The 57,671-nt window shown below is 56.1% G+C and carries 48 protein-coding genes, 1 tRNA gene and 1 pseudogene (2 of these 50 only partly in view); 17 read left to right on the top strand and 33 right to left on the bottom strand.

From position 1 onward, the window contains the following. The 5 genes from J8E65_RS07905 to J8E65_RS07885 form a co-directional block, all read right to left on the bottom strand. On the bottom strand, nt 1-2,157 hold the 5' portion of the coding sequence (locus tag J8E65_RS07905; protein WP_210375216.1) for a TonB-dependent receptor. The gene continues 528 nt to the left of window position 1, outside the view; only the first 2,157 of its 2,685 coding nucleotides appear in the window; it begins with the start codon at nt 2,155-2,157; its stop codon lies off the left edge, out of view. A gap of 61 nt (nt 2,158-2,218) precedes the next feature. Next, entirely contained in the window at nt 2,219-4,126 is a 1,908-nt protein-coding gene (locus tag J8E65_RS07900; RefSeq protein ID WP_210375215.1) for a T9SS type A sorting domain-containing protein, read from the bottom strand. Nucleotides 4,127-4,157: 31 nt separating this feature from the next. Next, nucleotides 4,158-5,174: a LacI family DNA-binding transcriptional regulator gene (locus tag J8E65_RS07895; protein WP_210375214.1), complete on the bottom strand. Its 1,017-nt coding sequence runs from the start codon at nt 5,172-5,174 to the stop codon at nt 4,158-4,160. A 243-nt stretch (nt 5,175-5,417) separates the two neighbouring features. Next, nucleotides 5,418-7,454 carry an alpha/beta hydrolase family protein gene (locus J8E65_RS07890; RefSeq protein WP_210375213.1) on the bottom strand — a complete coding sequence of 679 codons (2,037 nt, stop codon included), beginning with the start codon at nt 7,452-7,454 and terminating at the stop codon, nt 5,418-5,420. Between the two features lie 18 nt (nt 7,455-7,472). After that, on the bottom strand, nt 7,473-8,993 hold the full coding sequence (locus tag J8E65_RS07885) for an AbgT family transporter (protein ID WP_210375212.1): 1,521 nt from the start codon (nt 8,991-8,993) through the stop codon (nt 7,473-7,475). Nucleotides 8,994-9,735: 742 nt separating this feature from the next. On the opposite strand from J8E65_RS07885, the gene J8E65_RS07880 reads away from it, so the two are divergent. Both J8E65_RS07880 and J8E65_RS07875 read left to right on the top strand, forming a co-directional pair. After that, nucleotides 9,736-10,188 carry a nuclear transport factor 2 family protein gene (locus J8E65_RS07880; protein WP_210375211.1) on the top strand — a complete coding sequence of 151 codons (453 nt, stop codon included), beginning with the start codon at nt 9,736-9,738 and terminating at the stop codon, nt 10,186-10,188. Between the two features lie 29 nt (nt 10,189-10,217). Further along, nucleotides 10,218-11,279, top strand: a complete 1,062-nt coding sequence (locus J8E65_RS07875) for an alpha/beta hydrolase (RefSeq protein WP_237181824.1) — start codon at nt 10,218-10,220, stop codon at nt 11,277-11,279. 69 nt (nt 11,280-11,348) lie between these two features. Here J8E65_RS07875 and J8E65_RS12665 read toward each other — a convergent pair whose 3' ends face one another. Together J8E65_RS12665 and J8E65_RS12725 are read right to left on the bottom strand one after the other, a co-directional pair. Continuing rightward, a complete protein-coding gene (locus tag J8E65_RS12665; RefSeq protein WP_341481752.1) occupies nt 11,349-11,444 on the bottom strand; it encodes an LUD domain-containing protein in 96 nt (31 codons plus the stop codon). Nucleotides 11,445-11,485: 41 nt separating this feature from the next. Further along, nucleotides 11,486-11,629, bottom strand: a pseudogene (locus J8E65_RS12725) (4Fe-4S ferredoxin); the annotation flags it as partial. Between J8E65_RS12725 and J8E65_RS07865 the strand changes: the two are divergent. From J8E65_RS07865 to glpK, 3 genes are all read left to right on the top strand, one after another. Continuing rightward, nucleotides 11,623-12,258 (top strand): sugar-binding transcriptional regulator, encoded by a 636-nt coding sequence (locus J8E65_RS07865; protein ID WP_237181822.1) that lies wholly within the window; start codon nt 11,623-11,625, stop codon nt 12,256-12,258. The pseudogene J8E65_RS12725 and the gene J8E65_RS07865 sit on opposite strands and share 7 nt — an antisense overlap. A 76-nt stretch (nt 12,259-12,334) precedes the next feature. Next, on the top strand, nt 12,335-13,648 hold the full coding sequence (locus tag J8E65_RS07860) for a GntP family permease (RefSeq protein WP_210375209.1): 1,314 nt from the start codon (nt 12,335-12,337) through the stop codon (nt 13,646-13,648). Nucleotide 13,649: 1 nt separating this feature from the next. Next, a complete protein-coding gene (gene glpK / locus J8E65_RS07855; RefSeq protein WP_210375208.1) occupies nt 13,650-15,161 on the top strand; it encodes a glycerol kinase GlpK in 1,512 nt (503 codons plus the stop codon). On the opposite strand, the gene J8E65_RS07850 is transcribed toward glpK, so the two are convergent. From J8E65_RS07850 to thiO, 7 genes are all read right to left on the bottom strand, one after another. Next, nucleotides 15,158-16,285, bottom strand: a complete 1,128-nt coding sequence (locus J8E65_RS07850; protein ID WP_210375207.1) for a tetratricopeptide repeat protein — start codon at nt 16,283-16,285, stop codon at nt 15,158-15,160. The genes glpK and J8E65_RS07850 overlap by 4 nt on opposite strands. Nucleotides 16,286-16,339: 54 nt before the next feature. Further along, nucleotides 16,340-16,416, bottom strand: a tRNA-Arg gene (locus J8E65_RS07845). Between the two features lie 73 nt (nt 16,417-16,489). Further along, nucleotides 16,490-17,356: a bifunctional hydroxymethylpyrimidine kinase/phosphomethylpyrimidine kinase gene (gene thiD, locus J8E65_RS07840; protein WP_210375206.1), complete on the bottom strand. Its 867-nt coding sequence runs from the start codon at nt 17,354-17,356 to the stop codon at nt 16,490-16,492. Next, on the bottom strand, nt 17,323-17,988 hold the full coding sequence (locus J8E65_RS07835) for a thiamine phosphate synthase (protein WP_210375205.1): 666 nt from the start codon (nt 17,986-17,988) through the stop codon (nt 17,323-17,325). The genes thiD and J8E65_RS07835 overlap by 34 nt, the downstream gene beginning before the upstream one ends. A 5-nt stretch (nt 17,989-17,993) precedes the next feature. Further along, nucleotides 17,994-18,812, bottom strand: coding sequence for a thiazole synthase (gene thiG / locus J8E65_RS07830; RefSeq protein WP_210375204.1), 819 nt, complete (start codon nt 18,810-18,812; stop codon nt 17,994-17,996). 13 nt (nt 18,813-18,825) lie between these two features. Next, nucleotides 18,826-19,056: a sulfur carrier protein ThiS gene (gene thiS, locus J8E65_RS07825; protein WP_210375203.1), complete on the bottom strand. Its 231-nt coding sequence runs from the start codon at nt 19,054-19,056 to the stop codon at nt 18,826-18,828. Continuing rightward, nucleotides 19,053-20,180: a glycine oxidase ThiO gene (gene thiO / locus J8E65_RS07820; protein ID WP_210375202.1), complete on the bottom strand. Its 1,128-nt coding sequence runs from the start codon at nt 20,178-20,180 to the stop codon at nt 19,053-19,055. The genes thiS and thiO overlap by 4 nt, the downstream gene beginning before the upstream one ends. A gap of 86 nt (nt 20,181-20,266) precedes the next feature. Between thiO and J8E65_RS07815 the strand changes: the two genes are divergently transcribed. The 3 genes from J8E65_RS07815 to J8E65_RS07805 all read left to right on the top strand — a co-directional run bounded on the left by J8E65_RS07815 (nt 20,267) and on the right by J8E65_RS07805 (nt 24,512). After that, on the top strand, nt 20,267-21,313 hold the full coding sequence (locus tag J8E65_RS07815) for an NAD(P)/FAD-dependent oxidoreductase (RefSeq protein WP_210375201.1): 1,047 nt from the start codon (nt 20,267-20,269) through the stop codon (nt 21,311-21,313). Nucleotides 21,314-21,440: 127 nt separating this feature from the next. Then, nucleotides 21,441-22,523, top strand: a complete 1,083-nt coding sequence (locus tag J8E65_RS07810; protein ID WP_210375200.1) for a class I fructose-bisphosphate aldolase — start codon at nt 21,441-21,443, stop codon at nt 22,521-22,523. Between the two features lie 231 nt (nt 22,524-22,754). Next, a complete protein-coding gene (locus tag J8E65_RS07805) occupies nt 22,755-24,512 on the top strand; it encodes an ATP-binding protein (RefSeq protein WP_210375199.1) in 1,758 nt (585 codons plus the stop codon). An 11-nt stretch (nt 24,513-24,523) separates the two neighbouring features. On the opposite strand, the gene J8E65_RS07800 is transcribed toward J8E65_RS07805, so the two are convergent. Beyond that, complete coding sequence (locus J8E65_RS07800; RefSeq protein WP_210375198.1) at nt 24,524-24,772, bottom strand: type II toxin-antitoxin system Phd/YefM family antitoxin; 249 nt, start codon at nt 24,770-24,772, stop codon at nt 24,524-24,526. 265 nt (nt 24,773-25,037) lie between these two features. On the opposite strand from J8E65_RS07800, the gene J8E65_RS07795 reads away from it, so the two are divergent. The 4 genes from J8E65_RS07795 to ggt all read left to right on the top strand — a co-directional run bounded on the left by J8E65_RS07795 (nt 25,038) and on the right by ggt (nt 31,513). Next, nucleotides 25,038-26,762 (top strand): amidohydrolase family protein, encoded by a 1,725-nt coding sequence (locus tag J8E65_RS07795; protein ID WP_210375197.1) that lies wholly within the window; start codon nt 25,038-25,040, stop codon nt 26,760-26,762. A 16-nt stretch (nt 26,763-26,778) separates the two neighbouring features. Further along, a complete protein-coding gene (locus J8E65_RS07790; RefSeq protein ID WP_237181779.1) occupies nt 26,779-28,155 on the top strand; it encodes an amidohydrolase in 1,377 nt (458 codons plus the stop codon). Continuing rightward, nucleotides 28,152-29,486, top strand: coding sequence for an amidohydrolase family protein (locus J8E65_RS07785; RefSeq protein ID WP_210375196.1), 1,335 nt, complete (start codon nt 28,152-28,154; stop codon nt 29,484-29,486). Before J8E65_RS07790 ends, J8E65_RS07785 begins: the two co-directional genes overlap by 4 nt. 296 nt (nt 29,487-29,782) lie before the next feature. After that, complete coding sequence (gene ggt, locus J8E65_RS07780; protein WP_237181778.1) at nt 29,783-31,513, top strand: gamma-glutamyltransferase; 1,731 nt, start codon at nt 29,783-29,785, stop codon at nt 31,511-31,513. A 4-nt stretch (nt 31,514-31,517) separates the two neighbouring features. Here the strand turns inward: ggt and purF are convergent, their stop codons facing one another. The 9 genes from purF to J8E65_RS07735 all read right to left on the bottom strand — a co-directional run bounded on the left by purF (nt 31,518) and on the right by J8E65_RS07735 (nt 42,674). After that, nucleotides 31,518-33,011 (bottom strand): amidophosphoribosyltransferase, encoded by a 1,494-nt coding sequence (purF, locus tag J8E65_RS07775; protein WP_210375194.1) that lies wholly within the window; start codon nt 33,009-33,011, stop codon nt 31,518-31,520. Nucleotides 33,012-33,043: 32 nt separating this feature from the next. Then, nucleotides 33,044-33,433 (bottom strand): YfiM family lipoprotein, encoded by a 390-nt coding sequence (locus tag J8E65_RS07770; RefSeq protein WP_237181777.1) that lies wholly within the window; start codon nt 33,431-33,433, stop codon nt 33,044-33,046. 1 nt (nt 33,434) lies between these two features. Continuing rightward, on the bottom strand, nt 33,435-34,811 hold the full coding sequence (locus tag J8E65_RS07765; protein ID WP_237181776.1) for a CNNM domain-containing protein: 1,377 nt from the start codon (nt 34,809-34,811) through the stop codon (nt 33,435-33,437). A gap of 132 nt (nt 34,812-34,943) precedes the next feature. Further along, entirely contained in the window at nt 34,944-36,311 is a 1,368-nt protein-coding gene (locus tag J8E65_RS07760) for a sodium-dependent transporter (RefSeq protein WP_210375193.1), read from the bottom strand. A gap of 80 nt (nt 36,312-36,391) precedes the next feature. Next, nucleotides 36,392-38,299, bottom strand: coding sequence for a putative nucleotidyltransferase substrate binding domain-containing protein (locus J8E65_RS07755; RefSeq protein ID WP_210375192.1), 1,908 nt, complete (start codon nt 38,297-38,299; stop codon nt 36,392-36,394). 6 nt (nt 38,300-38,305) lie between these two features. Next, nucleotides 38,306-40,093 (bottom strand): aminodeoxychorismate synthase component I, encoded by a 1,788-nt coding sequence (pabB, locus tag J8E65_RS07750; RefSeq protein ID WP_210375191.1) that lies wholly within the window; start codon nt 40,091-40,093, stop codon nt 38,306-38,308. A gap of 14 nt (nt 40,094-40,107) precedes the next feature. Then, nucleotides 40,108-40,677 (bottom strand): inorganic diphosphatase, encoded by a 570-nt coding sequence (locus J8E65_RS07745; protein WP_210375190.1) that lies wholly within the window; start codon nt 40,675-40,677, stop codon nt 40,108-40,110. 33 nt (nt 40,678-40,710) lie between these two features. After that, entirely contained in the window at nt 40,711-42,207 is a 1,497-nt protein-coding gene (locus tag J8E65_RS07740) for a PH domain-containing protein (RefSeq protein ID WP_210375189.1), read from the bottom strand. Beyond that, on the bottom strand, nt 42,207-42,674 hold the full coding sequence (locus J8E65_RS07735; RefSeq protein WP_210375188.1) for a PH domain-containing protein: 468 nt from the start codon (nt 42,672-42,674) through the stop codon (nt 42,207-42,209). Before J8E65_RS07735 ends, J8E65_RS07740 begins: the two co-directional genes overlap by 1 nt. Before the next feature lie 411 nt (nt 42,675-43,085). Here J8E65_RS07735 and J8E65_RS07730 point away from each other — a divergent pair, with 411 nt between their 5' ends. Together J8E65_RS07730 and J8E65_RS07725 are read left to right on the top strand one after the other, a co-directional pair. Further along, nucleotides 43,086-43,265 carry a hypothetical protein gene (locus J8E65_RS07730; protein WP_237181775.1) on the top strand — a complete coding sequence of 60 codons (180 nt, stop codon included), beginning with the start codon at nt 43,086-43,088 and terminating at the stop codon, nt 43,263-43,265. 91 nt (nt 43,266-43,356) lie between these two features. After that, nucleotides 43,357-43,668 carry a DUF4342 domain-containing protein gene (locus J8E65_RS07725; RefSeq protein WP_210375186.1) on the top strand — a complete coding sequence of 104 codons (312 nt, stop codon included), beginning with the start codon at nt 43,357-43,359 and terminating at the stop codon, nt 43,666-43,668. 50 nt (nt 43,669-43,718) lie between these two features. Here J8E65_RS07725 and J8E65_RS07720 read toward each other — a convergent pair whose 3' ends face one another. Beyond that, nucleotides 43,719-44,408, bottom strand: coding sequence for a hypothetical protein (locus tag J8E65_RS07720; protein WP_210375185.1), 690 nt, complete (start codon nt 44,406-44,408; stop codon nt 43,719-43,721). Between the two features lie 110 nt (nt 44,409-44,518). On the opposite strand from J8E65_RS07720, the gene J8E65_RS07715 reads away from it, so the two are divergent. Together J8E65_RS07715 and J8E65_RS07710 are read left to right on the top strand one after the other, a co-directional pair. After that, complete coding sequence (locus J8E65_RS07715) at nt 44,519-45,496, top strand: threo-3-hydroxy-L-aspartate ammonia-lyase (RefSeq protein WP_210375184.1); 978 nt, start codon at nt 44,519-44,521, stop codon at nt 45,494-45,496. Between the two features lie 5 nt (nt 45,497-45,501). Then, entirely contained in the window at nt 45,502-46,266 is a 765-nt protein-coding gene (locus J8E65_RS07710) for a TIGR02757 family protein (RefSeq protein ID WP_210375183.1), read from the top strand. On the opposite strand, the gene J8E65_RS07705 is transcribed toward J8E65_RS07710, so the two are convergent. From J8E65_RS07705 to J8E65_RS07685, 5 genes are all read right to left on the bottom strand, one after another. After that, nucleotides 46,245-46,781, bottom strand: a complete 537-nt coding sequence (locus J8E65_RS07705; RefSeq protein ID WP_210375182.1) for a flavin reductase family protein — start codon at nt 46,779-46,781, stop codon at nt 46,245-46,247. The two genes, J8E65_RS07710 and J8E65_RS07705, sit on opposite strands and share 22 nt — an antisense overlap. A gap of 32 nt (nt 46,782-46,813) precedes the next feature. Then, complete coding sequence (gene dnaJ, locus J8E65_RS07700) at nt 46,814-47,971, bottom strand: molecular chaperone DnaJ (RefSeq protein ID WP_210375181.1); 1,158 nt, start codon at nt 47,969-47,971, stop codon at nt 46,814-46,816. Nucleotides 47,972-47,980: 9 nt separating this feature from the next. Continuing rightward, the gene (locus J8E65_RS07695) at nt 47,981-48,592 is read right to left on the bottom strand and encodes a nucleotide exchange factor GrpE (protein WP_210375180.1); all 612 of its coding nucleotides are present in this window, start codon (nt 48,590-48,592) and stop codon (nt 47,981-47,983) included. A gap of 22 nt (nt 48,593-48,614) precedes the next feature. Further along, on the bottom strand, nt 48,615-49,730 hold the full coding sequence (hrcA, locus tag J8E65_RS07690; RefSeq protein ID WP_210375179.1) for a heat-inducible transcriptional repressor HrcA: 1,116 nt from the start codon (nt 49,728-49,730) through the stop codon (nt 48,615-48,617). Nucleotides 49,731-49,803: 73 nt separating this feature from the next. After that, a complete protein-coding gene (locus J8E65_RS07685) occupies nt 49,804-50,688 on the bottom strand; it encodes a hypothetical protein (protein WP_210375178.1) in 885 nt (294 codons plus the stop codon). A 200-nt stretch (nt 50,689-50,888) separates the two neighbouring features. Here J8E65_RS07685 and sppA point away from each other — a divergent pair, with 200 nt between their 5' ends. Next, the gene (gene sppA, locus J8E65_RS07680; protein ID WP_210375177.1) at nt 50,889-52,691 is read left to right on the top strand and encodes a signal peptide peptidase SppA; all 1,803 of its coding nucleotides are present in this window, start codon (nt 50,889-50,891) and stop codon (nt 52,689-52,691) included. A gap of 51 nt (nt 52,692-52,742) precedes the next feature. Here sppA and J8E65_RS07675 read toward each other — a convergent pair whose 3' ends face one another. From J8E65_RS07675 to J8E65_RS07665, 3 genes are all read right to left on the bottom strand, one after another. Next, nucleotides 52,743-54,176, bottom strand: coding sequence for a Glu/Leu/Phe/Val family dehydrogenase (locus J8E65_RS07675; protein ID WP_210375176.1), 1,434 nt, complete (start codon nt 54,174-54,176; stop codon nt 52,743-52,745). Nucleotides 54,177-54,289: 113 nt separating this feature from the next. After that, on the bottom strand, nt 54,290-57,220 hold the full coding sequence (locus tag J8E65_RS07670) for an FAD-binding and (Fe-S)-binding domain-containing protein (protein WP_210375175.1): 2,931 nt from the start codon (nt 57,218-57,220) through the stop codon (nt 54,290-54,292). A 30-nt stretch (nt 57,221-57,250) separates the two neighbouring features. Continuing rightward, a protein-coding gene (locus tag J8E65_RS07665; RefSeq protein WP_210375174.1) for an MBL fold metallo-hydrolase crosses the window boundary here: on the bottom strand, nt 57,251-57,671 show its 3' end. It continues 974 nt past the right edge of the window; the window shows 421 of its 1,395 coding nt (coding positions 975-1,395); its start codon lies off the right edge, out of view; its stop codon occupies nt 57,251-57,253.

Genomic DNA, 57,671 nt, shown 5'->3' with positions numbered 1-57,671 from the left:
GCTCAGCGGCCCCAGTCGGCGCTGGTCCAGTGAAAGCGTAAAGCCTCGCACATGACCAAAATCCACGTTCGTAAATCGGGCATACTCTGCAGCCGTGTAGGTCGACTGAAAAGCCACCCCCAGCAGGTCCCGAATGTCTTTGTAAAACAAATTGACATCCACACCCAAGTCTGCCGTTAAGGCTGCTTTGAAGCCAAACTCATAGAGTGCTGTAAATTCAGGTTTTAGGTCTGGGTTGCCCATGACCGTATAGCTGACATTTCCGGCTTGCAAATCCCGCAGGATCGTGTAGTCTGCATTGTCAAACAGCAGCCCCAGCCCTGGCATCTGGTAAAAATGGCCATAGGAGAAAAAGACCGAGGCATTGGCCAAGATTGGGAACGACACGCCCAGCCGGGGGGCAATCGCCCATTTGACCGATGTAGGCACTAAGCGCGAAGGTGGGGCACCAGGAATGGCATTGGCAGGATTTTCCCAGTCGCTGGGCACGCGCCCATTGGCATCAAAGAATTCCAGCCGCAGGCCAAGCCGAATGCGCAGGTTACCCCATTCCACCCGATCTTGCACAAACGCGGCGCCTTGAACCGGTTTGTACGTCAGCACCCGTGCTCCAATAGAATCCTCACGCACCACTAGGCCCTGCCTTCCGCCAATATCTCCTTGCGTAATTAGGCCTGGAACGCCAAACTTTAAGATGAACGGCTGCACTTCAAGGCCGGCCTTCACCAAATGTACTTTGGTCACCTGGCTGGTCAGAGCTAGCTTGACCACAAGGGCATTGGTGTGCTGCACAAAACGCCCTAGATCCACGCCTTGCACAACGGCCCCGTCTTCATAGACTGGACTGCCCTGTGGCGCCCCGTATTCGAAGTAAAGCGGGTGGTGCACGTCTTCAAACCGCACGTTTTTATGGTCAAAAACGTTGTGTCGCCAGCTAAGCTCGGCAAACGTCGTAGGCGTAGGCGTGTAGGTTACGTCCAGACCATGGGAAATGGAGAACTCGCGAATGGTACGCGTGCCATCTGGATTAAAGCGAAAGGCGTGGTTGTACTGCTTGCGACGCACCCATCCGCCAACGGCCTGATAGTTGAGCACGACATTGCTTAAGCTGCGGTTGCTCAGTTTGCCTAAGAAAGACCAGCGTCGCTCAAACTGCATCGGCACAATAGCCCAATCTCCGTTTTCCACAAAAATGCCACGCTCGAAGTTCGTACTGTCGTCGGCCAGCGGCCGAAAGCGCCGCTGGCCCATCAGATGTCCCTGGTTTTCATAACGCTGGCCGTTGAGCAGAAAGGTGGTATGCGGCACTAGGGGCAAAGGACCACTAAAACTGGCCTGCAGGTTGCGGATGCTTTGGGGATCAAAACGATCAATAAAAGGGAAACGGGCTACCCGCATCCGGCCTTGCGCCGTGCGAACCCACATAGAATCACTACCTGGACTTAGGTAGTCGCCACCAAAAGCTTCTACCATAAATTCATAGCGATCGGGTGCACCACTTCGCAGCACAGCATTTACCACACCGCTAAGGGCTTGGCCATACTCGGCATCGAACGTGCCCTGAATCACCTGCACTTCCTGCAGCACCGATCGGTCCAGGGTCAGCATCGACTGATTATTGAAGGGGTTGTTGACGGTCACCCCATCGACCTGATATTGCACTTCGCCTAAACGGCCGCCCCGAAAGTGTCCATCAACCACACCGGCCTGCAGGTTAACAAGATCTTCCAGACGCTGAACGGGAAGTTGCTCGATCTCCTGTCGCGACACCGTGGCCATGGTACTGGTCAGTGTCACATCGACCACTGGCCGATCGGCTACCACCACTACCTCTTGTCCGGTCAGCAAGGCCTCCTCAAGCGAGATGTTGAGCGTTGTGGTTTGGTTTGAGGCAATGACAACGCCCTCTACAAGCTTGGTCTGATAGCCGACCATGCTAAAACGCACCCGATAAGTACCAGGCGGAATCCGGAGTACCACATAATCGCCTTCGATGTCGGCTGCTGCACCCAGCGTAGTGCCTTCCACAAATACGGTGGCTCCAGGTAGAGGCGTACCCTGAGCATCGGTGACGCGACCGGCCAGCTTACCGCTTTGCGCCCAAGCGGCCTGCGTTACCAACCCCAGCCATAAACTTGCCAGAAGCCTGACACGCATCGCTGTGATAAGGTAGGCGCTCCGGGGCACGCCTTTAGGCATAGCCCCGGAGCGCTTTACGTTAATGCCCAAGAATCAAGCGGCCTGTTGCCTGCGCACGGCGCGCACCCGCTTGCCAATGAATGCGATACACGTAAAGCCCTGCAGCCATACCGGTAGCATCCAGGACGAATTCATGGCGTCCAGGATGCTGATAGCCTGCTGCAATAGTTTTTACCTGACGCCCAAGCAAATCAAACACCTCGAGCTCGACCTGACCTGCTTCGGGAACGAGGTAGGCGATCCGGGTCTGGCTCCGGAATGGATTGGGCGCATTGCCGAGCAGTTGCAGCGTGGGCGGCAACTCGGCCGACCACGACTCGTTAGCCACGACCCAAAGTGGATCCACATATGCCAGCGCTGTAGGCCCTCCCCAGATGTCCGCATTCCCCTCATTCATGTACCAGACAAACGTACTATAGCTCTGATCCGCCGGATCCAGGGCATCGCCATCAAAGAAGGTAAAGCCTATCCCCAACGTCCCATCGCCGAGGCCTTCTTCATAGCCCGGAATCTGGGTGAGGTCTATAGCAATTTCGAGCTGGTAGCCCTCGTCAACATCTGAAGGATCCGCTACAGTGGAGGTGCCTTTCAGATGCACCGCTGCCTGAACCGGCGTGTTGCCGGCAGTATCTGGCTGGGCCTCATCCATAAGGACAGCTGCGCCAGTAGAATCAATGCCGATGCGGAAACGCTTGACCACATAAGGCGCCCCTGGACGGCTGTTTTGCTTGGCGCGAAGGTTAATCCGCAAGCCATCGCTTAGGTCTCCGTTGATCGCCTGATCGTCCGTATCCAGTCCGACGTACAACGTAGTCCCTGAGGCTACCAAGTAAATGCGTCCTGCTGTAGCATCCACGACAGGTGGCGCCTCCGGGGCGTCACCCCCTGGACGAAACCAGTGCGTTTGATAGGGGCCAAAGAGTCCGGGCAACGCATCCAGCGCTTCCGGCGGCATCTGGTACTGCAACGACAAGGTCGGCTCGAGTAGCATCCAAACCGACTCATCGAGTTTGCCGTCTATCGTGAGCGTTGCGCCTAGCGGCATCACAGGGATGCGCAGGTCTGGCGTATTCACTACAGGCACTGCTCCAGAGCCCACGGTCACGTCCGGGCGACCCAGTACATAGCCGACGCCATGGGGCATATCGTTCCCCCAAGGATTCTGCCACCAGGCCCGCGACAGATACTGACGTGCAGGATCAGCCGGCCAGGCGTAGTCATAATCGTAAAGGGCAAACGAAATCGGAACGTGATCTCCCTCCGGCTGCGTCATGTCGAAGCCTAGCTTCGATAAGTCAATCCACAACTCCAAGGTATAGCCGATGTCTTCGGTGGCATCGTCGTTCGAACTGCCGTCCACCGTGGCCGCCCCATCCCACACCGTCCGGTCATCGGTCAAATCTCCACCTCGTCCCCCCAAGTTTAGCGTAGGAAGATCCCCTGGATTGCTGCTGCCCCGCCAAGTGAAGAAGAATTCGTCAACGTTCACATCTTTGGTGTAATGAGGACCACTGTAGGCCGTCTGGCGCCGGTTTTTGTTTAAAATGGCAATAATCAACCCGTCATTTCGGAAGAAATCATTGGCCGGATCTCCCCCAATCGACTTGTCTTGCGCCACCACACCTATCCAGAGCTTGTTCCCATCCCGAAGTACGTAGAGCGTGCCGTGGACAGGATCGGTAGGTTCAATCGTGAAAGAATCAAAAAAGTTATCCCAACCACCGCCAGGTGCAAAAAATGTCGGATTATTCCAGAGCAGATCAATTTTTTCAGCTTGTTGCCAGACCGGCTCATCGAGCCGCCCGTCGAGTGTCAGCGCAGCACCTGCTACGTCGCGGGCCCACAAGATGTCGTGGGTGCGCGCAGGCTGTGCCATAGCTTGCAGTGCCCAAAGGCTAAGCAAGCTGAGCATTGTAGCGGTTTTCATCGAAGGACCTCCTTAAGCGTTGGTGAGCGGATTAAGGTATAGGATGAAACCGATCTTGTCCGGCGCCGCAAGACTCACGCACTACAAGGTGCACAGGTAACACCACTTCTTGAGGGACGTGCTGCGCGCCGTCACTAAGCGCTTGAAGCAACTGATCTATTGCCCGAGCACCGAGCTCATAAATTGGACTGTGTACTGTGGTTAAGGCCGGACGCGTGTAACGGGCCATAGGAATATCATCGAAAGCCACCAGCGCCAACTGCTCAGGTACACGCACCCCTGCCTCGTGCAACCAACGCAATAGCCCTATGGCCATGGCGTCGTTCGATACGAAAACGGCTGTAGGCCTACGAGAAAGCAATTTTTGCCCTAGTCCATAACCCGACGCTTCAGTAAAGTCGCCTTCCAACTCTAACATGGGAAGCAGCGCCAGACCAGCCTCTTGAAGCGCCTGGCGATACCCTTCGCGTCGCTCCCGAGCCTCTTGGTTGGTTAGCGGTCCACTCAGTAAGGCAATGCGCTGATGACCCAGCTGAATGAGGTGCGCAACAGCCATACGGGCACCCGCCACATTATCCACCCGCACAGTATCACAAGGAAAATCTGCCCGATTACCTATCAATACAACCGGCACACCTGAAGGCAAGTATTCCGCCAACAGGGCCGATTCCAGATGAGGACCCATCAGAATCAGACCATCCACCCGCCCCCGCATAGCCCGTACCAAGGCGCGCATTTCGCGCGCATCGGCATGCATCCCCGAAACCAACAAATGATAACCCCACTGCCGTGCCTGCTGATCTAAACCGCGAATCAGCTCCGAGTAAAACTCTCCGTATAAGTCGGGCAGCAAAACACCTAGCGTTTGGGTACGCCGGGTAATCAGGCTGCGCGCAGCGCCATGCGGCACATAGCCCAAGCGACGCGCAGCCTCTTCAACCCGCTTTCGGGTTGAGGCCTTAACCGGGCCACTATTGTTAAATACGCGCGATACAGTCCCAATAGCTACCCCAGCCTCGCGCGCCACGTCTCGGATCGTTACAGCCATATGGTGCAAAATGGAAACGTTTCCATTTCCAACCAAAAAAATAAAGCGCTCGGATGGAAACGTTTCCATTATAATACACGCCTCGTTACCTGTCAAGCCCTTCTCCGTGCCCTATCGCATTCTAAGCCGATAGCCCTTCTAGGAGTGCAAGCATCAGTAGCGGCCGTGCACGCTCATCAGGACAGCGGGTCCAAAGAAACGACCAAGCTAGGTTCAAACGTAATCCTATGGCAGGGCATAGGGTTACGGCGAACTGGCTTCCATGAGTTCAGAAGGAAGCTCTAGCGACGGCAGCGTTCGTTCTCCGCGCAAAAGGAAGTGATCAAACCAGCCCATCATGCGCAGGCTATAGTCCAAACGAGCCGCCGAGCGCAAGAGTCCATGTCCCTCACCAGGATACAAGATAAGCCGCACGGGCAGCTCAGGCCGCCGCACTTTAAGATGCCGATAAAGCTCTAGCGACTGGCTTGGATGCACGCGCGTATCCTCAGCGCCGTGTATGATGAGCAGCGGCGTGCGTGCTTGGTCTACGTGATAGACTGGGCTACGTCGCAGGTAATCGAGCCATTTCGCATCGCTTTCCCAAAAGCGCGTGCGCGAGTGCACCAAATAGAGTTCATTGGGAATGTCGCTTGTGCCCCATTTTGAAAGGTTGTTGCTAATGCCCACGAACATTACCCCGGCCGCAAACCGGTGTGCATAGCGGGTGCACATCCAAGCCGTGGCATAGCCCCCATAGGAGCCGCCAGTGACGCCTACGCGCGCAGCATCCGCAATGCCCTGGGCAATCAGGTAGTCGACACCGTCGACGATGTCGTCAAACTCCTTCCCGGCCAAGTCTGCCTGGCTACTCATAGCGAAGGCCAAGCCCCGACCGGTAGAGCCGCGATAGTTCGGGTAAAAAACCGCATAGCCGCGTCCGGTGGCCATCTGTCCAGGTGCAGCATACGTCGTCAGCCATCCGTTTGAATAGTGGGCCTCTGGACCTCCGTGTACCACCACGATCAGCGGCACGCGCTGGCCAACTTGGTAGCCTACGGGCAGCATAAGGATGCCTTCGATTTCGTAAGCACCGTCGCGTGTCCGGTAGCGGACCACACGCTGCTCGCCCAGCTGCACCTCAGCCAGCCATGGATTATGATCTGTAAGCCGCTCCGGAGCCGCCATGCCTGGACGCCAGACGTAAAGCTCGCTTGGGTGCTGCGCTGTGTTGCCCACAAGTACCACGAAGCCATTTGACGCGCGATCGAAGCTTACCCAGTTGGCTATCCCAGGTGCCACAAGATAGCGAAACCCGCTCCCGTCAGGGCGTATCACGGCCAACCCTTTTTCGACACCTACGCTGACCAGCACGTAGAGCTGATCGGGCGCGCTCCAGAGAATTTGTTCAAACTGCCCCTCAAAATCCCGCCAGACGTTCTGAGGCCGAGCGCCCTCTGTAACCGAAGCGATCATCAGCCGGCCGTCAATAGGATCATGCAGGTGATCGGCTGCCTTGAGCGCCAGCCAGCGGCCATCTGGACTCCAGTGGATGGCGCCGATTTTGCCCTCATTGGCCAAGCGCAACCGCACTGCTCCGGTAGCTGGATCGAAGACGTGCACTTGCTGGGCCATGTACATGTCGTCCACCAACGGCGTAGGCGCGACCGAAGCAGCCAGCTGCCGACCATCTGGGCTCCAAGCCAGCAAATAAAACGACCCTTCTACAGCCAACGGCACCGAACGCCCCGATTGCAAGTCATGCACAAAACCCAGCCGCTGCGGCTGCACTTCCTCATAAAAAATAGGCCGCACAGGCAAGGGCGTGCGTGGGGTATCTGACCGCGCAGGCGCCACAAAAGCCACACGCTGCCCATCAGGTGCCCACTGATACGTCAAAACGGCTGTTTCATGCCGCAGCAAGCGCCTCGGCGTAGCTTCCGGCGTAAGCGCAAGTTCATACAAGCTGCGCGGCTCGTTTTCTTCTATAGAAGCCAGAAACGTGACCGTACCTGCGCCAGGGCGGAAAGCTATTTCGGAAACGCTCGCCTGGGTAAAACTTTTGACGACCTGCCCTGCTTCAAGGTCCCATACATACACATGCGTTGCAGCAGGACGGTTTTCCTGTAAGGGGTCTGCAGGCACAGAAACCGCATAGGCCACATACCGGCCATCGGGCGAAAACACTGCGGCCGTTACCATCTGCAGTCGAGCTACTTCCAGAGGCGTTAGACCTGCCCGGTCCTGAGCCCAAAGGCTTAAAGGAAAGCTAACAATCAGTATCCAACGCAGTGCACGCATGGTGACATCCTCCAGGTTTTAGCGAATGACCTCATAGCGCAAAGGAATATCTGGCCCCAACGGCAAGCCCAAAAGAATCCAAAGGATGAGCATAAGCGTCATAGCCAAAAGAAAGGACAGCGCATACGGCAGCATCAGCGCGATGAGCGTGCCGATACCAGCCGAGCGGTCATAGCGCAGTGCAAACGTGAGAATCAGTGGGAAGTAGGGCAAAAGCGGGGTGATGATGTTCGTAGCCGAATCGCCTACCCGATACGCCATCTGCACCAGTTCCGGCGAAAAACCCAAGAGCATAAACATGGGCACAAAGATTGGCGCCAGCAGTGCCCACTTAGCGCTTGCGCTACCGATAAAGAGGTTGATTGTGGCCGAAACCAAAATAATGCCCACCAAGAGGGGCACATCGCTTAAGCCCAAACTTTTGAGCAGCTCAGCACCTTTGATCGCCAGAATGGCCCCTAGGTTGGACCAGTTAAAGGCGGCGATAAAGTGCGCTGCAGCAAAGGCGAGCACGATGTACAGCGCCATATCCGACATTGCCTCCGAAGACATGCGTACCGCATCACGATCGCTCTTGATACGTCCAGTGGCAATACCATAGGCTAAGCCCGGAATCAGAAAAAACAGGAACATAATGGCTACAATGCTACCATAAAACGGCGCCAGCGACCCATCCTCGCCCCGAAGCGGCGCCCCCGGAGGCAGCACCAAAAAGCCAATGAGTCCAAGCACACCCAAAAGCGCAAGCCCAGCCCAGCGCAAACCCCGTCGCTCTTCGGGACTAAACTCCGCGGGCAGGTCAGCCACATCGGCTTGGCCTTGGTAAGGTCCCAAGCGCGGTTCCACAATCCATTCGGTTACAGCCATGCCCACGAGCGTAAGCAAGGGAGTAAGGGCCACAATGACGTAGTAGTTGGCCGTTTCACGTACAATGTAGTTTGGATCGATAAGCTGGGCAGCCGATTGCGTAAAGCCGGCCAGCAGCGGATCTAAAGACGTTAAAAGCAAATTGGCCGAAAAAGCACCCGAAACCCCAGCAAAAGCAGCAGCCAGCCCGGCCAGCGGATGGCGCCCCGCAGCCCAGAAAACAAAAGCACCCAAAGGAATAACGACCACATAGCCAGCATCGACAGCCAGCGAAGACATAATGCCCACGAACACCACAGCTGCCGAAAGCAGCTTGGGCGGCACGCGCCGGAGCATCCCGCGCAACGCGGCTGCAATCAGTCCGGTTTTATCCGCTACGCCAATGCCCAGCATCACAACCAGTACAAGTCCAAGGGGCGGAAAGCCTGCAAACGTGCGGGGCATTTCCATAAGAAGCCGGCGGATAAGTTCTGCAGAGAAAAGGTTTTGCACCCGAATCGTCTCGCCTGTGCCTGGGTGTGTGGCTTCTACACCCATAGTGGCCAGCAAGGCCGAGATGACCATCACCAAGCCAATGAGGATAAAGAAAAGGCTCACAGGGTCAGGCAGGGCATTGCCGCTACGTTCGATCCAGGCCAACCACCCCCCAGAACGCGTCGATTTACGATTCATTGTGGCGTACAGCAAATACGTTTAGGTTTACAGAGAACTACAAAGTGCCAGCAACGCAGTGCACTTGAAAGTCTTGTGCAAAAGCGCTTCCGATTGCTGGTCTTAATAATAGGACCATCATCCTTTTCGGTGCAAGCCCTCCAGGTGGCGAGCCGTATGGTCTGCAGTCTACAAGCCAACAGACCCTACCCAAAGTGGTACAGCCTCCCTATGAACCATTTTAGCCTGTTTGAAACGCTCATCCCCAAACGAAGCGCAATCAGCCGCTAGCTTGGGCCAATCCTGCCAAGTGCCTTGGTCTGCTACCGGAAGGCCTGCTGTGTCTTTTACCAACCCCCAATAGCAATGCCCCAATGAGCGGCCATCCCAAAGCAAACCATTTCTCTCTCGTTTGGAGAAGCCCTTTATACGCGGCGTCATTTCTCCGACGCCGCCTGCTCGGGCACGTTATCCAGAACCCTGTCGGCACGCTAGCCATCTTCAAGATGCGCGCTTCAGCCCCAAAATGCTAACAGCGAAAAGCTAGCCCTAAGTAACTACCCCCCTGCCAAACCGCTTTGGTGATCCATGCGATCTGCACTATCCTGCGCTAAGGATCACGGTTGCGCCTAAGCCTAGCTTTAGGCCTAGACACGCCAAGGTTTGGAAAATTCTATAGGCATTTAAGAAAATCTTTCTACCCTTGTTGACCTCCTTAGGCCTTAACTTTTGGCAATGCTTGGCAAAAGGTTAATGACTGGCTATGAAAACCTTACGCGCAGCTCTTTTCGCTTTTTGTGTTGTTTGCCTAAGCTCACCCTATAGCTATGCCCAACCGTTAGGCACTCTGGAGCAAGAACTCATCAACCTCTCGAAAAAGAAGTGGGAATGGATGGCCGAGCGTCAAGTGGACTCGCTCGCTGCGCTCTTTCATGCACAGGCTGTTTTTGTGCACATGGGGGGAACGTTAACCAGAGATCAAGAGCTTGAGGTTATTCGGGGTGGCGGTATTCACTACAAACATGCCGAGATCTTTGAGGTATCTGTGCGCTTTTTGTCTCCCACAACAGCACTGCTACTCAACCGCATTCGTTTAGATGCTGTAGTTGGAGGCAATGAAGTTACCAATCCCTTCATGGTGGCCGAAGTGTATGTGCAGGAACAAGGTAACTGGAAGTTAGGCGCTTTGACCTTTACGCGACTTTTGGGCCAATAGCCATGCGGGTGAAGCTTGTCCTTATCGCTATGCTTTTTTGTGCCTGCAGCACACAAGATTTGAACCGGAAAGCTGAGCCCTTAGTTGTGCAGGAGCAGGGAAGCTTTTTTGTAGGAGGTACTGTTGTCGCTGCCCCTGGCACCTTTGATCCTATTCGGCAAGGGGCTTACAACCCGGCTGGCCCCGATCCTCAGGGACAAACGCTACACGGGGATCATGCCTATGTGTTTTATCAGATCCCGGTTCGTGCCCGAAAGTTACCGCTTGTCTTCTGGCATGGGCACGGACAATCGGCAAAGACCTGGGAAACCACACCAGATGGGCGCGAAGGCTTTCAAAATTTGTTTTTACGTCGGCGTTTTGCAGTCTACTTGATCGATCAACCTCGCCGGGGACGCGCTGGACGCAGCACGCAACCTACAATGCTGGAGGCTACCCCTGACGAGCAACTTTGGTTTGGCATTTTCCGCCTCGGCATCTGGCCAGACTTTTTCCCCAACGTGCAGTTTTCACGCGACCCTGAAGCGCTCAACCAGTTCTTCCGCCAGATGACGCCGAATACAGGGCCCTATGAACCTCAGGTCCTTATCGAGGCCGTCTCGGCCCTGTTTGACCGCATCGGGCCAGGCATCCTAGTTACGCATTCCCAAAGCGGTGGTTTGGGATGGCGCCTAGCCATGAAAAACCCCAACGTTCGCGCTATCGTGTCTTTTGAACCTGCCAGCGGCTTCGTCTTTCCAGAAGGAGAAACCCCAGATCCGATACCTTTTTCTGGTGGACTAGCCGCACCCACCACAGCACCTCTGGAAGAGTTTCGGCAGTTAACCCCAATCCCCATTTTGGTTTATTACGGCGATAATATTCCTGAAACACCCAGTGCGTACCCGGGCCAAGATCAATGGCGGGCTTTCCTTGCGCTGGCGCGGCTTTGGAGAGACGCGGTAAATCGCCATGGGGGTGATGTCACCTTGGTTGAACTCCCCGCTATTGGCATTCGAGGCAATACGCATTTTCCTATGTCTGATCTAAATAATGTGGAAATAGCGGACCATCTCTACGCCTGGCTCCAAAGCAAGAAACTGGCTGACTGACGTCCTACGCAGCCTGAGAACAAGGCCATCCGTGACCAGCTTCAGGCGCGTCTTGAGCATTCCCAACTGCTATGCGTTGGCGAGCACTACCGTAAACCTTCGTGGGCCATGGACGCCATGTACCAGGGTCTGCTCAATATCGGCAGTTTTTGAGGGGCCGGCCACCCAAAGACCAAACCCCTGCCATCGCGAAGCCAGCACTGCAGCGGCAGGCCTAACCGACGGCTTCGACCGTTATCAACCAGTACGACGTGCAGCTCTTGCCCTAGGCGCGGGCGACCGATGTGCGTTGTGTACACTGTGATGGGTTGTCCTGTAGCACTTCGGGCCAGCAGCCGAATACCTGCACCGTACCCTCCAGCCAGGTGACATCATTGGGATTACCTGGGGAACGACGCTACAGGCAATGATACAGCAGCTGCAGGCGCTTCCCATCCCCAGGGTGCACGTCGTGCAAACCTTAGGCGGCATCGGCCCCCCAGAAGCGGAAGCCTACGCAGCGGATCTGTCTCGACGCCTAGCTCAGCTGCTCCAGGCATCGGTCACCCTCCTCCCTGCTCCAGGCATTGTGCAACGCCCAGAAGCCAAGGAAATTCTTCTCTCCGACCGGTACGTACAGGCAGCACTGGCGCTGTTTCCCAAACTGACCATCGCCTACACAGGCATTGGAGCCCTAACTACCAACCCGATCTTTTATCAAAAAGATGAACAGCTTGCGCAATTCTACCAGGAACTCGTCCAAGCCGGTGCCGTGGGGGACATTGCCATGCGCTTTTATGATGCCCAAGGGCGACCCGTACACACTTCCCTGGACCGTCATCTTATCGGAATCACGCTGGAAGAGCTTAAACGCATCCCGCGCGTAGTGGGCATTGCAGGTGGAACCGCTAAAGTCGAGGCTATCCGAGGCGCCCTACGGGGCGGCTATGTTAAGGTGCTCATTACGGACCACGAAACAGCACAGCAGCTGCTCCCCTAAGCTGCTGCAGCCTATGCTGTGTGGCAATGCTTCGGGGGATTGCCTACTTTAAGGGCAAAACAAAGGCTTATCGGACATGCTGTGGCTGGCCTTGGGGCTACTTTTTGCTGCTCTTGTGGTAAGCATTGCGCGCTTCCGCGTGCACCCATTTCTAGCGCTCTTGCTTGGCAGCCTCGCTGTAGGATTTGCTGGCGGCCTGAAAGCATCAGAACTCGTAACGCATTTGATTACAGGCTTTGGCCGCACCATGGAAAGTATCGGATTGGTCATTGCCTTAGGAGCTGTGCTGGGCGTTGCCCTCGAGCGCAGCGGCAGCGCACGCGCTTTAGCCCACTACCTGCTGCGCAAGCTCGGTCCAACGCGTACCCCTTTGGCTTTATCGCTTGGCGGCTGGGCAATCGCTATTCCTGTCTTTTGCGACGCTGGCTTTGTACTTATGGCCCCACTACTTCGAGCACTACGCTCACAAACATATAGCATTCCGTTACTAGCTGTGGCCCTGGCCAGCGGCCTCTACGCAACCCACGTTTTTGTCCCACCTACCCCAGGACCCCTAGCAGCTGCTGCCACCTTGGAGGCTGACGTAGGCTTGGTGCTCCTCTTAGGGTTACTTACCTCGCTCCCTGCAGCTGCCGTGGGTTTGCTGTGGGCCCATTGCTATGCGACGCGTTTTTCAGCGGAAATGCCTGAGGGACCCTCAGCGCCTGAGCCAGATACGCCCTTATCGCCCTTAAAAGCCTTAACTCCGATCGCACTCCCCGTGGTACTCATCGCACTGCGATCGATTGTGCTCGCTTTTGGAGCGCCTTCAAACAAAAGCTGGGTGCACGCTACGCTCGTTTTTGCTGGTCACCCTGTGATTGCCTTGCTTATAGGCGTACTCCTAGCCTTGATGTTTAAAGCGCCCGCTGGCGAAATGCGGCAGCAGCGCTGGATTGCCGACGGACTCACCCAAGCAGGGAGCATTCTCCTGATTACTGGAGCTGGAGGAGCTCTAGGTTATGTGCTGCAGGCTACAGGCTTAGGGGACAAGCTCGGCGCTGCCTTGGCAGCACATCCCCTAGGACTTTGGATGCCGTTTCTTATTGCTGCCCTCTTCAAAAGTGCACAGGGATCGTCAACCGTCGCGCTCATTACCACTTCGGCTTTGATGGCCCCGTTGCTGCCGGCAATGGGACTAACGTCTGAGCTGGCCCGCGTTTTGGTCGTACTGGCCATGGGTGCCGGGGCTATGGTGGTTTCGCACCTCAACGACAGTTATTTTTGGGTGGTTGCCCAGTTTTCGGGTATGAACATGACCACAGCCTTGCGCACCTTTTCGCTGGCTACCCTTTTTCAGGGGCTTGCTGGCATCCTAACAGTCACGCTCTTGTATTACGTGCTCCTATAATATGGCTTCCTATATCCTTGCGATTGACCAAGGGACCACCAGCACACGTTGTTTGATTTTCGATCGTGCAGCGCAGCTGGTCAGCCTGGCCCAGCAAGAGCATAAGCAACACTACCCAAAACCAGGCTGGGTAGAGCATGACCCGCTGGAGATCTGGCAAAACACCCAATCGGTCATCCGTACGGCCCTTTCGCAGGCTGCCTTAAACGGCCGCGAAATCGCTGCCATTGGCATAGCTAACCAGCGCGAAACCCTCGTCGTTTGGGATCAAAGCACCGGCCAGCCTTACGCTCCCGCGATTGTTTGGCAAGACACGCGTACCGATGCCCTCTGCCAGAAGCTAGCCCGCGACGGCGGCACAGACCGCTTTCGCACACAGACAGGCCTGCCCCTTTCCACCTACTTCTCTGGCCCTAAGCTACGCTGGCTGCTCGACCGTCTTCCTGAACTTGAACGCGCTGCCCGAAACGGCCAGGCGCTGTGCGGCACCATCGAAAGCTGGCTCATTTGGAATCTTACCGGTGGTCCCCAAGGCGGCGTGCATGTAACCGACGTGACCAACGCCAGCCGAACCCTCCTGATGAACCTGCATACGCTGGCGTGGGACGAAGACATTCTGCGCGCTTTGGATATCCCCCAAGCAATGCTGCCGCGCATTGTCCCATCCAGTGCACCAGAGCCCTGGGGATTCACGCGAAAAGACGGCCCCCTAGGCGCAGAAGTCCCGCTCACCGCTGCCCTGGGAGATCAACAAGCTGCACTGATAGGGCAGGGCTGCTTTGAACTCGGAGAACTCAAAAATACCTATGGCACCGGCTGCTTTTTACTGCTCCACACAGGAATGCAACCCGTGCCCTCTCGGCATGGCCTGCTGACTACAGTAGCCTACCAGTTGGGCAACCAACCCGCCACGTATGCCCTGGAGGGGTCCGTCGCTATCGCCGGGGCCTTAGTACAATGGCTGCGGGACAATCTGGGCTTTTTCACGGAAGCAGCCGAAATTGAAGCCTTAGCCCAGCGCGTGCCCGACAGCGGAGGCGTTTACATGGTACCCGCATTTTCCGGCCTCTTTGCCCCCTATTGGCGCAGCGATGCCCGTGGATTGGTGATTGGGCTTACCCGCTACGTCCGCAAAGAACACCTTTGCCGAGCTGCCCTTGAGGCTACCGCCTATCAAACACGCGACGTAGTAGAGGCAATGACCCAAGATGCTGGCTTTGCTCCCCGGTTGCTCAAAGTAGACGGCGGCATGGTACGCAACGCACTGCTCATGCAATTCCAGGCCGATGTGTTGAACCTGCCTGTCTTGCGCTCTGCCTTCGCCGAAGCCACCGCCTTAGGAGCGGCCTTTGCGGCTGGACTAGCCATTGGCTTTTGGCCCGACCTGAACACCCTGCGCACCTTATGCACTTATGATCAGCGTTGGGAGCCTCGTATGGACGCTGCCACACGCGAGCACCTCTACCAAAATTGGAAACGGGCCGTAGAACGTGCACTTGGCTGGCTTGTTTAGGGGATGTTCAAGGGCAGTGTGCCAGCAGTGGTTTCAAGCCAATGCGAACCGCAGCGACGATAGGCATTGCGCAAGGCCTCAAGCCCATCTGCTCGGGGTTCCAAACCCGAAAGGTGCAATAGCAGCTCAGCATGAAGCCGCTCAAACCTGTACCCATGCTGCTCTGTCCGATCGCGTGCAGCCACTAAGTACTGTCGTGCCCGTTGGGGCGCACGACCTTCCAAAAGAAACAGCTCAGCTAATCCCAAATAAGCATAGGCAATACCCCGATCGTCGCCTGTAGCCCGAAAAAGCTGTAGCGCTTGCCGGAAACGCTCGCGGGCTTGCGCCAAAGCATCTGTCATCTTCAACAGCGTTCCCTCACCCCAAAGCGTGTAGGCATAGCTCACCCGGTCCCCGATCTGCTGGTAGCGCTGTTGGGCTTGCGCAAAGTAGTGATGGGCAGCTTCGGTCTTGCCCAACATGCGGTAGGCATTCGCAATTCCACAAGCCGCATAGGCACGACCAAACAAATCGTCGCATGCTTCGAGGATGCGTTCGGCCGCCTGGTAATAGGCCAAAGAGGCGTCGTATTCCCCTCGCATGCGGCTTAAACCGCCCAGTGCGCAGCGGACGTACCCCTCGGCCGTCGAGGGCTGCTCGTCTTGGAAGATTTCTAGGGCTGCAAGCAAGCAATCCTGCGCTTCCTCAAAATCACCGCTTAGGCGCAATGCCCCACCTAAACTCCAGAGCGTATAGCCATAGCCTTCAGTGTCCCCTTGCGCTTGGTAATAGGCCAGTGCTTCGCGAAAGCAACCGATGGCCTCTTGCAAGTCGCCCAAGGCTCTTCGGGCCATCCCTTCGCCCACACGGGCATCCATGCCTAGCGAGGCATCGCCCAGCCTACGTGCTAGCGCCTGCACACGTGCGTAGAGGCGAAGTGCTTGCCGAAAGCGCCCAACCAGGCGAAGCGCATGCGCTGCCTCAAGGTAGGCTGCAGCTTGCTTATCGGGATGTTTTGGTAGCAGCCGAGCAGCGGCCAGGTAATGCTGTGCCGCTTCAGCAAATCGGCTTTGGGCATGCGCCTTACGAGCCTGCCGCCATAACGCAGCGGCTTGGCTACGTGAAAATGCTGGCGATACCATGGAGCTTAAGCAAGGTTGAACAAAAAAGCCCAGTCCACCACTGGACTGGGCTACTGGCGTGCCCGGGAGGATTCGAACCCCCGACCTTCTGATCCGTAGTCAGACGCTCTGTCCAGCTGAGCTACGGGCACACCGGTTGTGGGCGGTTAAAATACACGCAGCATGCCTGCGCGGGCAAGCTGCCGCCTGTGAAAATGCATCGCGTTATACGCGACCCTGCGGAGCAGGTTCTGCCGGACCTATAGGAAAGCGGTTAAAGTCTTCCAGAAAATAAAAATGATGGGTCGGGCCATGGCCGCTGCCCAAAGGTAGGGCATGGCGGATGGCTTCAGTCACATACTGTTTGGCCCGACGCACAGCTTCTAGGAGTGAAAATCCTCGGGCCAAGTTGGCCGCAATGGCCGAGGCATAGGTGCAACCGGTCCCATGCGTGTGGGGCGTATCGATGCGGGGTGCCCGAAAAACCTCAAAGCGCTGCCCATCGTAGAGTACATCGACCGCCTCAGCCATCTGCGCCAGGTGGCCCCCCTTGACCAGCACGGCCTCAGGCCCCATAGCCTTTAGGCGCTGAGCGGCCTCATAAAGGTCTTCTATGGTCTGAATCTTTACTCCAGTCAAATGCGCAGCTTCGTGAGCATTGGGCGTGACCAATGTGGCTAGCGGCAGGAGACGCTCGCGCAGCGTGGCAACTGCATCAGGTCGCAAAAGGGGATAACCACTTTTGGAAATCATCACTGGGTCGACCACGAGCGGGCGTAGTTGCCAGGCCTCCACTTTGCTGGCCACCAGCTCGATAATTGCAGCCGAAGAGAGCATGCCCGTCTTGGTAGCTGCAATGGGCAAATCCTCGCACACCGCATCGATCTGCGCTTCGATCAAGTCCAATGGCAGTTCAAAAGCCGCCGTAACGGCTTTGGTGTTTTGCGCCGTGATGGCGGTGATGACCGAAGCGGCAAACACGCCGTTCGCCTGCATGGCCTTAATGTCGGCCTGAATGCCGGCTCCGCCACCCGAATCGCTCCCTGCAATTGTAAGGGCTACAGGGGGAAGGGGTCGTGTTTGGGGTTGCATAGCGTGTGGTCTAGGCTTTTGCATGCATCTAAAAACGCCCGAACGGCTTGCTTAGGATCCGGGGCCTCCAAAATAGCGGAGACGACGGCCACGCCGTAGGCGCCCTGTTGCAAACAGTCTGACACGCGCTCTGGGGTAATCCCTCCCAAGGCCACTACAGGGATGCATACATTCTGGCAGACCGCTTTTAGCGCCTCTAGTCCGGCAGGGGGACGTTCAGGTTTGCTGCGGGTAGCAAAAACCGGGCTAAAAACCACATAATCGGCGCCCTCGGAAGCCGCCTGTTGGGCCGAAGCCACATCGTGCGCCGAGTAGCCCAAAAGCAGCTGGGAACCCACTTGGCGCCGCGCTTCGGCTACCGAGGGCCCCCGCAGGCCAACGTGCACGCCCAAACCCAGCTGCTGAGCAAGAGCCACGTGCGTGTTCACCGTAACAAGTACCTCAGGCCGCAGCGCGCGCAGCCTGCCTACCAATTCTTTGGCAACACGCGCAAAGGTAAAGACATCGACGCTGTGGTCACGAAGTTGCACCCAAGCCACACCAGCAGCAACAGCTTGCGCCACCCGATCAGCCCGCTTTGGATCTGTGAACCGATCGGCAATCAACAGCAAGCGAGGTAACGAAACGTTCATGAGCCTTAATGCCCTACGCGCCCTTCCAGCGGTGAAGAGGGTCGGGCATAAAAGCGTCGGGGCATACGTCCGGCTTTAAAGGCCAACCGGCCAGCTTCGACCGCATAGCGAACAGCACGGGCCATGAGCACGGGATGCTCGGCCTGAGATATCGCCGAGTTGACCAGTACGCCATCGTAGCCCAACTCCATAGCCATGGCAGCATCACTGGCTGTGCCGATGCCCGCATCAACAATTAGAGGGACATCGTCAATGAGCTCGCGAATCAGGTGCAGGTTGTACGGATTGACCACCCCCATGCCACTCCCGATTGGGGAAGCCAAAGGCATAACGGCTGCGCAACCCAGATCGGCTAGTTTGCGGCAGGTAATCGGATCGTCGTTCGTGTAGGCCAGTACCACAAAATCACGTTCAATAAGCTCCCGTGCTGCTTTTAGGAGCTGTTCGACATCAGGCAGCAGCGTTTCGTCGTCGCCAATAACTTCGAGCTTGATCAGATTGGTCGCTAAGGCTTCGCGGGCGAGTTCAGCTACCAAAACCGCCTCTCGGGCTGTGTAGCAACCCGCCGTATTGGGCAGCACCGTGTAGCCGTGACGCTCTAGTAGGGCAAGCAGACTTTCTTCGGAGCGGTCTTTAAGATTGATGCGGCGAATCGCTACGGTCACCAGCTCGGCACCAGCAGCTTTGAGCGCCTCAAGCATTGTCTGCACATTGGGATAGCCGCTGGAGCCCATCAGCAGCCGCGAATGTAACGTTAGGGGCCCAATGCGGAGCGGCTCATCGGCCAGCTGCAGTACGTCCCCCTCAATCGGCAAAGGTTTCATGGCTAACGTAGGATTATCCGCCTTGGCGGGCAGTTACCAGTTCAACCCGATCGCCAGGCTGAAGGCGCACCTCGGCCCATTGCGCGCGGCGCACCACTTCGTCGTTGACCGCTACGGCAATGCCGCGCACCGTCTCAGGATCCATTTCTAGATGCCACAGCAGGTCCGCAATCGACATACCTGCCGGCACTTCATACGGTTCACCGTTGAGTACAATGGGCATCGACTCGGTCAGCGCACTCATGGCAAGGTCTCAGAAGCCGTTAGGAATCGCTCAGGGGAAAACGGGGCTATCCAGTCGGAGGTTTCTCCAGTAAGCACCAGGTGGGCAATTTCCTGGGCAGTGATTGGCGTCAGGAGAATGCCGTGGCGGTAGTGTCCGGTAGCCAGCACCGTGCCTGGTGCTCCGTAGCCCAGCAGCGGTCGGTTGTCGCGCGTTCCAGGTCGGAGTCCAGCTAAAACTTCCTGTACAGGTAGATCATAAATGCCAGGCACGAGCTCCCAAGCGCCCTCCAGCAGTCGGTATAGCCCTCCGGCCGTAACGCGCGTGTCGAATCCCATTTCTTCCATGGTTGCCCCCACAATCAATCGCCCATCCCGCTTAGGTACCAGGTAGGCATCTGGTCCACGGACCACATAACGCAGCCCAAAAGGAGGTTCAATGCTTAGCACAATGACCTGTCCCTTAATCGGCCGCAGCGGCGGCTTCCAGCCTAACCCTTCGATTTCACCTGACCAAGCGCCGGCAGCTAAGATCACCACTTCGGCTTCAATGCGCTCTCCTTGAGCGGTGCGTACCACCGGCCGTTTCACATCGGGCTCAATGGCGACCACAGGTGTTTGCTCACGGATTTGTCCGCCTGCTTTTTCAAAAGCAATGCGCAAGGCTTCGACCAGCCGTCGGTTATCGACTTGATAGGTCTCCGGTGCATGAATCGCCCCGGCCAACCGTGGTGCTAGAAACGGCTCCAACGCCAGCGCCTCTTCCCCACTCAACCACGCGACGTTGAGCCCTTGCTCTTTCGCAAAGCGATAGATGCGGCGGTAGGCCTCAGCACTGTCGCGGTCGGGTGCCACCATGAGCGCACCTTCCGTACGCAGGTCGATCGAAAGACCGCTAGCAGCTTCGAGTGCCTGTGCATAGTCGGGCCAGCGCCGTAAACTTTCTTTACTAAACTGATAGAGCTCAGGCTCTTCAAACTGAATCTCGGCGTCAGGCGCCAGCATACCGGCCGAAGCCCACGAAGCTGCACGGCCTACCTGGCTTCGCTCGAGCAGCAATACCGTCTTTCCCTGGCGGGCCAGTTCCCAACCAATGGCCAAGCCAATCACGCCGCCGCCTACGATGCAAACCGGTTGCTGTGACATGGCGTATGTAGCAAGTTTTTCGGACAGAGGACACTTTTAAAGTATAACGTCGCCCTTGCTACGGGTTCAATCGTAGTGGGAAAATCATGCAAGCTTCACCTCGGATTGCTGTTGTGGGCGCTGGCCTTGCGGGCGCGTGTGCAGCCTTCGCTCTTGCACCTTATGCAACTGTAACCGTTTTTGAGGCAAGTTCGTCCCAAGCCGAAGCGTTTCGTGCCCAAGGCGGACTGGTTCATCCGCTCATGACGCGGCGTGCACGCCCCAACTGGCGCCATGAAGAAGCGCTTCAGGCGCTAGAGCGCTTGCTCGAGGCCACTGGCGTACGTGTGCAACGAGGACTGCTGCGGGTGGCCTTTGAAGCGCGTCAATATACCGATTTTCAGGAAGCAGCGCGCCGCTACCCACAGTGGGCCTCTTGGCTTGCGCCCGAAGCCGTCCGCGACCACTTTCCGCAAGTACATGCCCCCTATGGAGCTCTGTGGATCCCCAGCGGCCTTCTGGTTCCCGTCGCCACGTTGATCCAAAGCTTATTGGCGCATGCTGGCGTACCAGTACATCGCGGCGTAGAAATCCTTGATTGGCAAGAAACGGCCACGGAAGTCGTGCTCCAGGCAGCCAACGGCGCAGCGTATACGTTTGACTACGTCGTGCTTGCTCCAGGCTATGGCTACGTGCGCCACCCAGAACTGGCACGGCTGCCCCTTCAGGGGGTTAAGGGACAAGCGATCGCGCTCAGCAGCCTTCCAGAACTCGGCCATTTACCGCCGGTTGTAGCCAACGTCCATGTGGTTTTTGGGCCAGATCACTTGCATGTAGGGAGCTCCTATGAGCTCACATTCTCCAGCTTAGCGCCCTCACCAGCCCAAAGCCTTCAATTGCAGGAACAAGCCGCCTACTGGGTACCTGCTATAGCACGTGCAACATTTAAAGAAGCCTGGGTAGGCGTACGCGTTATTCGTCCCTTGCAACCCTTACCCGTACTTAGCCCTCTACCAAGCCGGCGGCGGGTCTGGCTTTTTTCAGCGCTGGGTTCACGTGGCTTGCTCTTTGCACCGCTTTTAGCCTCTTGGCTGCCCAAAGTGCTCTTTGAACCTGAGCGGCTACCCCCTGAGGTGCGACTGACCAGAGCCTAAGGCACCGAAAGCGCATTCCTTCACGGGTGCTTTGCGAAGAAGCGTGCTTAAGGAATCGTTTTTATCCCCTTTCGGGTATTATGTTTATAGTCCATCAACGCCGAACACAAACCATCCGAAAGCCATCATGGTTGAGGTCACAACGTCCCGTATTGCCGAGCTGTTGGGCGACGAAGCCGAATACCTTCTCGAGCATCGGTGTACCACAATCCCTAAAGAAATGCTGCATTTGCCCGGACCGGACTTTGTCGATCGGGTCTGGAAGGACTCCGATCGCAATCCGCGGGTGCTCCGCGCCATGCAGGAGCTGTTCAATACAGGCCGGCTGGCCGGCACGGGCTACCTGTCGATCTTACCTGTCGACCAAGGCATTGAGCACAGCGCAGGCGCCAGCTTTGCCAAAAATCCGGAATATTTTGATCCCGAAAACATCGTTCGCTTGGCTATTGAAGGCGGCTGCAATGCGGTAGCCACAACATTTGGCGTGTTGGGGGCCGTGGCCCGCAAGTACGCCCACAAGATTCCCTTCATTTTAAAGCTCAACCACAACGAATTGCTCACCTACCCCAATACTTACGACCAGATTTTGTTTGCCCGTGTTAAGGACGCCTGGAACATGGGCTGCCTGGGGGTAGGGGCCACGGTCTACTTTGGTTCACCGGAATCGCGTCGCCAGCTTCAAGAAGTCAGCGAAGCGTTCGCTTATGCCCACGAACTGGGGATGGTGACGATTCTTTGGTGCTACCTGCGCAATAACGCCTTCAAAGTCAACGGTGTCAACCACGAAACGGCTGCAGACCTTACAGGCCAAGCCAACCATCTGGGCGTAACCATCGAAGCTGACATCATTAAGCAAAAGCAGCCCACGCACAATGGCGGCTACAAGGCCCTGAATACCGGCGACTCAAGCTACGGTAAGCTGGACGAGCGCATCTACACCGAGCTGACCAGTGAACACCCCATCGACCTAACACGCTACCAGGTAGCCAACTGCTACATGGGCCGCTGCGGCCTCATCAACTCCGGGGGAGGGTCTAAGGGAAAAGACGACCTGCGAGAGGCGGTGCGCACAGCCGTAATCAACAAACGGGCTGGGGGTATGGGGCTCATCTCAGGACGTAAAGCCTTTCAGCGCCCCATGTCAGAAGGCGTTGCCCTGCTGCACGCGATCCAGGATGTGTATTTGAATACTGAAATCACCATCGCCTAAACAACACTTTTTCCCTCCTTCTTCGCCCCTCCCTTATAAGGGAGGGGCACATTTATTTTTGTACTGCCCCCAATACTGATTCCCTAAAGGTAAAAGAGCCTTTAGCATAGGCTAAAGTTTAACCTTAGAGACTACCTGCACAAGTTTGACCACGCCATGGGCGTATCCTCGTGAATCAGCTTTTATGCTTTGCTCGTAAGCAGCGTACATGCTCTAATCTTGCGACCTACCATGAACACGCTAACCCCAGCCAGTGTAGACGCGCTGCTTCCGCTCTATCCGGAATGGGTACAAGAACTGGCGCGCCGCTACTTTACGAAAACAACGAACCAGTTCATCTTGCACGGCAACGTGCGCGATTTAATTCCGCTACCCGAACCCGATGGCTTTCGTTACGTCCCGTTGCGGGACTTTCTGCGCGACGATTTGTTTGCGCCCCGCGATCTGGTGCTTTTTTATGACCGCTCGACAGGCTTGCAGTTTGCCAACCCAGCTACGCGCGAAGACTTTTTCCGTGCACTGGAAGGCTTTGATCAACTGTATGGTAGCAGCTACGCCCGACAGCTTCCACGCGACCCTGTGCGGGTCTTTACGCTGCTGGAACGTTACTTCCGGCTGCGCCTAGCCGAAGGTCGCCGCATCGCCTGCATCATTGACTATGCCGAAACCATTGTGCCTGCCACAGAGGGCGCCTTTGCTAGCAGCGAAGATCGCGATGCGTTGGTTTTTCTGCTTAAGTGGTCGCATGACCCCCTGCTGCTGCAAAGCGATTTTACACTATGCCTGATCACAGAGAACCTAACCGATCTGCACCGCCAGTTGGTGCAAAATCCCTACACCGCTGCGCTGCGCCTGCCTTTACCCGACGAAAAGGTGCGGCAAAGCTTTATCGAAAGCTATCTAGGTAGCCAAACCAAAGCGTTTCTTGAACGCTCCGAGCTGTCCCCCGCTGTGCTGGCCCACCATACAGCAGGACTCAACCTTATTCAGCTCCGAACCATTTTGGCTGATGTGCTGGAAAACCACACGCCGCTGAGTTTTGAGCGTCTGGTAGCGCTGAAAAAAGCCTTCATCGAAGCCGAGGCCTATGGGCTTCTAGAGTTTATTGAAACGAAGTACACGCTCGACATGGTAGCCGGCCATCATCGGGCCAAAGCCCACCTGCGTGCAGCAGCCCAAGCGCTTCGCCAGGGTCGCTACGAGGTGCTTCCCATGGGATACTTGGTAACGGGCCCGGTTGGCACCGGCAAAACATTTCTGATCACCTGTTTTGCCGGTGAAATTGGCATTCCTATGGTCCGACTCAAAAACTTTCGCTCGCAGTGGCAAGGCGTCACTGAGGGGAACCTCGAAAAGATCCTCACCCTGCTTGAAGCCATGACGCCTGTAGCGGTCATGATCGACGAGGCTGATGCCGCCTTAGGCCATCGCGAGGCAGAAGGCGACTCAGGTGTGTCAAAGCGCGTGTTTGCACAAATTGCTTCGTTCATGAGCAACCCGGCCCACCGCGGGCGCATCTTGTTCTTTTTACTCACTGCACGACCCGATCTCATGCCTGTTGACCTCAAGCGTCAAGGACGGGCCGAAGAACACTTGGCACTTTTTTATCCTTCTTCGCAACAAGAGCGTGATGAGCTGCTTGAAGTTATGCTACGCCGCACGGGAATCCCTCTCTCGCTCGAAGAAGTACCCTCGGCCCTGCGAAAGGGTGAGCGGGCCTTCAGTGGCGCTGAACTAGAAGCCTTGTTAACCCGTGCTAAATTTCGGGCTGCGGCACAAGGCCTCGAGGAAGTGACCCCGCAAATCCTCCAGGAGGTAGTAGACGACTTCCTACCGCCTACCTACCCCCTGGAGATCGAGTTGCAAACCCTGGTAGCTGCGCTAGAATGCACGAGCCGCGAATTGCTCCCCGAGCCACTGCAAAACATGGATCGAGAAGCAATGCTGGCCCGTGTAGAAGCTTTAAAACAACTCCTAGCGATACGCTAAAACGACCGCGCTTAAGAGACTTCTCCCTCTGCAGAGGTCTTTCGGGACCGACGACGACGCGTCGAGACCGGTGGAGCTTCTACCTGTTCTCCCAAAAGTTTGAGATATAAATCGTAACTAATAAGCACAGCGTACGGCTCATTGTTCTTCTGAATGAGAATGCCTCGTTCGATACCTTTTGCATGCTCCACGAGCTCTGAAGTCTTTGAGCGCAGTTCCGTAATCGTGGCTACAGCGTCAATCCCCTTAGTGCTATACATGGCGTACCTCTAGATTAGATAAAATTTGTAATACTATGACGAAGATATAAATGAACCTTAAAAGAGAAAGTTTCGCAGTAAAATCTATCCTATTCCACTCTAAAACATAAGCAGAAATTTTTTCACCTTTCAGTTTGAATAATACGCTACGTATTCTTTCGTAGTCTAGCCTGCTTTCTCCCTTGATGTATAGACAAGCTGCAGCTGTGACTGTATATTTTACCGATTGCTTACCGTTTAGTCCTTGTGCCAAAAAATCACGATCATGCTGCTCCAAAGGATTGGGTTTATTTTGTTGGTAGCGCTTCCGAGCGCATCCCAGGCACAAAATCGCGCTGCCGAATCAGCTCCTTCCCCCCCGGTGGTAACCCGTACCTATGCAATCACGCAAGCCCGCATTGTTGTCGCACCGGGCCGCATTATTCCTCAGGGAACCGTGGTCTTGCGCAACGGCCTTATCGAGGCTGTGGGTCCTAACGTTAGTGTACCTCCCGATGCGTTTGTCATTCAAGGCGATTCGCTGGTTGTATATGCAGGGTTTATTGATGGGCTTTCCCATGTAGGCATTCCGGCTCCGAAACAGGAGGAAACACCCCCACAGCGGTCTGCGAATCCAGGCAATCCACCTCCTGAACGCGCAGGACTAACCCCGGAGCGTGACGTACGCGTGCTGCTTAAGCCCGATGATCCCTCGGTGGAGCAGTTGCGACGCGCGGGCTTTACCTTAGCCCATGTCGTACCCCGCGAAGGCATGCTTCCCGGGCGCGGCGCCTTGGTTCTTCTACGCGGCAGCTCGGCAGACGCCATGATCTACCGCAGTGATGCTTCGCTGTTTGTGCAGCTTGAGCCCGCCCGTGGCGTTTATCCGGCCACCGATATGGCCGTGCTGGCCCGCTTTCGTCAGCTTTATCGCGAAGCAGCGCGCCGCCACCATCTCAACGCGCTCTACGCAGCCAATCCCTCGGGCTTAGAGCCGCCTCCTTACGACGCCGTGCATGCCGCCTTCTTCCCTGTGCTTGAAGGGAAAAAACCAGTGTTTTTCTACACGGAAGACGCACTGGATCTTCACCGCGTTTTGGCCTTGCATCGAGAACTGAATTTCCCTGTTGTACTGGCTGGTCTGGCTGGCAGCTTCGATATCCTTGAAAAGCTCCGTGCGTCAAACATACCCCTATTTCTCACGCTCAACCTCCCTGAAGCGCCGCGGGATACAGCAGCTAAGGCAATCGCGCCCTCTGATGATTCCTTAGCTGCACAGTATCGTCCAAATTTGCGCGTTGTAGACTATCGGAATACCGAAGCCGAAAGGCAAAACCTGAAAGCACGACAAGCGCTTGAGCGCATCAAATACTATGAGACAGCCAGCCGCCTGCATGCAGCCGGTTTGCGCTTTGGATTTTCAACACGCGACGTTGAACCGAAAAAAATTGCTGCACATTTGCGCACGATGGGAAAACATGGGCTTTCGGAAGAGGCTGCCTTGGCGGCTTTGACCATCGATGCTGCACGCTTGCTCGGTATAGATCAAGCCGTAGGAACGGTTGAACCCGGGAAACTGGCCAATCTGGTGATCACCGATGGTCCGCTGTTTAACGAAAAAACGCGCATTCGCTACGTCTTTGTAGCCGGTGAACTTTTCGAGATCAAAGCACCTGAGGAAGCCCGACGTCCCCCAACCGAAACCCCACTACCAACGGCCGACGGCACCTGGAGCTGCACCGTCAGCTCGCCAGATGGACCCGTCGACGGCACGTTGCGCATTCGCCAGGGGAGCGGTACCATCTCCAGCAGCGCCTTGCCGCAACCAGCCACCCTGGAAAACTTCCGGCTACAAGGCCAGCAACTGACGTTTGGCTTTTTTACCAGCGCATTTGGCCAGGTAACAGCACGCCTAACGCTGACAGGGCAGACTGCAGAAGGAAGCCTCGACGTTCCTGGTTACGGTACTCTACCGCTCCGCTGCCACCGAACCGAATCGCCACAAAGGTAAAAAAACGCTTTAGCCTATGCGTAGACACTGGGTTTTTGCCCTGGGATTTTCTGCAGTGCTTGCTGCGCTTCCTGCATACGCGCAGCGCAAAGGTGACCTGCTCATTCGCAACGGTACCGTACTTACCGTTACCCAGGGTACACTTGCCAACACCGACATTTTGATCCGTAATGGCAAGATTGCTGCCATTGGTCAGAACCTTACAGCTCCCCCTGGGATTGAGGTCATCGATGCCAGCGGTCTTTACGTAATGCCAGGCATCATTGATGCGCATTCCCACATTGCCATCTCTAACGTCAACGAAGCCACCAACCCGGTCACGGCCGAGGTGCGCGTGGGAGACGTGCTCAACCCCTATGACATTCGCCTATATCGCGCGCTCGCTGGCGGCGTCACAGTTTCCCATGTCATGCACGGCTCAGCCAACGTTATCGGCGGACAGAACGTGACCATCAAACATCGCTACGGCGAGACGGACCCCGAAGCACTCCGTATGGAAGGCGCTCCGCGAACGATTAAGTTCGCTTTAGGCGAAAACCCGACGCGCGTGCACGGCCGCAACAGCAACGTCCCCCCGCTCTCCCGTATGGGTGTTGAATTCGTCATCCGCGACGCCTTTCACAAAGCCCAACGTTACCGCGAGGCCTGGGATCGGTATGAACAAGAACGTCGTCGCAATCCCAGGGCTGTGCCTCCCCCCTATGACGCGCGCCTTGAAGTACTGGCCGAAATTCTCCGAGGCAACATTCTCATTCACTGCCACGCTTACCGTGCCGATGAAATCCTGATGCTCCTGCGTGTGCTGAAAGACTTTGGCATCCGTCGCGTTGTCTTTCAACACGTAAACGAAGGCTTCAAAGTAGCGCCTGAGCTGGCTGCCTTTGGGGCTATGGCCTCGGTGTTTTCCGACTGGTGGGCCTATAAATTTGAAGTGTACTACTCCACCGCTTACAATGCCGCAATCCTTACACGTAACGGCGTCATCACCTCGATCAACTCCGACTCTCCAGAGCTTAACCGCCATCTTTACCATGAAGCCGCCAAAACGCTGAAATATGGCGGCCTTAGTGAAGACGAGGCGCTGGCACTGATCACGATCAATCCTGCCCGCCAGCTTGGCATTGAAGACCGCGTCGGCTCCATTGAGGTTGGGAAAGATGCCGACTTAGCCCTCTTTAGCGCGCACCCACTTTCCATCTACGCTGTGTGCAAGAAAACCATTGTTGATGGGATCGTGCGCTTTGACGCCGACCGTGACCCCGACGACATGCGGCTGCGTGTCGATCCCGAGCAGCCTGTCGAGTTGGCGATCACGCCTCAGACACACCACGAACGCTGCCTACAAGACACAGATTTCTTCGCATTGCTCACCGAAATCACGCAGGCACCATGAAACGGCTGTGCTTCTACGGACTTCTCTTCGGGCTGATGACAGGACCAGCCGCTGCCCAAAGTTCTAGCACACCGCAGGCGCGGCAAGGCGTGTTTGCCTTAACCAATGCCCGACTGGTCACCATCACCCAAGGCATCATTGAAAATGGAACGCTCATTATTCGCGGGGATCGCATTGAAGCCTTGGGGCAGAACATTCCCATTCCCCCTGAGGCAGAGGTGCTCGATGCCACTGGTCTGGAAGTGTATCCGGGCTTTATTGATAGCGGTACGCGTTTGGGCCTGACCGAGATCGAATCACTCCCCGAAACGCGCGACTACCGTGAGCTGGGCGAGCTGAACCCTCAGCTCGAAGCGCTCACGGCTGTGAACCCCAACTCCGTGCTTATCCCTGTAACGCGGGTCAATGGCGTCACTACCGTACTCACCGAACCCGAAGGCGGCCTGCTGCCAGGCACCGCCGCACTGATCAACCTGTTTGGCTACACACCCGAGCACATGCACCTAGGCGGTGTTCGGCTCATGGTGCTGCAGTTTCCCTCCAAAGGCCGCCGCAGCCCTTTTGATCGGCGCAAGCCGGAAGAAATTGAAAAAGCTTTTCGAGAAGCGATGCAGAAGCTCGACGAAATCTGGGATCGAGCAATGCTCTACGCCCGCATCGACTCGGCTTACCGTGCCAATCCCGAACGTAACCCGCAACCCCTGTATGTGCCAGAAATGCAGGCACTGCTACCCGTGTTACGCGGGGAAATGCCCCTGCTTCTCAAGGTCGACCTGGCGCCCGATATTCTTGCAGCCTTAGAGTGGATCCAAAAACGCGGCTTGAAGCGTGTTATCCTTAGCGGCGTAGCCGAGGGTTGGCGCGTGGCCGACAAAATCGCCGCAGCCGGCATCCCCTGCCTGGTAGGCCCTGTGCTTGCCCTACCTACCCGTGAATCAGACCGCTACGACAAACCCTACGCCAATGCCGCGCTGCTGCACGCGGCTGGTGTCAAAATCGCACTCCGCACCGGAGAAGCCGAAAACGTCCGCAACTTGCCCTATCACGCCGGATTTGCCGCTGCCTATGGCCTGGGACGCGAAGCAGCCCTTCGGGCCGTCACCATCAATCCAGCAGAAATTTTTGGTGTAGCCGATCAGATCGGTTCCTTAGAAGCAGGCAAAAAAGCCACGCTGTTTGTGACCGATGGCGATCCCTTTGAACCACGTACGCAGGTACGGTACGTATTTATTGAGGGCTACGCGATCCCTCTGCACAACCGCCAACTGGAGCTGTATCACGAATTTCTCCATCGCCAGCCCGGTCTACATCTCCAGTCGGCAACCGATTAAAGCAGACGGAATATGGCATACACCAGCAGACTGACCACGCCAGCGCCTACCGTCAATGCCCGGATTGCTTGATCAATACGGTAGCGCATAACTACTTATTTTTTAATTACACACGGCAGGGCAGTTAGGGGCAAGGAATATACCGGGCTTGCGCTTTAAAGATCAAATGCTCCAAAAGGGGTAAAATGCGCTTTTTTCATGCGCCTTTGGCGCAAGCTTTACGTTTTGACTACGCCAGGCATCACAAAAGCTCCCTTTTCGCTTCGAAAATTCCCATAACCTATTGTAAATCTGGTATGAAGCAGTGCTTTCCCCTGGTCTTTTGGGGGATGCTTTTGGCGCTGGGTGCTAGTGCCCAGGTTGGGGAAGTCCCCTATCCGTACCGGGCCTATCGGGGTTTAGTGGTTGCCGAGCATGCTGCAGCCGCAGCAGCGGGGTTGGAAGTGCTGCAACGCGGGGGCAATGCTGTTGATGCTGCCGTGGCCACAGGTTTTGCGCTGGCTGTCGTATTGCCCTCAGCTGGCAACCTGGGGGGCGGCGGCTTTATGGTTATCCGATTTGCTGATGGCCGTGCGACCACGATCGACTTTCGTGAAACGGCCCCTCGTGCTGCCACACGCGACATGTTTTTGGATGCCCACGGGCGCTTTGTGCCCGAGCGCAGTCAGGAAGGCTACCTGGCCGTTGGGGTGCCTGGCACGGTAGCTGGACTGCTACTAGCGCACGCCCGCTATGGTCGTCTTTCTCGAAGCGAGGTGCTTGCACCGGCCATCCGTTTGGCCGAAACGGGCTTCCAGCTTACGCGCACGCAAGCTGCCCAGCTCAACGCCTTACGCACGGCTTTTCTACGTTATCCTTCAACGCGCAAGTACTTTACCAAGGACCAGCCTTTTCGAGAAGGTGAACGGTTCATCCAAAAAGACTTAGCCCAAACGTTACGGCGCATTCGCGACAAAGGCGTAGACGATTTTTACCGCGGCCAGACAGCAGACCTGATCGTGGCCGAAATGCAACGTGGCGGTGGTCTGATCACGCATGAAGACCTAGCGACTTACCGTGCGGTTGAGCGCCCTCCCGTAGTCGGCACCTATCGCGGCTATCGCATACTATCGATGGGGCCTCCTTCAGCTGGGGGTATTGGACTCATTCAGCTGCTCAATGCCGTTGAGCCGTTTGACATTAGCCGCATGGGCTTTGGCAGTAGCGCTACGCTGCATTTAATGGCCGAAGCGATGCGTTGCGTGTATGCCGATCGGGCCTACTGGCTCGGGGATCCCGACTTCGTAACCATTCCGGTGCAAGGCTTGCTGAGCAAGGCCTATATGCGGCAGCGCATGGCCCATTTTCGCCTGGAGCAGACCGACACCACGCACTGCCGTTTGCACGGCGACCCACTGGCCTTCGAGTCACAAGAAACCACGCACTACTCCGTAGTAGATGAAGAAGGGAATGCGGTTAGCGTCACCACCACGCTGAACGGCTCCTATGGCGCCCTGGTTGTGGTTGACGGGGCTGGATTTTTTCTCAACAACGAAATGGACGATTTCAGCGCGGCGCCTGGCGTGCCCAATCTCTACGGGCTGATCGGATCCGAAGCCAACGCGATCGCGCCAGGCAAACGCATGCTCTCTTCAATGACCCCAACGATCATTGAAGATCCCCAGGGACGCCTGTTTTTGGTGCTGGGCACACCCGGCGGCGCAACCATTGTGACGACCGTTTTTCAGCTGGTACTCAACGTCATTGATCACGGGATGAACATCCAGCAGGCTGTGCTGGCGCCGCGCATCCACCACCAAGGATGGCCACCCGTGCTCTATTATGAACGACGCGGCTTCCCGATGGATGTGATCGAAAATCTGAAGCGGCGAGGTTGGAACGTCCTTGAGCGTGAAGGGACGAGCGGTCGGGCGCATGCCATCCAGGTACTTTACGATCCAGATCCGCTAGCCCCAAGGCCTTACACCGAACGGGTGTATTTGGCTGGCGTGGATCCTCGAGGAGAAGGCGCAGCAGCCGGCTATTAAGGGATCACCACTCGTTTTCCTCTTTGGTCACGCCCATTTCTACAGGCACCGGATAGTTGGCCGTAAAGCAAGCGTTGCAATACCCCAGCCCATTGGGATGAGCCGAGTGCACAGCTTCCATTAACCCTTCCACCGAAAGATAGGCTAATGAATCGACGCCAAGCCAACGCCGCATCTCTTCAATGCTGCCAAACTTGTTTGCCAAGAGCTCTTCGGCACTCGGGAAATCCATGCCATAAAAGCAAGGGCTAATTACGGGTGGCGAGGCAATGCGCAGATGTACCTCACGCGCACCGGCCTGCCGGATCATGTGCACCAAAAAGCGCGAGGTTGTACCGCGCACGATGGAATCGTCCACCACCACCACAATGCGGTCGCGCAAAACGCCTTCTACCGTATTGAACTTGCAGCGGACCTTCATTTCGCGTCGGTCCTGGCCAGGGGCGATAAACGTACGTCCTACGTAGTGATTGCGGATGAGACCAATTTCATAGCGGCATGGATAGCCCAGCTTTTGGCATTCGGTGGTATAGCCTAAAGCAACCGTATTCGAAGAATCGGGGACCGAGATGACGATCGGGGGCTTTTCCTCGGGCGCTACACGCGGCACTGGAGCCTCATGCGCCAGTTGTTTACCCAGCTTGCGGCGCACCTTATCGACCATTTCCCCAAAAACCTTGGAGTCAGGCCGAGCAAAGTAGACGTACTCAAAGATGCACTGGCTCACCCGGTAGCGCCGAGGTAGCCAGTAACGGGCAAAACTTCCGGTAGCACAGCCTTCCTGATCGATTACCAGGATTTCACCAGGTTCAATATCGCGCAGGTATTCCGCACCGATCAGGTCAAAGGCGCAAGTTTCGCTAGCTACGCAGTAGGCCCACGACCCGTCGTCGTTGCGCAATCGTCCTAAGGCCAATGGCCGGAAGCCACTAGGATCCCGTACTGCGATTAAGCTGGTGTCGGTCAAAATAAGCAGCGAAAAAGCGCCTTCAACTTGGGTGAGCGCATCGATAATCTGGTCGATTTGTTGCTGGCGGCGACTTTGCGCAATCAAGTGCAGGATGAGCTCACTATCGCTGGTGGTCTGAAAGAGCGTTCCCCGTTCGCTAAACGCCTGGCGCAGCTCACGGGCGTTTGAAAGGTTGCCGTTATGGGCCAGGGCAATATTGCCGTCACGGTAGTGCACCACAAAAGGCTGGATATTGGCCCGGTTGGTGGCTGAGCCACTGGTAGAATAGCGGTTGTGGCCAATACCGGCACGCCCCAATAGTTTTGTCTCAAAAATCGAGGGCTCACTGAACACGTCGAGCACCAACCCAAAGTCTTTGTGCACAGCCATAACCGGCCTTCGGCGTACCTCGTCATAGGTAGCGGTAACAATCCCTGCCGATTCCTGTCCGCGATGCTGCAAAGCATGAAGGCCGTAGTAGATCAGGCGGGCTGCATTCGGCGCATTATAGACACCAAAGATGCCACAATACTCTTTAAGTTCGCGCATGTCGCTGAGGCCTTAGCCCCGATGATGGTGGGTTATAAGAGAATGAAACCGACAGCCAATAGGATCCCGACGCCGTCGGCCACCAGGTCGCGATAGCTAAAGCGACGCGTTGCACCCACTTTCCAGTCATACAGTTCCTTACCTACCCCTACAAGAGCGGTACCGCCAGCGGCAAATGGCAGTGCCTGTTGTTCTGCCCAGCCTATTTTTTGCACTAGGGCATACTGCGTACTCAGGGTCCACAGAAAAGAAATGGCCGCGTGTTGCACTTTGTCGTAAGCCAACCAAGGGTCAGCTGGTTGCGCACGCGTTGGGGAAGTCGGCTGCGTGTAGCGGAGCTGAACCCACAAAAGGCGGGGATCTTCCGCGAGAAAAGGCCTCGGTGCCGTCGCCGTCCCAACCAAAAACAATAGAAGCAGCATCTTAAGCTTCTTCCTCAGGTTTATGTCCGGAAGGCGAAGTGGCTACTTCCGGAGGGATTACATGCACCCATACTTGACCAATGCGGTGGTTATCGACGGTTTCCACGCGCAGCTGTAACGGCCCATACGTGACTTCATCGCCGGGTTTGGGAATTTGGCCAAGCACGTGCAAAATCAACCCTCCTAAGGTTTCGAAATCGAACGATTCCGTATCCAGGGAAATGCCCAGCAGTTCGACCAGATCGTCAAGGTTCATGCGCGCATCGACACGGTAGGTCTGTGCATCCAGCCGAACGTACAACGCTGGCTCGCGCTCGTCGTGTTCATCGCGAATGTCACCGACAATTTCTTCAAGCACATCTTCCATGGTAATCAGCCCGGCCGTTCCGCCATACTCATCGACTACAATAGCCATATGCGTTTTACGCCGCTGAAAATCGCGCAATAGATCGTCAAGCTTTTTGCTGAGCGGCACAAACATAGGCGGACGTGCCAAACGTGCCCAATCCAAAGGTTGATTCAAGTCAGCTTGTCCCAAATAAGGCAGGAGATCCTTAGCGTAAAGAATGCCCACAATATTGTCCAGGTGCTCTGCGTAAAGGGGGAGCCGCGAGTGGCCGCTGCTTCGAATGCGGGCCAAGGCTTCTCCAAAAGTAGCCGTAATGGGTAATGCCACAATATCGAGCCGGCTCACCATCACCTCTCGCACGGTGGTTTCACCAAACTCTAAAATCGAGGCCAGTAAGGCGCGCTCTGCTTCACTTAATGCACCCGCTGTACCGTTTAGCCCAGCCAAGGCTTTCAGTTCTTCTGGAGATAACGGTCGCTCCGAAACCCGAAGCCGTTGCTGTACCTGCTGCGACAGGCGTACCAGTAAGTCTGCAATTGGGAAAAATAGCCGCTGCAGTACCCAGAGCACCCCAACCAGGCGATGCACAAGCACAGCGGCATAACGACTAGCCAGCAGGCGGGGCGTAATCTCTCCCAGAACCAATAAAAGCAATGTTATCCCCAAAAGCGTCGCTACCAGCACCCAAACAGAGGACCAATGCGCGGACCAAGACAGCTGCACTACCAGCAAAACGGCCATTAGGGCCGCGCCCAAATTAGCCAAAAGGTTACACAATTGCAGCGTCAACAACAAATGGCGCGGTCGTGCCCGTAAGGCTTGCAGGCGACGCGTTATCGCCTCAGGGGCAACAGAAGCTGTCAAAGGCGCTTGCAGGACTGCCTCTGCGCCCGAAAGCAATGCCGAAACCAGTACGCAAACTCCCAAAAACACAAACTCAGCTGCAAGGATTACTGGCTCCGGCGCCAGTGCCAAGGAAAACGTCAACAGAAGAAAAGCAGCGCGAGATGGCGGTGCGTCGGCGTCCAAGGCTGGTGAGGGCAAGCGCCCTCGGTTGGTTCAAGGGGCATAACAATTTACCATTGGTGCAAACCGTTGACGATCACTTGGCCTTACAGGTTCCGCAAAGGGTTCTCACGCTTCAGCAAACACCCTGCCACACTAGCCCAGATAGCCACGGAGCACGTTTACTAGAATAATCAGAATTACCACCGGACAAATGTAGCGAATAAAAACTTGCCAAATACGCAACAATCCCGGGGATATCTGACTTCCTTGCTGCAACTCTTGGGCAGCTTTCTCAGCTCCCCACACCCAACCGATAAAAACACTCAGCAGTAGCGCTCCTAAGGCCAACGCCAAGTTTCCCCACAACGCATCCATGATGCTGAGAAAGTCGTGCTGTCCTAAAAAGCCCTCTTCTCCTACCAGCCAGTCCATTCGGGTCAACCCTTCAACCGTACCCTGTGATAAGGCTGAGGGTAGGCCAATCAAAAACGTCAACACACCCACAACCCACACCGAACGCTTTCGGCTCCAACGACGCTCATCCACAAAATAGGCTACCACCACTTCTAAAAGGGAAATGGTGGACGTAAGCGCTGCAATTGACAGCAGTAGGAAAAACAATGCCCCAAGCAGCCCCCCTAAAGGCAGGGTCTGGAAAATCTCCGGAAGCACAACAAACACCAAACGCGGCCCGCTGGCTGGATCATGACCAGTAGCAAACACTGCAGGGAAAATCATAAATCCGGCCATGAGCGCAACGAGCGTATCAAACAGCGCCACATAGGCTCCAGAAGCCACCACGTCTTCCCGTCGGGAAAGGTAGGAGCCGTAGGTGATCATCGCCCCCATGCCCAAACTCAAAGAAAAGAAGGCCTGTCCTAAAGCAGCCATCACCACGCCAGGGGTTACTTTCGAAAAATCTGGCTTGAGATAGAAAGCCAGCCCTTTTTCTGCTCCAGGTAGGGTCACGCTGCGCACAATAAGCACAGCCATCAACAAAACCAAAAGCGGCATAAGCACCTTTGACCAGCGCTCAATGCCCTGTTCTACACCCCCAAACACCACCCACATTGTCAATCCTAAAAACACAGCAAATAGGGGCACCACGATCCAAGGACTGGCTACAAAATGCCCAAAGTCCAGATGTGCAAAAAGCAAATTTTTAAAAATATACCCAAAAGTCCATCCAGCAATGACCGCGTAGTAACTGAGGATCCCTACGCCGGTAAGCACACACAGCACGCCCACCCCGATCCAGGGAGATCCAGGCCGCAACAGGCGAATGGCGCCTACGGGGTTTTTTTGGGTATGTCGCCCTAAGACCAGTTCAGCAAGCAAATAGGGAAGGCAAATCAGCACAACGCACAACAGATAGATGACCACAAACGCAGCACCGCCATTCTGGCCGGTAATGTACGGGAAACGCCAAATGTTACCTAGGCCAATAGCCGAGCCTGCGGCAGCCAAAATAAAACCAACGCGCGAGCTCCACTGCCCGCGTTCAGCACTTGGCGTGGTCATATGTGCTGGATTTCAGGGTTTATGCTTTACCTAAGGTATAGGCGCCCAAATAACCGGATTCAGGGCAGAAAATCAAGCGCTCACCGAATCTTGTGGGCACTGTAGCGCGTGGCCAAGGCTTCTTGGGCCTCTTGAATGATCGAAAATACAAGCTTAAGCATTTTGCGTTGCCCGCTGGTGAGCTCTTCAGGAGCGATGAGGTTGTCTGGGGGTTGGCCGGCTTCGATTTGCTGCAACTGATGGTCGAGTTGGAGTTCGACCAAAAATCGATAGGCTTCTTGCAGGTCTTGAGCGATTTGCTTCACCCCTGGCAATTGCGCTGCTACCTGCAGCCGGTCGAGCGTTCCTGTTGCATGCACGTAGCCGGCCTCCAGCGCCAGCACGCGGGCCAGGTCCGTAATGGGCATTAAGCCGCGCTGTTGGATGTCGAACCCAGGCTGCTGTTTGCCTGAACGATCCAGGAGAAACCGTCCAAAGAAAGACAAAGGTGGGCGGTTGCGTAAGGCATTGTGCATCATCCATGCGAGAAAGCCTTGTGCTTGCTGCAAAGTCTGCTGCAGATCCACTTTCAGCTGCTCAACCAATGCTGCAGCCCCATAAAGGGCTCTAAGGTCAAAAAACAGGGATATTGGGACTTTTTCGTCGGGATTATCGATCCAGTGTCGAAACGTATGCTTCCAGCCACTGACCGATTGCCGATAACGCGGACTGCTGGCGATAACCTCAGAGCAACGAGCAAATCCTACCGCTTCCAGTGCTTCATTGGCCTGGTGCGCCAGCTTCCCAAGCCAGTCTTCTGCCCAACGTGCTCGCTGCTCGCTGTATGGATCGGCATAGATTAGGGCATTCGCCTGCTCTGTCTGAAAGCCCATTTCTCGTCGCCCTTGGCTACCCAGCGCCATCCAGGCCCAGGGGATGGCTAACGCTTTGTCAGGCTGCTGCGCTTCGGTCAGTTGCAAGATCCGCACAACGATGCGGTCGCTTAACTCTGCAGCGAGGTAGAGCAAATCTGTAGCAGCCATGCCTTGTTGGCGCAACTGGCGTAACAAGGCAAAGGCTTCTTGGCGCAAAACAGCCAGCGTTGCTATCGCATCGGCTTTTTCGATGCGCTTCAGCGTAGCAACTGGGTCATGCCCGCGCACATGGGCGATATCTTGCCCAGAAATCACCCCCACCACCGGAGAATCTGGGTTTTCATTTTCCGTGAGCACCAAATGGTGTAGGCGGTGGCGTGCCATAGTCATGAGCCCTTCCATCACCGGAGCATAAGCTGGCAGCGTAATCAGCGGCGTGCTCATCAGCTGGCTTACGGGCATGTCTGGCATGCGTCCTTCGGCCACGACTTTGTCGCGCAAGTCGCTATTGGTCAGTATCCCCAGGGCACGCCCATCGGTATCCAACACGAGTATGGACCCAACGCGCGCTTCGCGCATGCGACGAGCCGCTTCCTGCACTGTTGTCTCAGGTGCACACCCAACTGGTGCGCGATGTACCAAAGCACGTAAAGGGGTTGTAAGCAGCACCTGGGCACCAGCCATATCCATTCGGCTCCTGCCCAAACGGTGCGCATACAGCTGCAGATTCTTTTCAAAAAATGCGGCAAAGGCCTCGCAAGATCGGTATACCCGAAAGAAGGCCGCCTCAGGAATCAGCACACATTGCGTAGGTTCTAACGCACGCGCTTCGTAAGGTAGGGGGGCTTCATGCAAGAGTGCGTCATACCCAAACACATCACCTGCTTCGCAGTGATCTACCAAACGCCCCGTGTCTTTATCGACCTGCTGCACTGCCCCAGAAACGACCAGATACAAGTAGCGAGGATGAGCGGGGATAACCCCTTGTGCCAAAATCACGTCGCCTGCTTCATAGGATACCAGCAGGGCCGCTTCAAAAAGCATCCGACGCGCTGCCGGCGTCAGCCCATCAAACGGCGGCGTGCTGTCTAACAGCGCGGCTAAAGTTTCTAGGGTTACCGGCTGAGAGGCCATAGGACTTTAGGCTTCAGGACAAAGTATTGCAGGCTGCCAACCAAGTACCGCGTTGCACACGTAAAGGGCTTCAGCCCGCCGCAGATCATCGAGCGTGAGCACCTTTTCGGCAGCTTCTGGCCGCGTTGCAAGCACATGCGCCCGGTACACGCCAGGCAGTAGCCCACAGCGCACCGGAGGCGTGTAGAGCTGACCGTCCATTTGGGCGAAGATGTTTGTGCGAGAGCCCTCGCACACCTCTCCGCGGGTGTTCAAAAAGATGACCTCATCGTAGCCAGCGGCACGCGCTTGCAGATAGGCTGCCTCGTAATCAGCTCGGCGCGTGGTTTTGTGATAACGCAGTGGATCGGCGGCGTCAAGGCGCCATGGAGCCACACAGAGCCGCCAAGGACGGGGAGCCTCAGCCTCCAAGACCGTACTGGTCAACCTCATGTGTCCACGCTCGTCCAACGTCAAGCGCAAGCGCCAGCTTTGCATAGGATCCAGCGCCTGCACCACCTGGCGTAGGCGTGCTCTTAGCGCAGCCTCATCCAGCGGGAACCCAAACCGTGCTGCTGAACGACGCAACCGTTCCAGATGCGCCTCGAGCAAGGGGATCGCGCCTGCTGTGCACCGCATGGTTTCAATCAGAGCAAACGGCTCAGCCGCTAGGCGTAGAAACTGACTTTTGAGCAGGCATTCTGCATACTCCGCCTCTGGGTCAGAATCCCATACAATTCCACTCCCTACGCCCAAACGCCCTTCTGAACCGATCAGCTCGAGTGTGCGAATAGCAACGTTGAAGACCGCTTCGCCACCTGGCGCAGCATACCCAATCGCTCCGCAATACACCCCCCGATGGCTTGGCTCTAAGTGCCTTAAGTGCTGCAGGGCCCGTAGCTTTGGCGCCCCCGTTACCGATCCCGATGGGAAAAGTGCCCGGAAAAGCGCCGCATAGCCTACGCCAGGACGCAGCGTGCCTTCTACCGTAGACGTCATCTGCCAAAGCGTAGGATAGGCGGCAACGTGAAACAGCTGTGGCACAACGACCGACCCTGGTCGGCAACAGACCGAGAGGTCGTTGCGCAACAGGTCTACAATCATCAGATTTTCAGCCTGATTCTTCGGATCGGTCCGCAGCGCTTCAGCCAAGGCGCGATCTTCTTCGGGATCCTCTGACCGGCGCATGGTCCCTTTCATAGGCCGCGTGATGATCCGCTCTCCACAACGCCGAAAGAAAAGCTCAGGAGAAAAGCTGAGCACGAAACGCTCACCCGTGTTCAAAAAAGCTCCGTATGGGACCGGCTGCTGCTGCCGCAGGCTGCGATAAAGCGCCAGTGGATCTCCCTCGAACTGGAAAAAAATCGGTAGCGTGAAGTTAAGCTGGTAGACCTCACCCTCACGAATTAAAGTGCGAATGGCCTCAACGCGTTCTCGATAAGCGGTCAAGGAGAGCAACGGGCGTAGGTTTTGCACCCGATAGCTTTCTGCCTCGGCCAGCAGTGCCCAAGCCGCTTCGGCTGTTAGACCATGGGGTTGCGCATAGACACCAAACCAGGCTAGTGGTCCTGTATCTTCAGGAACCGACAGCGGCACAGGCGCAAGCGCATAACCTGCTTCATAGGCTATATAGCCCGCCACGTAATAACCAGCCGCTACTGCAGCGTCCAATGCCTGCAGCAATGCCGGAACTTGGTCGGCGGTGTCGGCCTGCAATACGTGCACAGGTTGCACAAAAAGCAGGCTTTGCTGGTTTTCTTCGTCCGAAAGTGCGGTGTCCAACCAAACCGTTCCAGGCTGCAGCAGGGGATGCATCTTCAGGATATAGGCTACGGTGTGCGGGCTAGCGTTGGCATAACCTCTGTGGCATAGCGCCGAATACTTTCAGCTACCACAGCCCGAGCTTCTGCTGGGCCAAAGAATTCTTGCACCAGCACCTCCTTGTCCTCAAGTTTTTTATAGTCTTCAAAAAATCGGCGCAGCTCACGCAATCGGTGCTCGGGAAGCTCTCGAATGTGATAAAAACCATTAAAGGCTGGATCGTCCAAGTGCACACAAATGATTTTCTCGTCGTTTTGCCCCTGATCGAGCATGGTCATCATGCCAATAGGCCGCGCCCGCAAAAGGCTTAGGGGCATTACAGGCTCTTGCATGAGCACCAGCACATCAAGCGGATCATGATCCTCACCCAGTGTTTGCGGGATAAAACCGTAGTTAGCCGGATAAATCACCGAAGAATACAGGACACGATCGACCCGAATCAGCCCCGTGTCTTTATCCAGCTCGTACTTCACTTTGCTGCCCTGGGGGATTTCAATCACGACGTGGAACCAATCCGGTGCTTCAGGGCCGACAGGGACGTCGTGCCAGGCATGGGCGGTAGGGATATATGTTGGCATGGACCGGATGCTGCAGGATGATAACGTTGCTGTTTAAACAGGGCGAGATGTCTCAGACGTTCCCTTGAAGGCTTGCTGGCCTTCCTGCAAGCGTACATGTAGCAGTTCAAACAAGGCTTGAGCTTCTGTCAAGGGAAGGTCGCGCAGCACAGGTCCATCCCATAGCGAAGCGCCAGCCACGTCAACCACCATGGTGGCCAGTCCTAGCCGCCGTTGGAAAAGCGATTGCCGTAGCGAGAGCGTTTGCACTTTAGCATAAGGCAAACACCAGATCTGGCGGCGGAGAACCCCACGACGAATGAACAGGAAACGTGCATCACAGGCATAGCCGTGTCCGCGATACTGCCACCACGCCCAAAGCAGGGATCCAACAGCCCAGCCTATCCCAATCCAGAGCTGCACGTCCCATAGCAAGTGCATTCCACCCAAACCAAGCACACCAACAAGCAGGTAGCGTACAGCCAGGCGGCGCCCATGGCGAGGCGAGACCCGCTTCCAAGCTTCAGGCAACGCCAGCGGCCACACTTGCGTCGCTACAGCCTGCACTTCGTGCAGCCGCCCCAGGGGCACCAAAAGCTGGTTCCCCCGTTGTTCTTGGGCCAACCCCATCAGCCGAGCTTCTAAAGCAAACCAGCCAAAGTGGGCCATGAGCGGATTCGTTTGGATCACCAGCGCCTGCACCCGTCGACGCGGAATAACAACAGCAGCCACCGTCAACAAACCGCTTTGACGGTAAAGCCGATCGCCTTCCTGCCAAAGTCGAAACCCGTAGTAGCGCGCTCCATGCACCAGAATGCCCCCAACCCATCCCAATAGGGCTGCTACAAGGAGCGTGGCCAGTGTAGCCAGCAGCGGTGCATGGGCAAAAGCATCCTGAACCCAGCGTAAACGCCCCCGCGCTATACCGTAGACCAGCTCTTCAGGGCTGAGGTTCAAATACTCCATTGCTGAAAACAAACCGGCCAAAAAAATCAGCGAAAATCGAAACGCCCCAGAGCGTAAAAGGCGACCCAGCGACATGGAAAACAAAGGCTCCGCGGCCTGTGCCTTGGCAGAAACGGCAGGCAAAGCTTCGCGCAAGGCTTTAAGCTGCGCCTCAAGGCGCATGGCTTCGGCCAAACTGACAAAAGCCAGCTCGCCTTCGGTCTCGCTGCTACCAGCGGTTTCAATGCGAACGCGCGCTAGCCCTAATAAACGCGCCAGCACACTGCGCTCGATTTGCACGTTTTGGATGTGCTCTATGGGAATATTACGCCGCCGGCGGGTAAGCAAACCGCTTTCCAGGATGAGCTCACGCGGTGTTAAAGCATATTGAAAGCGCAGGTAATGCGCCAAGATAAGCGGCCAGGCAATGCATCCATAAAGCACAAGCGTAGCAATTGCGCTGCGGTCTACACCCCTTCCCCAAAGCACAGGCAGCAACAATACCCCCAACGCCGGCAGGCTCATCAACAGCCGTACCAGCAGCGTCAGCGGATGCAGCCGACGCGCTTCAGGCATAGGCCCTGAGAACTCCTCAAACGCAGTCATCAGAGCACGTCTTCCAACACATGTTGTTTAATGCGCTCGCGAAGCTGCGCTGCCTGCTGCGGTCGCAATCCGGGCAAGACAATGGTGCTATAGCGCGCGCCAGCCGTGTGCAGCACCACCCGGACCAACCCAAACTCGCGCTCAATCAGATCCTGAGCCACATCCAAATGTTGGACCCGTCGCAGCGGAACAATCGTGCGCACACGCGTGAAAATGCCTCGCTCGAGAATGAGCTCTTCAGGAAGTAGGGCATAGCGCCAAAACCGATAACGCAGTCGTGGCACTACCCAGCACAACAGCCCCCCAATCCCTAACACAGCGCCTATCCAAAAGCCCCAGGGCAACCAGCGATCAGGCCGAAAAAGATGGGTAATTTCATAGGCCAACGCTAGCAACACACCGCCCAAGGTCCAAAGTGCCAATTTGACCGTCCATACGGTTCGAACAGCCGGATCCAGCGATTCCATGCCACCTTTGAGCTATATCACAGAGACGGTACATAATAGCCAAGGGGGCACGAGGTTTCCAAGGCTTCAGGCCAGAGGCAACGTCACTCGTAAGCATACTGGGAGCCATCAAAACACACCTTTCGCGCTGCACAACCCTACCCTGCAATCGGATGCAGCTATCCAGCGACAGCCTACGGAGACCAGGCATTTCATCTGCACTTGCTGCACGCAGCCTAGCTTAGAGAGCGTGCATATTTTCCAATGGGGCCCAGGGTTTGCTCCCCCTAAAAGTTTTTATAAACTGCGGTTACTTTAGATGGACTAAAAGCGGCTCATAGAAGTGCCATCTAGGCCTTAATACAAGGCTTTTCTGGTCGATCACTTCCCTATACATCACTCCTTTGTCGTTACGCAATGCGTCGTTTACTTATGGAATTTACCTTTGATCACCGGGCAGTAGCTGCATTGCCCCCAGTGCTACAGCGTTATGTACACCTGCTTTACCGGCGCGTTTGGCTGGCGTATGCTCAGGCAGGCTGTCCCTTAGGTCCAACCGACATCGGTATGCTGCTCTGGTTTGAATTTCGACAGTATACCACGGTCAACTGAGTCGTAACCGAACTTTTCCAAAAGAGGCGCAACCTCAAGCAGGGCTGCACGTATTGTGCCTCTAAGCAAGAGGCGCCTTTTTGATCAAGCGATGAAGACAACCAGCCCTCAGTTTGAAAAATTTCGGGTACGTGGCACGCAACTGCTCGAGCGCGTTCAGGAGATTATTGAGGAAGGGAATGCCCGAAGGGTGATTCTCAAAAAGGATGATCGGGTGTTGCTGGAGTTTCCGCTTTCTGTAGGCGTAGGTGGTGCGGCAGCGGCTGTACTGTTTGCCCCTACATTGGCTGCAGTAGGCGCAATTGCTGCGCTTGTAAGCGACGTAGACGTGATTATCGAGCGCCGTCCCCCTTCACCCCCTGAGCTTCCAGGTAGCGAAATCCCTCCGTCTTCTGAATCCTGAAAAGCGCGGGCGCCCTGGTATACCTCAAGCACCAGAGCACCCGCGTTTGCTTACAATGTAAGGCCAAAAACCAGATAAGACCGCTCAACACGGGGATTGGGGTTGAGGATATAGCTTACAAAAACGGGAAGTCCAAACTGCTCGGTAATAGGGATCGTTCGGGAAGCCGAAAGCCCTAATGTTACCAACGCCGCACTGCCGGTATTATAAAAGCTGCTCCTGCCCCCTACAGCTGCTACCTTTGCTGTCAGCTGGACCCCATTGACAGCAAAGGGATATTGGGCTTCCAGGTAGACCGAATAATCAGGGTCATTGTAGGCAAAAAGCCCTGCAAAGAGCGTGAACGGCGCCTGCGCTGGTCCAGAGAGTTGCACAAAAGGCTCCAAATAATGTGCACCTCTTCCGTTGTTATCAAAGTTAAAGAACTTCCGCCCCTCTGGAGTTGGGAAGTGATAATCGGTCACGCCTATCGTTAAAGCGCCAAAATTGAGGCTAAGGTACAGGTCGTGCTCATTGGCATAAGCTCCTGGAGTAGCGATGGCATAGGAAGCCCAGGTGCCAATTGTTAGTGGACCTGTGGTGAGCCGTAATCCCGGTTGTACGCTCATCGACTCCCCAAAATCCAGTCCACGCCAAACGTAGCGGCTCACTACATCAGCTCCTAAGTGAATCTCTTGGGCCTGCGCTGCGTGTACGTGCAGCAAACTACCGAGCAGGAGTAGGCAAATTAGAGGTCTCATAGGGATACCTAATTTAATTTTGATTATTTTGACTTCTTCCTATATTATTAAATAGAATTTTGTAAATCAACATATTTTTTAATCAAAAAAGCCTTATGTATTAAATATTCATGATTCCTTCCTATAAGTTTGTGCTCGCGGCAGCCCGGCAGTTGGACGGCGTAGCGCACCGCACGCCGGTCATGCATGGACGCACGCTGGATAAGCTATGCGGGGCTTACGTGCTGCTCAAGTGCGAAAACTTTCAACGCACCGGATCCTTCAAATTTCGCGGGGCCTATTATGCCCTGGCTTCGCTCCCGGAAACCGACCGTGCCCGTGGCGTGCTCACCTACTCTTCAGGGAATCATGCCCAAGCCTTAGCGTTAGCTGGACAGTTGCTAGGGGTTGCGGTCACGGTCGTTATGCCCACCACGGCCCCCGCTGTTAAACAGGCTGCTGCGGCCAGCTACGGTGCCGAAATCATCCACTATGACCCGGCGCAAACCTCACGCGAAGCATTAGGGCACCAGATTGCCCAAGCTCGGGGCCTAACGCTGATTCCTCCCTACGATCACCCCCACGTTGTAGCTGGACAGGGAACCGTGGCCAAAGAATTCCTCGAAGAGGTGGGCTCTTTAGACGTGCTCTTGGTGCCTTGTGGGGGAGGGGGTTTGCTCGCCGGATCGGCCTTGAGTGTGCGGGCTTTAGCGCCCCAGTGCCGACTGATTGGTGTAGAACCTGAACGCGCCGACGATGCAACCCGCTCGTTTCAAACAGGCCGTCTGCATCAGGTGCACAATCCCGACACCATCGCTGATGGGGCTCGGACCCCTTCTTTAGGTCAAATCACCTTCCCGATCATTCGGCGTTATGTAGACGACATGGTTACGGTTTCTGAGGAAGCCATTCTGCAGTCCATGTATTTTTTATGGGAACGGCTAAAGCTTGTTGTCGAACCTACTGGCGCCTTGGCGTTGGCAGCCTTATGGGAAGGTAAGGTAGCGGTCGCCAACCAGCGCGTTGGGGTAATTATCAGCGGGGGCAACGTAGAGCTGCGCCAGGCGCTAAGCTGGTTTGCCCAAGGGCCGCCTTGTTCTCAGAGGTAAAATGCATGGATGCTTTGTTTTTAGAGGCTTTGGTGGCTCGCTACGAGCAACCTGCCTTTATCGCCCAGGATCCTATTGCGGTGGTGCATGCCTTTGACGATCCGGGCGATCAGGAAGTGATCGGCCTCTATGCCGCCCTGCTTGCCTGGGGGCGCCGCACGCTCATCTTGCGTAAGCTCGAAGTGCTGTGCGCTTGCATGGACTACCAGCCTTACCATTTTGTCCGTCGATTCGATCCAGAGCGCGATGGTCATCGGCTTGCCGCGTTTTGCCATCGCACGTTTCAGCCCGTTGATGCGCTATGGCTCACGCTTAACCTACAAGCCTTGCTGCGTCGGTATGGATCGGTAGCTGCTTTTGTCGCGCAGCACCTGCCGTCTGAAGCCCCCGATATCGCGCCAGCCCTCGAGGCGTTAAGCCAAGCTTTATGCGCGCTGCCTGGAACACCGGCGCGTCTGCGCAAGCACCTGCCACGTCCTTCCAGCGGCAGTGCCTGTAAACGACTGGCGCTGTATTTTCGCTGGATGGTGCGCCCAGGTCCGGTAGATCTTGGGCTTTGGGAAACGGTTTCCCCTCGCCAGCTGGTACTGCCCTTAGATGTGCACGTAGGTCGCCAGGCACGGGCTTGGGGGTTGTTGACGCGACCGCAAAACGATTGGCGGGCTGTTCAGGAGCTTACAGAAAACTGCCGGAAACTCTGCGCTGAAGATCCGGCGCGTTACGATTTCGCCCTTTTTGGAGCTGCGCTCTACGGTGCTGGGGTTTCGTGATCGATGGCCGGACCTGGAGCCAGTGTTTCACCCACAACGCGGTACGCACGGTTGTAATACAGCACGGGCAGGCCATCTTCGTGGGCTTCCAGATCGTAGACCTCGCCTACAAAGATTGTGTGGTCGCCGGCCTCTAGCCTGCTATAAGGGCGGCAGTAGAGTACGGCCAGCACGCCTTCCAGAATGGGCATACCGTGGCCCTCCACCCGGTATGCTAGTCCAGCAAACTGCTCAGCACCGCTTAGGCCAGGTTCAGCAAAGCGTTGGCTGAGGTAGACCTGTTCGGCACGCAGCAGATGTACGGCAAATCGCTCAGCCTTAAGCAGCACTGCATGCATGCGTGCCCGATGGCTGACGTTAAAGGAAATCAGTGGGGGATTCAGCGATACGCTGGTAAAGGATCCGATGGTAATGCCGCGCATTTCTTCAGCCGTTGCCGCCGTCACTACGGTAACGGGCGACGGGACGCGTCGCATCACTTGCCGGAACGCTTCGCCACGCGATAGGCTTGCCATAAGCTCCCTTGAAGGCATCTAGCCTTTCGTTTTTAGCGAAAGGCGTCTTTAACCCGACTAAAGAACGATTTGCGTTCGCCTTCCAAACGGGGCTGGAAGGAAGGCGAATGCCGCAGTTGCTCCAAAATTCGGCGTTCGTTTTCGGTGAGTTCTGTGGGCGTCCACACGTGCACACGCACCAGTTGGTCCCCCCGGCGTGAGCTATTAAGCTCTGGCAAGCCGCGCCCCCGCATGCGGAGAATCTTCCCGGACTGAATGCCGGGCTCAATTTGCAACCGCGCCCGTCCGCGCAGCGTAGGCACTTCCACTTCGGTGCCTAAAGCAGCATCAGGGAAAGAGAGGAACAGATCGTAGTAGATGTCCAGCCCCTCCCGTACAAAGTGCTCGTGAGGAAGCTCCTCGATTTCTACAATCAGGTCGCCCGCTGGCCCACCGTTGATCCCTGCATGCCCGGCTCCCTGAAGCGTAAGGTAATGCCCTGCTACGGCTCCTGGCGGGATGGTTACGCGCACCGTCACCTCAGCCATCTGGCGGCCGCTGCCGCCACAAGCCGCACAGCGGTTGCGCAGCACCCGTCCCTCGCCTCGGCAGTGCGGGCAGGTTTGGATGTTGATAAACTGACCAAAGATGGAGCGCGAAACCTGACGCAGTTCACCAGTGCCGTGGCACGTAGGGCACGTGGTGTACCCTGCAACGCCCCCTTCAGCGCCGCTTCCACCACAGGCTTGGCAGGCGACGTACTTGCGCACAGGAATTTCTTTTTCAGTGCCTTCGGCGATTTCTTCGAGCGTTAGAGCCACCTTAACGTGCACATCGCCCCCAGCCCGCCCGCTTTCACGCCTTCGTGCGCGCCGCTGCCCGGTAAAGACCTCTTCAAAGACAGCACCCGAGGCGCCAAAAATATCGTGAAAGGCACTAAAAATATCGTTCAGATCCTCAAAAGGAGACGCCCCCGACGCAGTGCCACCTTCCCGCAGACCGGCGTGACCATACCGGTCATAACGCCGCCGTTTCTCCGGATCGGAAAGCACCGCGTAGGCTTCTGCAATTTCTTTAAAACGCGCTTCAGCTTCTTTATTGTTGGGGTTGCGGTCGGGGTGGTATTGCAGCGCCAGCTTGCGGTAAGCCCGTTTGATTTCTTCCAGTGAGGCACTGCGGTCCACCCCAAGCACTTCGTAGTAATCGCGCATAAAGGCCCTTTAGCTTACGGGCTGCTCTTTCCCATCCGGCGGCGCAGCCACCACCACACGGCTGTGGCGCAGCACGCGCTCACCTAGAAGATACCCTTTTTGAATTTCCTCAAGCACGGTTCCTGGCACCGCCCCTTCAGGGGCAGGCTGCTGCAGCAACGCTTCGTGTAGGATAGGATCAAACGGCTTGCCTGTGGCCTCAATGGGCTGCACCCCTAAACGGGCCAGTTCATCCAGAAACTTGCGATAGACCAGGGAAACGCCCTCGCGAAGCTGCCGCAAAACCGTCTCGACATCTTGACCTTCGGTTTGCTGTGCAGCTGCTAACGAGCGTTCCAAGTCGTCGAGCACATCTAGCAGTGGTCGCAATGCAGCAGCTTTGCCCAGTTCCAACAACTGTTGTTTTTCTTGCTCAACGCGCCGGCGATAGTTCTGTAATTCGGCTGCCGTGCGCAGAAACTTGTCCTGTAGCTGGGCAAGCTCTGCCTCTAATTGTTGAATACGCGCCGTTAAGGCACTGGTCTCCTCGCTTAGATTCCCCGGTGCAGTTGTATCTGAAAGTTGACTTTCTAAGGGAGGTTCCGTATGCGTCTGCGGCGATTGCACGTCTTTGGGCTCCATAGCGTAATGTTTTTTTGCAGGATTAGTTGACCACCTCGTCTGCAGGTCGGCTGAGCAGCGTGGCCATTTCCTGCACCAGCGCCATCACGCGCCGGTAGTCCATGCGCGTAGGCCCGATAACGCCAATAGTTCCCACCGCATCGCCTAAGCGATAGCGGGCGGTAACGATCGAAAACTTTTCTACCTTTTCGTCTGGGTTCTCGCGGCCAATGGAAACCTGCGCGCGACCGATTTCAACATTTTCCGAAAGCTCGGGACCTTCCAGCAGTTGAACCAGCGCCTCTTCATCCTCTAACAATAGGAACAAGGTGCGAAGCTCTTCCGCATGCCGAAACTCCGGTTGCCCCATGATATACTGGGTCCCGCCAAAACGCAAGCGCCCTTCGCTCGGCTCAGCAAACAGGGTCGGAGCCTCGCCGATCATGAGCTGCACTAGCCCGGTTCGGTCTTCTACATCCTGCAAACGTTGGGCACAGGTATTACGAACGGTAGCCAAGGTCAGACCAGCCAGGCGCTCATTCAGCAATGCGACTACCAGTTCTAGGTCACGCCGGCTCAGCTCCGAGGGCAGCTCTGCAAGAATTGTACGCACCAAGCCGCCGCGCACGCTGAGCACAAACATGGCGCGGGTCGACGAAAGTGGTACAACCTCCAGCCGTTCCAGTACCCCAGTCGACAGGCGGGGGGTCAGCACAACGCCAAGCAGATGGGAAAGCTGCCCTAAAAGCCGCGTGCTTTCCCGCCACAGCTCCTCCGGGTCGTTGCTCACTTGACGTACCCTCCGCTCCAACAGCCGGCATTCATCTGGTGTAAGCTTGGGCACCTCCATTAAGGCATCGACAAACGTTCGATAGCCCAAGTCTGTTGGAATGCGACCGGCTGAAGTGTAAGGATGGTCCAAATAGCCCATTTCCTCTAAATCGCTCATGGTGTTGCGAATCGAGGCTGGGCTCAGACCGATAGGATACCGACGGGCCAGAAAACGCGACCCCACCGGACCTGCCGTATCAATAAAACTCTCGACAACCAACCGCAGGATCTCACGCTCCCGCGCATTCAGCGGGGCAGCGGGATCTGCCAGCGGTCGGCGAGATAATTGCCGATGCCGCATCGCATGCCCTATCCGCACCATGCGCATTGCCTACCATCCTCACATGACCAAGATACAAAGGCCTGTATCTCCAACCGCATAACGGCAAATGCGGTTTCGCCTATTCCAAACGCTCTAGTACCAGCCGTCGTGACAATTGTACCGGCTGCCCTTCGACGGTAAAGCGCTGTACGTCTTCACGCGGCGCTAAGGACCTGGGGTCTTCTACAGCATACCAAGCGCCATCAGTCGGCAACAGAGGTACCCAAGCTCCGGTCATTTGCGGCCAGCCATCGCTTCCAGGTAGGGCCTCTACGCGAGCACGCGCAAGATCCACACGCCCGATAAACTCCGGCATCTCCCATTGCGCCCCACGACCTGCCATAAGATAAAGCCCTGCTTCCAGCCCTTCTCCAAGAAACACCATGCGTTCAAACACCATGCGCCCGTCCGCATAAAAACGTGCTTCGAGATGTTGTAGCGCAGGTGGAAACATGATCACATGCCCCCAATAGCGCCCCCGATCATAAAACCTCACCGTTTCAACCCACAAATCCACCACGACAAATCCAGCATAAACCGCCCGAAGGCGCGCGCGGTAAACTACCTCAACCTCAAGCCACACTGGCCGAACTGGTCCCCAACCGCGCACATCCCAATACAACCACTGGCGCAGCCGATACCGAAAAGGCCGGTGACGATGCGCTGGATGCTTCCAGAAATGGAAAGCTACCACATACTTGGGCGATGGTGGCGGTGGTGCCACTACCCAAACGGGAGCGGCACGGTAAGGCCGGGACCAAACCTGCCCCGGAACATTGTCAGATTTTGCTCCAACACGCGGTGCTTCAGCTGGAAGACGCGACGCCTTGCGCGGGGGCTTTGCCTCACGCACCCGCTCCTTGGAAGGTGCACGCGGCACGCCTTCTGACGACCGCTGAGCTTGGACCGGCAATACGCCGAATGTCAGCCAAAGGCAGCCGATACCTATCCAAAGCCAACGCATGATCCCACCTACTTTTAGGTTTACTTTTCTAAAACTTCGACAAGCCCAGTGCCAAAAATGCAAAAGTGGTTATTTCAGCGTAATTTCCCTTTGCAAGCCTTTGCCACTGTCTACTTTCGCAGACATTAGGCTTTGTAACCTTGCTAGGGCGTGTGCGTAGACCTACAACGGCTTTCTTTAGGACCATTTACCGTAAAGCTATGCGCTTTTTTTCTGCCCTTCTGGCCAGCATTTTGGGTACCCTGATCGCTTTAGGACTAGTTTTGCTTTTTGGCTTTTTGCTGCTGTTTAGTCTGGCTTCGCTGGCCGAACGTCCACCGACGGTTCGCGCGGGCTCGGTGCTCGTGGTGGAGCTTGGCGGCAATCTTCCTGAGGTGGTCTCTGGAGATCCCTTAAGCCGCCTATTGCTTGATGAACCTGCCTACGGCTTGCGCGACCTGACGCACGCGTTGCGCAAAGCAGCAGCTGATCATCGGATCGAGGCCATCTGGTTGCGCCTTCGTGACCTAGAAGCTCCTTGGGCTACGCTGGAAGAAATTCGACAAGCTTTGCAAGAGGTTAAGGCCAGCGGCAAAATGCTCATTGCATCCTGTGAAGACTTTGGCATGGATGAAGCGGATTACTTTGTCGCCAGCGTGGCCGATAGCGTATTTGCCGGACCAGAGTCGCTCTTTGAGTTTAATGGATTGTATCTAGCCGCCGAGTTTTACAAACGGCTGCTAGATCAGCTGGATGTTGAAGCCTACGTCGTACGTGCAGGAGCTTTCAAAAGCGCTGGGGAGCCGTTTGTGCGCGAGCGGTTATCAGACGAAAACCGCCTGCAGCTTCAGGCGCTGCTTGACACGTACAATCAGCATTTTCTAGCCTCGATCGCCCAAGCCCGTAAGCTCCCCATCGAAACCCTAAACCGCTTAGCTACCGAGCAGCTCTTGCTCACAGCAGAAGAAGCAGTAGCTGCTGGTTTGCTCGACGGGCTGCGCGATGCAGCGCAAATTCAAGCCAGCTTGAAAACCCACTTGGGCTACCCAAATGAGGACCGACTTCGCCAGGTTTCACTAACCCAATACCTGCGCGTACCTGACCGCGAAGCTGGACTAGCTACCGGCAACGAGGGGGAAATTGCGGTGGTATATGCTGTCGGGACAATTGTGCCGGGCAAAAGCCGCACGGATCCTAATCCACTTTTTGGCGGACAGTTTTTAGGAAGCGAAACGCTGGCTGAAGCCCTCCGTGAAGCCCGTGAAAACAATCGCGTCAAAGCTGTTGTACTGCGCATTCATTCGCCAGGAGGTTCAGCAGCAGCCTCCGAAGCCATGTGGCAAGCCATCCGCCAAACCGCCTCCGTTAAACCCGTCATTGTTTCTATGGGGGGGTTGGCCGCTTCGGGAGGGTACTGGATTAGCACCGCTGCAGACTCCATTGTAGCCGATCCGCTAACGATCACAGGCTCTATTGGAGTGATCGGTATCCTGTTTAACGCGCAGGGCCTATTGGAAAACAAAATCGGGATTACGTTCGACCTGCTGCGCACCAGTCCTTATGCCGACATGTTTTCTGGCCTAGTGCCCCCCGAGCCTTATGAGTTGCAACGCCTTGAACAAGCCATCCTAGCCACCTATCGCACTTTCTTACAAAAAGTCTCTGAGGCCCGTGGCCTACCGGTCGACTCGGTAGATGCCCTGGGGGGCGGCCGTGTCTGGACGGGCGAAGCAGCGCATCAGGTGGGCTTGGTCGATGTGTTGGGAGGGCTAGACCGTGCCATCGAAATTGCTGCAACAAAGGCTGGACTGGCTCCCGGCACCTACCGCGTGCGCACGCTACCTCGGCCCAAGACATTTGCGGAACAGCTCCTAGAGCACCTGGAAGCCCAAGCCGCCCGTCTCGAACTGCGCACTGCCAACACGCCTGGCCTTTCGGAGACCTACCGCACTGCCTTCGAAACACTTCGACTTTTCCATGGTCAACCACTGGCTTGGATGCTGCCAGAGGTACGTATTCGCTAAGTAGCAGCGTGCCGTGGGGGACGGCGGGCTGCACCGTCCCCCACACCCTGCTCACGGAAAGATGCCTAGCTCAATGTAAGATTTGGCTACTTTTTCGATAGCACTAATAAATGCCGCCGTGCGCAAGTCAACGTTGTGCTTCCGCCGAATTGCTTGAATTTCCTGGTAAGCCGTCACCATGGTTTCTTCCAGACCGGAGTTTACCAGGTCCTCTTCGTCAGCCCCATGAGCTACCTCCTGAACCAGTTCGATGGGGACCTTTTTGCCCGTTAGGTCTTCAATCACTTCCAAAATGCGGCTAAAAGTACGCTCTTCAAATCGCTTGCTCAGCCGCCCAAACCGAACGTGCGATAAATTGCGCAGCCATTCAAAGTAAGAAACCGTCACCCCACCGGCGTTCAAATACACATCGGGAATGATAAGCACGCCTTTTTTGAGCAAGATCTCTTCAGCCTCTACCGTAACAGGGCCGTTAGCTGCTTCGGCAATGATTTTGGCCTGAATGCGTGGGGCATTCTCTGCGGTAATCTGATTCTCTAGCGCAGCAGGCACCAGAATGTCACAGGGGAGCTCCAGAGCATCTTCGGTCCGCTCCAAGTTTTTGGCACCTGGAAAGTTAAGGATCGAGCCGGTTTGCCGGCGATGCGCCATCACAGCCTCTAGGTCGAGCCCTTCAGGATTGTAAATTGCTCCTTCAATTTCCGCCAGCCCAACGAGGACCGCTCCCCCTTCGGCCAGAAACTTGGCCGCATGGTAGCCGACGTTTCCCAAGCCTTGCACCACGACGGTCTTGCCAGAAAGGCCTGTCTCAAGCCCTAAGGCTTTCATGTCTTCCTCTACGCTGCAAGCCTCGCGCACACCAAAGTATACCCCCCGCCCCGTGGCTTCCTTGCGACCGCGTACGCCGCCCTCACCCACTGGCTTACCTGTGACGCAAGCCAACGCTTCCAAAGGATTCGAGGAGAACGAATTGTACGTATCCAGAATCCACGCCATTTCGCGCGGCCCAGTCCCATAGTCTGGCGCCGGAACATCAATGCCTGGACCGATAAAGTTTTTGCGCAGCAACTCAAACGTGTAGCGCCGTGTAATGCGCTCTAGTTCAGCATCGCTATACTTTCGCCGATCGATTTTAACGCCCCCTTTTGCCCCTCCAAAGGGTACGTCCACAATAGCGCACTTGTACGTCATCAATGCAGCAAGCGCCATCACTTCGTCCTCGTTCACGGTTTCCGCGTAGCGAATGCCCCCTTTCGTGGGGAGCTTGTGATGGCTGTGCTCAGCTCGATAGGCGCGGATGACCTCAATAGAACCGTCATCCCGCTTAATTGGAAATTCCACCCGGTAGACGCTATTGCAGGCCTTAATCTGATCCAACAGTCCCTTAGGATGTTTGGTATAGGCAGCGGCTCGGTCAAAAATGCGGTTGACCTGTTCAAAAAACGAGTACGGCCGCGCCTCGACAAGCGTTTCAGGCAGTTGCATCGCGCTAAAGCGGTTGGTTGTCGGTGTTGTACAAGATCGAATGTACGCCAAACAAGTTAAAAAAGCGCTTCCAAATTGTTAAAGCGGGGTCAAAATTCGACCCCGCCAAGTTTTTAGGTCAGCGCCTGTAGCAAAATCTCTGCCGGATGCCAAGCGCGCCGGCCGGTTGTGTCGAAAATTTGCGCGCGACACGAAGTTCCGGCTGCCGCAATGAGGGTGTCTTCACTGGCTGCTCGCACTGCTGGAGCCAGGCGCCGCTCGGCCATTTTCAGAGAAATCTCGACGTGTTCTTTTTCATATCCAAAGGCTCCTGCCATACCGCAGCAGCTCGTGTCGAGCACCTCTACGCGATAATTTGGGGGCAGGGCCAGAATGCGTGCCGTTGGTCCCATGCCTACCAACGATTTTTGATGGCAGTGGCCATGCACCAGGACGCGTCGTGCCGTTTCGGTCCAACGCACCTCACGCAGGCGTCCTTCGTCGGCCAAGCGTGCCACGTATTCCTCGAAAGTAAAGACGCTGCGTGCCAGTTTTCGTGCGCGCGGATCTCCTGGCAACAGGCTGAGCAGTTCGTCACGAAACGTTAGAATGCAGCTGGGTTCTAGGCCTATAATGGGTAATTCCTGTTCGACATAGGGATAAAGCCGTTCCAGGGCCTCTAGGGCCTGACGCTGGGCCTGACTCACAAGTCCCTTTGAGATCAAGGGACGACCGCAGCAGGCCTTTTCCTCGGGCACGATTACCTGGAAGCCTAAACGCGCAAAAAACAGCGCGGCTGCTTGGGCGACTTCGGGATGATGGTAGTTGTTAAAGGTATCTGCAAAGAGCACCACGGTTGGTCCCGTAGTCGGCCAGCTTTGTTTCCGAAACCAGGTGGTAAAAGGCTCTAGCGCGAATGTCGGTAATTGGCGTTGGGCGCTGATGCCCAACGTCCAGTCCATCAATCGGCGTACGAAGGCGTTGCGCAATCCGATATTGGCCAGCCGTGCTTTCCATCCGCCTCCAATCCACCGGGCTAGCCGAGGTTGGTTGGCAAACAAACGCACGCGCAGCGGCACGCGGTTGGCCTCCCAGTACTTCGCTAGCCACTCGGTCTTCATTTTGGCCATATCGACGTTTGAGGGGCACTCCGTTTTACAGGCCTTGCATTGGATGCACAGGTCCATGACTTCGTAAAGGGCGCGCCCAGTGAGCGCTTCAACGGGCAGTGCGCCTGAGAGTACCGAACGCAGCGCGTTAGCCCGTCCGCGTGTGGTGTGCCGCTCGTCGCGCGTAACCATAAAACTCGGGCACATCGTGCCGCTTTCGAGCTTGCGGCAAGCGCCGTTGCCGTTGCACTGCTCTACTGCCCGAGCAAAGCCACCTTCTTCGGACCAGTCCAGTTCTTCGACCAGTTCGATCGTGCGATAGGTAGGCCCCATACGCAAATTTTCAGTCATCGGTGGGGTATCGATAATCTTGCCCGGGTTTAGCAGGCCATTAGGATCAAAGATTTGCTTGACTTGCCGATAGACGGCATAAAGTTCTGGACCGAGAAAAGCTTCGTTGAGCCATCCCCGCACAATGCCATCGCCATGCTCGGAAGACAGTACGCCCCCATATTTTTTAACCAGTTCCATCGAGCCTGTGGCCAGCACACGCATTTTCTCCACTTCGCGAGCATCTTTTGTGTTGAGGAAAGGACGGATGTGCAGGCAGCCTGCTGAGGCGTGCGCGTAGAGCACAGCCTGCGTATGGGTCTCCTGGAAAAGGCGCTCTAAATCAGCCACGTAGTCGGCCAAATGCTCTACGGGAACGGCAGCATCTTCAATCATGGGCAAGGGCTTGTGATCCCCTTTGACGCCCATCACCAACCCGACGCCTTCACTTCGAACAGCCCACACGTTTTGGATATGCTCGGGCTGCAGAGCGCGCACAATGGCATAGCCATAGCCAGCGCGTTGCAACGTAGCTTCTAGAGCATCGAGCTTGGCCACCAGTTCAGTCTCGCTCTCTCCAAAATACTCCGTAATCAGCACAGCACCAGGATTGCCCACGATAAACGTAGCCAGTCGCGGAGCATAGCCAGGCGCATGGCGCGTTGCTTCGATGGCCACGCCGTCAAAAAGCTCAACGGCTGCAGGTTTGGTTTCGAGAATTGTTGTCACAGCACGCAGGGCTTCTTCTCGGGTATCAAAGTGCACCACACCGAGGGCTGTACGCTTAGGACGGGGCACCAGCCCGATGGTCAGTTCCGTGACCACAGCCAGCGTCCCTTCGCTTCCGCAGAGCAGCTGTGCCAGGTTTCGGGAGCGGGCCTCAAGCAAGTATTCCAGCCGATAGCCGCTGTTGCGACGCCAGTGTTTAGGCGTATCGCGGGCAATGATGTCGCCTTTTGCCCGCAGCAAGTCGTCGAGCTCACGGTAGAGCCGACCCTCAGGGTCATTGCGCCGCATGCGTTCGGCCCAAGCGGCTTCGTCGAGTGCTTCAAAATGGACCGGCGTGCCATCGGCCAGTAGCGCGTTGACGGCGCGCACATGCTCAACCATATTGCCATAGAGTATCGAATGGGCACCCGTCGAATTGTTGGCCAGCATACCCCCCAGCGTTGCCCGCGCACCGCTGGCAGGATCAGGCCCCACCATTAATCCCAAAGGCCGTAACGCGAGGTTAAGCTGCTCCATAGTGCAGCCTGGCTCTACGCGTGCCCAGCGTTCTTCGGGATTGATTTCCAGAATGCGATGCAGGTGCGGTGTAAAATCAATGACTAAAGCCTCACCTACAGCTTGCCCAGCAAGTGACGAACCGCCTCCCCGAGGCAACACCGGGATGCTGAAGCGAGAAGCCAGCGCTAGCGCAGCCTGCACATCGTCGACATGGGCTGGAATAAGCACGCCAACAGGCTCTATCTGGTAAATGCTGGCATCGGTTGCATAAAGTGCCCGCGTCATGGCATCGGTGTAGAGCCTTCCGCGAAGCTGCGGACGCAACGCATGGCAAAAAGCCTCCAGGCGTTCGGGCGACAACGCTGGCCGCGTTGGGGCTACAACGGTTAGGGTCTCCATCCAACAGGTCTAGGTTTTTTAGGGGCTGCCTTACAACTCCAGCGGTTCGCCGGATCTCGGCAGCCACACGTGCACTTCAGGGTAGAAAAATTGAATGTTATCGGCCATCCACTGGCGTGCTTCCTCATCGCCATGCACAAGGAGCACATGCCGCGGCTGAAGGCGCTCGACCAGGCTGAGCAGGTCACGTCGGTGGCTATGGCCGCTGAAACGAAAACGAGCAACTTCACAGCGGAGGGGCTGCGGACCGCGCTGCTCCTCCAAGACTACGGTTTCGGCTCCTGCGGCTGCTGCATCCAGCAATCGCCGCGCAGGTGATCCTTCTTTAGAGAAGCCGACCAGAAAAATCCCGTGTCGTTCATCTTCCACCATGAGTTGTGCCATCTGGTTCGACAGGGAGCGTTCAAACATCATCCCACTGCTGAGCACGTAAATGGCGGGCTCCTTCAGG

The sequence above is a fragment of the Rhodothermus bifroesti genome (assembly GCF_017908595.1).
In the GTDB taxonomy this organism is placed as follows: domain Bacteria; phylum Bacteroidota; class Rhodothermia; order Rhodothermales; family Rhodothermaceae; genus Rhodothermus; species Rhodothermus bifroesti.
Note: the sequence above shows the minus strand (reverse complement) of the source record. Positions and strands in the feature narration are given on the sequence as shown.

Excerpts from the sequence above, each read along its gene's own strand:
- J8E65_RS07900 (WP_210375215.1), bottom strand. The coding sequence starts at position 4,126 with ATGAAAACCGCTACAATGCTCAGCTTGCTTAGCCTTTGGGCACTGCAA.
- J8E65_RS07895 (WP_210375214.1), bottom strand. The coding sequence starts at position 5,174 with ATGGCTGTAACGATCCGAGACGTGGCGCGCGAGGCTGGGGTAGCTATT.
- J8E65_RS07890 (WP_210375213.1), bottom strand. The coding sequence starts at position 7,454 with ATGCGTGCACTGCGTTGGATACTGATTGTTAGCTTTCCTTTAAGCCTT.
- J8E65_RS07885 (WP_210375212.1), bottom strand. The coding sequence starts at position 8,993 with ATGAATCGTAAATCGACGCGTTCTGGGGGGTGGTTGGCCTGGATCGAA.
- J8E65_RS07880 (WP_210375211.1), top strand. The coding sequence starts at position 9,736 with ATGAAAACCTTACGCGCAGCTCTTTTCGCTTTTTGTGTTGTTTGCCTA.
- J8E65_RS07875 (WP_237181824.1), top strand. The coding sequence starts at position 10,218 with ATGCTTTTTTGTGCCTGCAGCACACAAGATTTGAACCGGAAAGCTGAG.
- J8E65_RS07860 (WP_210375209.1), top strand. The coding sequence starts at position 12,335 with ATGCTGTGGCTGGCCTTGGGGCTACTTTTTGCTGCTCTTGTGGTAAGC.
- glpK (WP_210375208.1), top strand. The coding sequence starts at position 13,650 with ATGGCTTCCTATATCCTTGCGATTGACCAAGGGACCACCAGCACACGT.
- J8E65_RS07850 (WP_210375207.1), bottom strand. The coding sequence starts at position 16,285 with ATGGTATCGCCAGCATTTTCACGTAGCCAAGCCGCTGCGTTATGGCGG.
- thiD (WP_210375206.1), bottom strand. The coding sequence starts at position 17,356 with ATGCAACCCCAAACACGACCCCTTCCCCCTGTAGCCCTTACAATTGCA.
- J8E65_RS07835 (WP_210375205.1), bottom strand. The coding sequence starts at position 17,988 with ATGAACGTTTCGTTACCTCGCTTGCTGTTGATTGCCGATCGGTTCACA.
- thiG (WP_210375204.1), bottom strand. The coding sequence starts at position 18,812 with ATGAAACCTTTGCCGATTGAGGGGGACGTACTGCAGCTGGCCGATGAG.
- thiS (WP_210375203.1), bottom strand. The coding sequence starts at position 19,056 with ATGAGTGCGCTGACCGAGTCGATGCCCATTGTACTCAACGGTGAACCG.
- thiO (WP_210375202.1), bottom strand. The coding sequence starts at position 20,180 with ATGTCACAGCAACCGGTTTGCATCGTAGGCGGCGGCGTGATTGGCTTG.
- J8E65_RS07815 (WP_210375201.1), top strand. The coding sequence starts at position 20,267 with ATGCAAGCTTCACCTCGGATTGCTGTTGTGGGCGCTGGCCTTGCGGGC.
- J8E65_RS07810 (WP_210375200.1), top strand. The coding sequence starts at position 21,441 with ATGGTTGAGGTCACAACGTCCCGTATTGCCGAGCTGTTGGGCGACGAA.
- J8E65_RS07805 (WP_210375199.1), top strand. The coding sequence starts at position 22,755 with ATGAACACGCTAACCCCAGCCAGTGTAGACGCGCTGCTTCCGCTCTAT.
- J8E65_RS07800 (WP_210375198.1), bottom strand. The coding sequence starts at position 24,772 with ATGTATAGCACTAAGGGGATTGACGCTGTAGCCACGATTACGGAACTG.
- J8E65_RS07795 (WP_210375197.1), top strand. The coding sequence starts at position 25,038 with ATGCTGCTCCAAAGGATTGGGTTTATTTTGTTGGTAGCGCTTCCGAGC.
- J8E65_RS07790 (WP_237181779.1), top strand. The coding sequence starts at position 26,779 with ATGCGTAGACACTGGGTTTTTGCCCTGGGATTTTCTGCAGTGCTTGCT.
- J8E65_RS07785 (WP_210375196.1), top strand. The coding sequence starts at position 28,152 with ATGAAACGGCTGTGCTTCTACGGACTTCTCTTCGGGCTGATGACAGGA.
- ggt (WP_237181778.1), top strand. The coding sequence starts at position 29,783 with ATGAAGCAGTGCTTTCCCCTGGTCTTTTGGGGGATGCTTTTGGCGCTG.
- purF (WP_210375194.1), bottom strand. The coding sequence starts at position 33,011 with ATGCGCGAACTTAAAGAGTATTGTGGCATCTTTGGTGTCTATAATGCG.
- J8E65_RS07770 (WP_237181777.1), bottom strand. The coding sequence starts at position 33,433 with ATGCTGCTTCTATTGTTTTTGGTTGGGACGGCGACGGCACCGAGGCCT.
- J8E65_RS07760 (WP_210375193.1), bottom strand. The coding sequence starts at position 36,311 with ATGACCACGCCAAGTGCTGAACGCGGGCAGTGGAGCTCGCGCGTTGGT.
- J8E65_RS07755 (WP_210375192.1), bottom strand. The coding sequence starts at position 38,299 with ATGGCCTCTCAGCCGGTAACCCTAGAAACTTTAGCCGCGCTGTTAGAC.
- pabB (WP_210375191.1), bottom strand. The coding sequence starts at position 40,093 with ATGCATCCCCTGCTGCAGCCTGGAACGGTTTGGTTGGACACCGCACTT.
- J8E65_RS07745 (WP_210375190.1), bottom strand. The coding sequence starts at position 40,677 with ATGCCAACATATATCCCTACCGCCCATGCCTGGCACGACGTCCCTGTC.
- J8E65_RS07740 (WP_210375189.1), bottom strand. The coding sequence starts at position 42,207 with ATGACTGCGTTTGAGGAGTTCTCAGGGCCTATGCCTGAAGCGCGTCGG.
- J8E65_RS07735 (WP_210375188.1), bottom strand. The coding sequence starts at position 42,674 with ATGGAATCGCTGGATCCGGCTGTTCGAACCGTATGGACGGTCAAATTG.
- J8E65_RS07730 (WP_237181775.1), top strand. The coding sequence starts at position 43,086 with ATGGAATTTACCTTTGATCACCGGGCAGTAGCTGCATTGCCCCCAGTG.
- J8E65_RS07725 (WP_210375186.1), top strand. The coding sequence starts at position 43,357 with ATGAAGACAACCAGCCCTCAGTTTGAAAAATTTCGGGTACGTGGCACG.
- J8E65_RS07720 (WP_210375185.1), bottom strand. The coding sequence starts at position 44,408 with ATGAGACCTCTAATTTGCCTACTCCTGCTCGGTAGTTTGCTGCACGTA.
- J8E65_RS07715 (WP_210375184.1), top strand. The coding sequence starts at position 44,519 with ATGATTCCTTCCTATAAGTTTGTGCTCGCGGCAGCCCGGCAGTTGGAC.
- J8E65_RS07710 (WP_210375183.1), top strand. The coding sequence starts at position 45,502 with ATGGATGCTTTGTTTTTAGAGGCTTTGGTGGCTCGCTACGAGCAACCT.
- J8E65_RS07705 (WP_210375182.1), bottom strand. The coding sequence starts at position 46,781 with ATGGCAAGCCTATCGCGTGGCGAAGCGTTCCGGCAAGTGATGCGACGC.
- dnaJ (WP_210375181.1), bottom strand. The coding sequence starts at position 47,971 with ATGCGCGATTACTACGAAGTGCTTGGGGTGGACCGCAGTGCCTCACTG.
- J8E65_RS07695 (WP_210375180.1), bottom strand. The coding sequence starts at position 48,592 with ATGGAGCCCAAAGACGTGCAATCGCCGCAGACGCATACGGAACCTCCC.
- hrcA (WP_210375179.1), bottom strand. The coding sequence starts at position 49,730 with ATGCGCATGGTGCGGATAGGGCATGCGATGCGGCATCGGCAATTATCT.
- J8E65_RS07685 (WP_210375178.1), bottom strand. The coding sequence starts at position 50,688 with ATGCGTTGGCTTTGGATAGGTATCGGCTGCCTTTGGCTGACATTCGGC.
- sppA (WP_210375177.1), top strand. The coding sequence starts at position 50,889 with ATGCGCTTTTTTTCTGCCCTTCTGGCCAGCATTTTGGGTACCCTGATC.
- J8E65_RS07675 (WP_210375176.1), bottom strand. The coding sequence starts at position 54,176 with ATGCAACTGCCTGAAACGCTTGTCGAGGCGCGGCCGTACTCGTTTTTT.
- J8E65_RS07670 (WP_210375175.1), bottom strand. The coding sequence starts at position 57,220 with ATGGAGACCCTAACCGTTGTAGCCCCAACGCGGCCAGCGTTGTCGCCC.